Annotated in this window: 41 protein-coding genes, 4 pseudogenes, 1 CRISPR repeat array and 1 riboswitch (2 of these 47 cut by a window edge); of the genes and pseudogenes, 36 read left to right on the plus strand and 9 right to left on the minus strand. The window is 38.6% G+C overall.

Annotated features, from left to right (window positions below; genetic code table 11):
- From A3IA_RS0109795 to A3IA_RS0109815, 5 genes are all read right to left on the minus strand, one after another.
- On the minus strand, positions 1–241 hold the 5' portion of the coding sequence (locus A3IA_RS0109795; protein WP_018381145.1) for a DUF956 family protein. 119 nt of this gene lie to the left of the window's left edge; 241 of the gene's 360 nt are visible here — the first part of the coding sequence; the start codon lies at positions 239–241; the stop codon falls past the left edge of the window.
- Positions 242–556: 315 nt separating this feature from the next.
- Positions 557–1471: a PTS system mannose/fructose/sorbose family transporter subunit IID gene (locus tag A3IA_RS0109800; protein ID WP_018381146.1), complete on the minus strand. Its 915-nt coding sequence runs from the start codon at positions 1469–1471 to the stop codon at positions 557–559.
- A 16-nt stretch (positions 1472–1487) separates the two neighbouring features.
- Positions 1488–2300 (minus strand): PTS mannose/fructose/sorbose transporter subunit IIC, encoded by an 813-nt coding sequence (locus A3IA_RS0109805; protein ID WP_017770558.1) that lies wholly within the window; start codon positions 2298–2300, stop codon positions 1488–1490.
- A 62-nt stretch (positions 2301–2362) separates the two neighbouring features.
- Positions 2363–3355, minus strand: a complete 993-nt coding sequence (locus A3IA_RS0109810; RefSeq protein ID WP_018381147.1) for a PTS sugar transporter subunit IIB — start codon at positions 3353–3355, stop codon at positions 2363–2365.
- A 294-nt stretch (positions 3356–3649) separates the two neighbouring features.
- Positions 3650–4462 carry a Cof-type HAD-IIB family hydrolase gene (locus tag A3IA_RS0109815; RefSeq protein ID WP_018381148.1) on the minus strand — a complete coding sequence of 271 codons (813 nt, stop codon included), beginning with the start codon at positions 4460–4462 and terminating at the stop codon, positions 3650–3652.
- An 85-nt stretch (positions 4463–4547) separates the two neighbouring features.
- Between A3IA_RS0109815 and A3IA_RS0109820 the strand changes: the two genes are divergently transcribed.
- From A3IA_RS0109820 to lytR, 5 genes are all read left to right on the plus strand, one after another.
- Positions 4548–5141 (plus strand): DUF1361 domain-containing protein, encoded by a 594-nt coding sequence (locus A3IA_RS0109820; protein WP_018381149.1) that lies wholly within the window; start codon positions 4548–4550, stop codon positions 5139–5141.
- 292 nt (positions 5142–5433) lie between these two features.
- Positions 5434–6882: an NCS2 family permease gene (locus A3IA_RS0109825; RefSeq protein WP_018381150.1), complete on the plus strand. Its 1449-nt coding sequence runs from the start codon at positions 5434–5436 to the stop codon at positions 6880–6882.
- A 109-nt stretch (positions 6883–6991) separates the two neighbouring features.
- Positions 6992–7429 (plus strand): tRNA (adenosine(37)-N6)-threonylcarbamoyltransferase complex ATPase subunit type 1 TsaE, encoded by a 438-nt coding sequence (gene tsaE, locus A3IA_RS0109830; protein WP_018381151.1) that lies wholly within the window; start codon positions 6992–6994, stop codon positions 7427–7429.
- Between the two features lie 2 nt (positions 7430–7431).
- The gene (locus A3IA_RS0109835; protein ID WP_018381152.1) at positions 7432–7956 is read left to right on the plus strand and encodes a GNAT family N-acetyltransferase; all 525 of its coding nucleotides are present in this window, start codon (positions 7432–7434) and stop codon (positions 7954–7956) included.
- Positions 7956–9215, plus strand: a complete 1260-nt coding sequence (lytR, locus tag A3IA_RS0109840; RefSeq protein ID WP_018381153.1) for a glycopolymer--peptidoglycan transferase LytR — start codon at positions 7956–7958, stop codon at positions 9213–9215. The genes A3IA_RS0109835 and lytR overlap by 1 nt, the downstream gene beginning before the upstream one ends.
- Positions 9216–9593: 378 nt before the next feature.
- On the opposite strand, the gene A3IA_RS0109845 is transcribed toward lytR, so the two are convergent.
- Together A3IA_RS0109845 and A3IA_RS12800 are read right to left on the minus strand one after the other, a co-directional pair.
- Entirely contained in the window at positions 9594–11354 is a 1761-nt protein-coding gene (locus tag A3IA_RS0109845) for a flavocytochrome c (RefSeq protein WP_018381154.1), read from the minus strand.
- Between the two features lie 818 nt (positions 11355–12172).
- A pseudogene (locus A3IA_RS12800) lies at positions 12173–13048 on the minus strand (transposase family protein).
- 123 nt (positions 13049–13171) lie between these two features.
- Positions 13172–13296: riboswitch (FMN riboswitch) on the plus strand.
- Between the two features lie 72 nt (positions 13297–13368).
- Between A3IA_RS12800 and A3IA_RS0109860 the strand changes: the two are divergent.
- Together A3IA_RS0109860 and A3IA_RS0109865 are read left to right on the plus strand one after the other, a co-directional pair.
- Positions 13369–13935, plus strand: coding sequence for an ECF transporter S component (locus A3IA_RS0109860; RefSeq protein WP_018381157.1), 567 nt, complete (start codon positions 13369–13371; stop codon positions 13933–13935).
- A 1-nt stretch (position 13936) separates the two neighbouring features.
- Positions 13937–14590 (plus strand): phosphatase PAP2 family protein, encoded by a 654-nt coding sequence (locus tag A3IA_RS0109865; protein WP_018381158.1) that lies wholly within the window; start codon positions 13937–13939, stop codon positions 14588–14590.
- Between the two features lie 438 nt (positions 14591–15028).
- Here the strand turns inward: A3IA_RS0109865 and A3IA_RS0109870 are convergent, their stop codons facing one another.
- Positions 15029–16039 (minus strand): YeiH family protein, encoded by a 1011-nt coding sequence (locus A3IA_RS0109870; protein WP_018381159.1) that lies wholly within the window; start codon positions 16037–16039, stop codon positions 15029–15031.
- A gap of 115 nt (positions 16040–16154) precedes the next feature.
- Between A3IA_RS0109870 and mnmM the strand changes: the two genes are divergently transcribed.
- From mnmM to A3IA_RS0109960, 17 genes and pseudogenes are all read left to right on the plus strand, one after another.
- Positions 16155–16706, plus strand: coding sequence for a tRNA 5-(aminomethyl)-2-thiouridylate-methyltransferase MnmM (gene mnmM / locus A3IA_RS0109875; protein ID WP_018381160.1), 552 nt, complete (start codon positions 16155–16157; stop codon positions 16704–16706).
- Positions 16707–16754: 48 nt separating this feature from the next.
- The gene (locus A3IA_RS0109880; protein WP_018381161.1) at positions 16755–16994 is read left to right on the plus strand and encodes a hypothetical protein; all 240 of its coding nucleotides are present in this window, start codon (positions 16755–16757) and stop codon (positions 16992–16994) included.
- 5 nt (positions 16995–16999) lie between these two features.
- Positions 17000–19066: a cation:proton antiporter gene (locus A3IA_RS0109885; protein WP_018381162.1), complete on the plus strand. Its 2067-nt coding sequence runs from the start codon at positions 17000–17002 to the stop codon at positions 19064–19066.
- A gap of 772 nt (positions 19067–19838) precedes the next feature.
- The gene (locus A3IA_RS0109895) at positions 19839–20900 is read left to right on the plus strand and encodes a hypothetical protein (protein WP_018381163.1); all 1062 of its coding nucleotides are present in this window, start codon (positions 19839–19841) and stop codon (positions 20898–20900) included.
- A 22-nt stretch (positions 20901–20922) separates the two neighbouring features.
- Positions 20923–22818: a zinc ribbon domain-containing protein gene (locus tag A3IA_RS0109900; RefSeq protein ID WP_018381164.1), complete on the plus strand. Its 1896-nt coding sequence runs from the start codon at positions 20923–20925 to the stop codon at positions 22816–22818.
- Between the two features lie 223 nt (positions 22819–23041).
- Positions 23042–24634 carry an Hsp70 family protein gene (locus A3IA_RS0109905; protein WP_026217667.1) on the plus strand — a complete coding sequence of 531 codons (1593 nt, stop codon included), beginning with the start codon at positions 23042–23044 and terminating at the stop codon, positions 24632–24634.
- The gene (locus A3IA_RS0109910; protein ID WP_018381166.1) at positions 24631–25167 is read left to right on the plus strand and encodes a hypothetical protein; all 537 of its coding nucleotides are present in this window, start codon (positions 24631–24633) and stop codon (positions 25165–25167) included. Before A3IA_RS0109905 ends, A3IA_RS0109910 begins: the two co-directional genes overlap by 4 nt.
- A 7-nt stretch (positions 25168–25174) precedes the next feature.
- Positions 25175–25961, plus strand: a pseudogene (locus A3IA_RS12105) (ATP-binding cassette domain-containing protein).
- A gap of 9 nt (positions 25962–25970) precedes the next feature.
- Positions 25971–26789, plus strand: a complete 819-nt coding sequence (locus A3IA_RS0109920; RefSeq protein WP_018381169.1) for an ABC transporter permease — start codon at positions 25971–25973, stop codon at positions 26787–26789.
- Entirely contained in the window at positions 26786–26992 is a 207-nt protein-coding gene (locus A3IA_RS0109925) for a hypothetical protein (protein ID WP_018381170.1), read from the plus strand. Before A3IA_RS0109920 ends, A3IA_RS0109925 begins: the two co-directional genes overlap by 4 nt.
- 8 nt (positions 26993–27000) lie before the next feature.
- The gene (locus tag A3IA_RS0109930) at positions 27001–29139 is read left to right on the plus strand and encodes a hypothetical protein (protein ID WP_018381171.1); all 2139 of its coding nucleotides are present in this window, start codon (positions 27001–27003) and stop codon (positions 29137–29139) included.
- An 8-nt stretch (positions 29140–29147) separates the two neighbouring features.
- Positions 29148–30191, plus strand: coding sequence for a hypothetical protein (locus A3IA_RS0109935; RefSeq protein ID WP_018381172.1), 1044 nt, complete (start codon positions 29148–29150; stop codon positions 30189–30191).
- 415 nt (positions 30192–30606) lie between these two features.
- A complete protein-coding gene (locus A3IA_RS0109940) occupies positions 30607–31839 on the plus strand; it encodes a hypothetical protein (RefSeq protein ID WP_018381173.1) in 1233 nt (410 codons plus the stop codon).
- Between the two features lie 559 nt (positions 31840–32398).
- Positions 32399–35050 carry a valine--tRNA ligase gene (locus A3IA_RS0109945; protein ID WP_018381174.1) on the plus strand — a complete coding sequence of 884 codons (2652 nt, stop codon included), beginning with the start codon at positions 32399–32401 and terminating at the stop codon, positions 35048–35050.
- Positions 35051–35137: 87 nt separating this feature from the next.
- Positions 35138–37693, plus strand: coding sequence for an NACHT domain-containing protein (locus tag A3IA_RS0109950; RefSeq protein ID WP_018381175.1), 2556 nt, complete (start codon positions 35138–35140; stop codon positions 37691–37693).
- 239 nt (positions 37694–37932) lie between these two features.
- Entirely contained in the window at positions 37933–39150 is a 1218-nt protein-coding gene (locus A3IA_RS0109955) for a DNA cytosine methyltransferase (RefSeq protein ID WP_018381176.1), read from the plus strand.
- Positions 39151–39226: 76 nt separating this feature from the next.
- Positions 39227–40816, plus strand: a complete 1590-nt coding sequence (locus tag A3IA_RS0109960; protein WP_018381177.1) for a hypothetical protein — start codon at positions 39227–39229, stop codon at positions 40814–40816.
- Between the two features lie 246 nt (positions 40817–41062).
- Here the strand turns inward: A3IA_RS0109960 and A3IA_RS12110 are convergent.
- Positions 41063–42254 (minus strand): annotated as a pseudogene (locus tag A3IA_RS12110) (IS110 family RNA-guided transposase).
- A 194-nt stretch (positions 42255–42448) separates the two neighbouring features.
- Between A3IA_RS12110 and A3IA_RS0109970 the strand changes: the two are divergent.
- From A3IA_RS0109970 to nth, 12 genes and pseudogenes are all read left to right on the plus strand, one after another.
- Positions 42449–44848 carry a CRISPR-associated helicase/endonuclease Cas3 gene (locus A3IA_RS0109970; RefSeq protein WP_026217668.1) on the plus strand — a complete coding sequence of 800 codons (2400 nt, stop codon included), beginning with the start codon at positions 42449–42451 and terminating at the stop codon, positions 44846–44848.
- Between the two features lie 285 nt (positions 44849–45133).
- Positions 45134–45627: pseudogene (locus tag A3IA_RS13515) on the plus strand (transposase); the annotation flags it as partial.
- Positions 45628–46284: 657 nt separating this feature from the next.
- Positions 46285–47022 (plus strand): type I-C CRISPR-associated protein Cas5c, encoded by a 738-nt coding sequence (cas5c, locus tag A3IA_RS0109980; protein ID WP_026217669.1) that lies wholly within the window; start codon positions 46285–46287, stop codon positions 47020–47022.
- A complete protein-coding gene (gene cas8c / locus A3IA_RS0109985) occupies positions 47022–48917 on the plus strand; it encodes a type I-C CRISPR-associated protein Cas8c/Csd1 (protein WP_018381183.1) in 1896 nt (631 codons plus the stop codon). The genes cas5c and cas8c overlap by 1 nt, the downstream gene beginning before the upstream one ends.
- A gap of 3 nt (positions 48918–48920) precedes the next feature.
- Complete coding sequence (gene cas7c / locus A3IA_RS0109990; RefSeq protein WP_018381184.1) at positions 48921–49769, plus strand: type I-C CRISPR-associated protein Cas7/Csd2; 849 nt, start codon at positions 48921–48923, stop codon at positions 49767–49769.
- A 1-nt stretch (position 49770) separates the two neighbouring features.
- A complete protein-coding gene (gene cas4, locus A3IA_RS0109995) occupies positions 49771–50442 on the plus strand; it encodes a CRISPR-associated protein Cas4 (protein ID WP_018381185.1) in 672 nt (223 codons plus the stop codon).
- Positions 50439–51464 (plus strand): type I-C CRISPR-associated endonuclease Cas1c, encoded by a 1026-nt coding sequence (cas1c, locus tag A3IA_RS0110000; RefSeq protein ID WP_018381186.1) that lies wholly within the window; start codon positions 50439–50441, stop codon positions 51462–51464. Before cas4 ends, cas1c begins: the two co-directional genes overlap by 4 nt.
- A gap of 9 nt (positions 51465–51473) precedes the next feature.
- Entirely contained in the window at positions 51474–51767 is a 294-nt protein-coding gene (gene cas2, locus A3IA_RS0110005) for a CRISPR-associated endonuclease Cas2 (protein ID WP_018381187.1), read from the plus strand.
- 146 nt (positions 51768–51913) lie between these two features.
- A CRISPR array of direct repeats spans positions 51914–53867; the repeat unit is 32 nt; unit sequence GTCGCACCCTTCGCGGGTGCGTGGATTGAAAT.
- A 36-nt stretch (positions 53868–53903) separates the two neighbouring features.
- Positions 53904–54380: a methylated-DNA--[protein]-cysteine S-methyltransferase gene (locus A3IA_RS0110010; RefSeq protein ID WP_026217670.1), complete on the plus strand. Its 477-nt coding sequence runs from the start codon at positions 53904–53906 to the stop codon at positions 54378–54380.
- A complete protein-coding gene (locus tag A3IA_RS0110015; protein ID WP_018381189.1) occupies positions 54380–54736 on the plus strand; it encodes a Spx/MgsR family RNA polymerase-binding regulatory protein in 357 nt (118 codons plus the stop codon). Before A3IA_RS0110010 ends, A3IA_RS0110015 begins: the two co-directional genes overlap by 1 nt.
- A 172-nt stretch (positions 54737–54908) precedes the next feature.
- On the plus strand, positions 54909–57275 hold the full coding sequence (locus A3IA_RS0110020) for an amidase family protein (protein ID WP_018381190.1): 2367 nt from the start codon (positions 54909–54911) through the stop codon (positions 57273–57275).
- A gap of 196 nt (positions 57276–57471) precedes the next feature.
- Positions 57472–57671: the beginning of an endonuclease III gene (nth, locus tag A3IA_RS0110025; protein WP_018381191.1), read on the plus strand. 430 nt of this gene lie beyond the right edge of the window; the window shows 200 of its 630 coding nt (coding positions 1–200); the start codon lies at positions 57472–57474; the stop codon falls past the right edge of the window.

Below are 57671 nucleotides of genomic sequence, written 5' to 3' on the forward strand. Positions count from 1 at the left end.
AGAGAAACTTCCCGGAATCCGTAAAAATTTCGAAATGACGGCTGACTTTTTTACCAGAGACATTAGCCCCAATTTGTTGAATACTCGTCCATGGGATTTGAATATAGTCTTCGACATTGCGGTCGTTATAGTACTCCAAGGCGACATCGCCAATCAAGAATTTTCCAACTTTTCCTCCCATACCAAGGTAAGAAACACCAGTTGTTTGTAGTAAGATCTCTTTATTTTGTGATTGGGCCATGATTTCCTTTCTAATGACAAGTGTTTGAAAATAGTCAATTTATACTCTTCGAAAATCAAAAGCAAACCTTGTTGACTTGCTTTGATGAACACCAGTTCTATCTGCATCGGCGGCGGTTAGTCTGCTTTTGGTTTTCATTGAGTATAGTCTTTTGAATTAACTTTAATACATCGTTACTTTCGACTTGCCATACGCGAGTACTGTCTGCGTCTTTCGTTCCTTGTCTGAAAGCTAATTCATTTGACTATATTATTTTGTTTCTACTAGACTATTTTAGCATAATGAAAAGAGTTTCCAAATGGAAACCCTTTTTGATTACATAATACCTGCAAGACGAGCAAGGATACCTAGTGCAAAAAGTCCAACAATCATTGTGATAGGTGACACTTTTTTCTTAAGCAACCACATACATACGAATGTAAGGATGAGTCCCATCAATCCAGGAATCAGTGAATCTAATTGACCTTGCAATGTGTTCGCTTTTTCAGGTGTAAGGCTAAGTCCACCCAAAGCATCGCCTAAGATACCTTGGAGTTCAGCTCCAGTCACATTTCCTTTAGGGAATTCAACATAAGCACCTTCAGCCAGTTTTGTAGCAGGAAGATCAACTGTAAAGTTGATTGATACCCAACGTTGTACAAGTACAGCAAGGATAAACATACCAAGGATAGAAGCCCCTTTAGTGATGTCTTGGAGGATACCACCAGACATGTCTTTAGTGATTTCTTTACCTGATTTGTAACCAAACTCTTGTGTATACCATAGGAAGCTCATACGGATAGCGTTCCATGCAACGAAGAAGATGATTGGTCCCATGATGTTTCCAGCAGACGCAAGTGAAGCACCAAGAGCACCAAGGATAGGACGAACAGTAAACCAGAAGACTGGGTCACCGATACCAGCAAGAGGTCCCATCATACCGATTTTAACCCCTTGGATAGCTGTGTCATCGATATCAGTACCGTTAGCTTTTTCTTCTTCAAGAGCCATTGTTACCCCAAGGATAGGAGCAGCAACATATGGGTGAGTGTTAAAGAATTCCATGTGGCGCTCAAGAGCTGCAGCACGGTCTTCTTTTGTTGTATACAATTTTTTAAGAGCAGGAATCAATGAGTATGCCCAACCCATGTTTTGCATACGTTCGTAGTTCCATGATCCTTGAAGGAAGGTTGAACGCCACCAAACACGTTGACGGTCTGCTTTTGATAATTTAATTTGATTTTCAGTCATTTTAAGCTCTCCCTTCTTAGTAGTCTTCTAGGATATCGCCGATTGGGTCCATAGAGCCTGAACCGCCACCGTTACCTGAACCACCTTGTTTTGAAAGGTTGAGGTAGATAAAGGCAATAGCAACACCGATAACACCCATAGCAATAAGTGTAAGGTCAGAAAGTGCAGCAAATGCAAAACCAAGGGCGAAGAATGGCCATACTTCACGAGTAGCCATCATGTTGATAACCATAGCGTAACCTACAGCAACCACCATGGCACCACCAACTTGCATACCACCGGTTAGCCAATCTGGCATAGCGTTCAAGATTGATTGTACAACTGAAGTTGGTACAGCCAAAAGAAGAGCAGCTGGGATAGCAATACGCAAACCTTGGAAAAGGAGGGCTGTGAAGTGAAGGCGTTCAATTTTACCGAAATTCCCTTCTAAAGCAGCTTTATCACCAGCATGAACCATAGCAGTTGACAATGTACGAACAATCATTGTAAGGAAAAGACCTGCAACGGCAAGAGGAATAGCTGTTGAATAGGCAAAAGTGATACCTTTTTGTGTAAAATCGCCACCTTTAACCATGATGATAGCAGCAGCAACAGCGGCAAGCGCAGCATCAGGTGCAACAGCAGCACCGATATTAGCCCAACCAAGGGCAACCATTTGAAGTGTACCACCAAGCATAAGCCCAGCAGTCAAGTTACCAGTAACAAGACCAATTAGGGTACAAGCAATAAGTGGTTGATGGAATTGGAATTGATCGAGGATACCTTCAAGACCAGCTAAGAAGGCAACGGCAACGATCAAAATAGCAGAAATAATTGAAATATCTGACATTTTGAAATCCTTTCGAGAAATAAGAATATCGAAATAAAGTTTACCTTTATTCGAATCGGTTATTATTTAACATTTGCCTTTTTGATCAAGTCAAAGAGGTTTTTACGAGAGTCACTTGGAACTTTACGAACGTCAAATTCAACGCCCAAATCACGTAGTTTTTCAAATGTTTCAACGTCATCTTTATCCATAGATAAAACGTTGTTAACCATTGTTTTACCAGTAGAGTGCGCCATAGAACCAACGTTGAGTTCTTTGATTGGCACGCCACCTTCAATTGCACGTAAAGCTTCTTGAGGTGTTTCAAAAAGAATAAGTGCATGTGTGTTACCAAAACGTGGGTCTTTAGCTGCTTCGATAAGTTTATCAATTGGCACAACGTTTGCTTTGACACCACCAGGCGCAGCCTGTTTGATTAATTGTTTGCGCAAATCGTCTTTGGCAACTGTATCAGATGCAACAATGATACGGTCTGCTTTAGAAGCGGGTGTCCAGTTTGTAGCAACTTGACCGTGTAGAAGACGTGTGTCAACACGCGCGAGGTTAATTTTAAGTTGTCCATCACCGATGACAGTCCCTGGAGGGATGGCACCTTGAAGTGCAGTAACAACTTTTTCAGTTGGAGAAGCTTCTTCAACTGGATTTAGCTCTTCTGGAAGAGCTTTAATACCGTCCTTAGCTTCTTTAATAATATTTGCAGCAACTTGATCAACACCTGCATTCGCATCCATCATGCGTTCTGTGTAGGCTTGAATCAACATTGGCAAATTAAGACCAGTGATGATGGCGAACTTGCGATCAGGGTTTTCACCCATGATACGACTTGCTTGGTTAAATGGAGAACCGCTCCATAAGTCAGCAAGGACAAGAATTTCATCATCAGCATCAAATTGAGCGATAGCATTGTTGAAGTGTGCATACAAATCGTCAGGTCCTTCGCTTGGCATGAAAGTTACGACTTGAACTTTCTCTTGATCACCAAAAATCATAGAACCAGATTGATGAATACCTTCAGCAAATTTACCATGGCTGGCAATAATAATACCGATACCCATTCGTGTTCTTCCTCCTAATAAGTTATTTTTCTTAGGATAAAGAAGAATCTCTCCAGATATGGCCAATAGGCACTCTTTTTTATCCTAAAAAGTTAGAACACTTTATTCTAAAACGTTTTCAGTTGAAAATCAAGTCTATTTGCAAAAAAAACTCAAAAGGCGCCGATATTTTTCAATAGCTATCAGATGTTATGGTTGAAAATGATAGAAAAAAAGAACAACCACATTATTGTTGCTCTTTTTTGATTGATTTGATTAAATTGTCATATTTTTCTGTGTGAGAAATAGGGGTGTCTAGAGAAAAAGTTTTTCGAGTTGTTTAGCCACTCCGTCTTCTTCATTTGTGAATGCTAATTGTTCATCTGCATGTGGGAGAAGTACCTGACTTGCATTCTTCATAGCATAGCCTTTTTTAGCGAAATGCAGCATTTCAGTGTCATTATGTTCATCACCAAAAGCAATCAAATCATCTCTTGTCTTATTAAAAATAGATAAGAGGTAAGACAAGGCGAAGGCTTTATTAATCCCTTTAGGAGATGCTTCAAGGATATTGAGCGGTCCTCCCCAAGAGTCAACTTCAATCTCATTTTTGAGATGTTCTCGGATGGTATCTGCAAGAGCCATTTTATCAGCAGCGCGTGTTTGCATGAGTAAGGCGTTAGGATCGCGAGTGATTTTCGCAGGGTCTAATCTCATCTGCTCAGTAATCTTATCGACACCAAATAATGACGGTGTGATGCGTTCAGGATAATTGAGCGTGATATAAAAATTCTTACGATATTCACTAGCGATAAAGTCCATTTCATAGAGGTCGCTTGCTTTTAGAATTTCAAAGAGATATTGTCTGTCCAAAGTGATAGACTGTTCATACTCCCATTTTTTTCCGGGTAAGTGAGTCAGTGAACCATTAAAGGTAATGATAGGAGTATCTAATTTGAGGCGTTTATAATGGTCAAGCGCCATACGATACGGGCGTCCAGTTGCGATAACAACTTGATGTCCTTGTTTGCGAACTTTTTGGATAGTATTGACGGTGTAATCTGATATTGTGTTATCATTGTGAAGTAAGGTTCCGTCTAAATCAATAGCAATAATTTTTTTAGTCATAGGGTTATTATAGCAAAAAATGATGTATAAGGAGATTTTGACTGCTCTTATGTTACAATAAGACAATTAAAAAGGAGGTTTTCAGATGAAAAGGCAGTTTATAGTGGCTCATGGATTCTTTGCGATCATCGCTCTTGCATTTTGGTACTATAGCCTTAAAGGCCCTAGTCTGGTTTGGAATATTTTCTTGGCTTTGGTTGCCTATGATTTTAGTTGCTTGGCACGTGTCACTAAATATCAGTGGCTAAAAGCGATTCTATTGCTAGCTTGGTTACTTTTTTATCCCAATACTTTTTATATGTTAACGGATGTTGTCCACATGTCTTTTGCAAGAGATATTTTAACGGATAAATTGAGCTTCATCTACTACTTAATTTATATGTCTAGCATCTTATTAGCTCTTGTTGCTGGGGTCTTAAGTGTTCGTTATGTCATAAACATTCTAAAAATGAGAAATTGGCTTCTCCAGTATTCCTTTATGGGGATAGTATCCTTTATCTCTAGTCTAGCTATTCATATAGGTCGGTATGAAAGGCTTAACTCTTGGAATGCGATAACACACCCAAGCCTTGTTATTGACGAGATTCTGAAAGTCTTTTCCTATTCAGAAATCCATTTCGTATTAGGGTTTACGTTTATGCAAATCTTGTGTTTATGGCTTTTGGTGGGTAAAGAATAAGGAAGTATCGATAAAATTTTCAGAATATAGCCCTAAAAGGTTATAGAAATTGAAAATGTAAGACTGGATTGTCAATAAAACAACTCTTAGAAATGTTGATTTAGTTCCTTTTCTGAGAGTTTTTCTTTTTTAAAAAAACAAAAAAAACATGAAGAAAATTGTCCCAAATTGGCTTTTTCTTCAAGATAAACCTAATAAAAATTTGTTTTTTAGGTAAAAATATATTGAAATACGAATGTTTTTAATATAAAATAGAATTATCGTTCAATTAAAAGGAGTTCTATTTTTAAAAATGGAAAAATTTTTCAACTTAAAAGAAAATGGTACGAACATTCGTACTGAAATTATGGCTGGATTAACGACATTCTTTGCCATGAGTTACATTCTCTTTGTCAATCCAAGTCTTTTGGGTGCTGCTGGAATGCCAACACAAGCTGTTTTCTTAGCTACTATTATCTCAGCTGTTATTTCAACCCTGATTATGGGACTTTTCGCCAATGTTCCTTACGCACTTGCCCCTGGGATGGGATTAAATGCTTTTTTCACCTACACAGTTGTTTTTGGCTTAGGGTTTACTTGGCAAGAAGCTTTAGCGATGGTTTTCATCTGTGGCTTGTTTAACATCTTTATTACTGTAACCAAAGTTCGTAAGAGCATCATCAAGGCTATCCCTGTGAGTCTTCAACATGCGATTGGTGGTGGTATCGGTGTCTTTGTTGCTTATCTTGGTTTTAAAAACGCTAATATCATTACATTTTCTACTTCAGCTAAAGACATCATTAGCCTCAATGGTTCAGCCCCAGCGTCGGCTGATTTGTCTAAAGGTGTGACGTCAGTATTGGCTGGAGGAGGTGTTGTGCCTGCTATTTCAACTTTTACTGATCCAGCCGTTATTCTTGCTATTATCGGACTTTTCATAACTGCTATCCTTGTGATTAAGAATGTTCGTGGAGCCATTCTCATTGGTATTATTACAACAACGATTCTTGGTATTCCTATGGGCGTTGTTGACCTTTCTACGGTAAATTTTTCAAACAATATGGGTTCAGCCTTTGGTGAATTAGGAACAACTTTCCTTGCAGCTTTTTCGGGTATGCAATCTCTTTTCAATGATTCAACCCGCCTTCCACTCGTTTTGATGACCATCTTTGCCTTCTCGCTTTCAGATACTTTTGATACACTTGGTACTTTCATCGGTACAGGTCGTCGGACAGGTATCTTCTCAGCAGAAGATGAAGCATCTCTTGAAAATTCTTCAGGTTTCTCTTCAAAAATGGATCGCGCTCTTTTCGCGGATGCTATTGGAACGTCAATTGGTGCTCTCTTTGGTACTTCTAATACAACAACCTATGTTGAATCAGCAGCTGGTATTGCTGAAGGTGGGCGTACAGGCTTGACGGCTGTAGCAACAGCAGCAGGTTTCTTACTGTCGGTCTTTCTTCTACCAGTTATCGGAATTGTGCCTGCTTCAGCAACAGCTCCTGCCCTCGTCATTGTTGGTGTCATGATGGTATCATCATTTCTTGATGTCGATTGGAGTAATTTCGAAGATGCGCTTCCAGCCTTCTTTGCCGCCTTCTTTATGGCACTATGTTATTCTATCTCTTATGGTATCGCGGCTGCCTTTATTTTCTATTGCTTAGTTAAAGTTGTTAAAGGCAAAGCTAAGGAAGTTCACCCAATTCTTTGGGGTTCGACAGCTCTCTTTATTCTCAATTTTGTTATCTTAGCAATTCTTTAAGACTTATTGTGACATTACAAACCATCAGCGCAAATGCTGGTGATTTTTTGTAGCTTAAACTTGCGATTGAATTGTGACAAAGCCCATTCCCTATGGTATAATGTAGTCTATGTATAAGGTTAATAATGAGTCTGAGTTAATAGCTTTTGGAGAAAAAATAGGTTCAAAATTAGAGGCAGGGGATATTCTTATCTTGACTGGTGAGCTTGGAACTGGAAAAACGACTTTTACCAAGGGGCTTGCACGAGGACTTGATATTGAACAAATGATAAAAAGTCCTACCTACACCATTGTTCGAGAATATGAAGGACGCCTCCCCCTTTACCATTTGGATGTTTACCGCATTGGCGATGATCCAGATTCAATAGATTTAGATACTTTTTTATTTGGTGATGGTGTGACTGTCATTGAGTGGGGTGAATTGGTTGAGTACCATTTGCCAGAAAATTATATCAAGATTGAAATTGAAGTAGATGGGCAAGGACGTCAGTTATCATTAACCGGCAAAGGGCTTAAATATAGAGAATTGTTAGGTGAATTTGCTTAAATATGGCTGATAATGAATTAGTGATTGAAGAAGCGCAAATGTGTGATGCACCAGCCATTAAAATGTTTCTAGACGAGGTCAGTCAAGAAACATCTTTTATTATTAATGATGGTCAGGATATTTCGGTGGAGGACTTACAAAATGCCCTCTCTTTTAGTCTAAATAGTTTGAATCGCATTTGTTTGCTGGCAAAAGTAAATGACAATATTATAGGAATGGTTAATGTCACTAGCAGTGATGAGTTTAATTTCAATCATGTTGGTGACCTTTTTATTGCCGTAAAACAAGCCTATAGTGGTCATGGAGTTGGCCATTATTTAATGGAATTAGTTTGTGATTGGGCAGAACACAGCCCTCAAATTAAACGCTTGGAGTTATCTGTTCAAACTCGTAATACTAGAGCTATCAAGCTTTATCAGGATTTTGGATTTGAGATTGAAGGCGAGAAGAAAGCGGCACTGAAATTAGATGAAGATACGTATCTAAATCTTTTGATGATGAGTAAATTGATAGGTAATATTAAATAATGAAACTAGGAAAAAAAATCTTTTTAATGTTGTCGTTAATTGTAGCAACGACAATAATTGCTATTGGCGTTTATTTTGGGTCAGCCTATGTCTTTTCTACAGGGACTTTATCGAAGACCTTTAAGGAATTTGATGGTCAGGAAATCAGTAAAGCTATTGATAAAAATGAACCGTTTTCGGTCCTTTTAATGGGGGTAGACACGGGAACTGCCGAACGTGGCTCTACTTGGGAGGGTAACAGTGATTCGATGATTCTAGTCACTGTCAATCCTAAAACTAAAAAGACGACTATGACAAGTTTAGAGCGTGATATCATGGTGAAACTAAAGGGGCCTAAATCAAATGACCAGAACGGTGAGGAAGCTAAATTAAATGCTGCCTATGCAGCAGGTGGCGCTCAAATGGCTATGATGACCGTTGAAGAGATGCTTGATATTGATATTGATTATTATATGCAAATCAATATGCAAGGATTGATGGACTTGGTTGATGCTGTTGATGGTATTACGGTAACCAATCATTTTGATTTTCCGATTTCTATCGCACAGAATGAGCCGGACTATACTGCTACTGTAGCTCCGGGTACTCATCGATTAAACGGTGAACAGGCCTTAGTTTATGCTCGGATGCGCTACGATGATCCCGAAGGGGATTATGGTCGTCAAAAGCGTCAGCGCGAAGTGATTCAAAAGGTTATGAAAAAAGTTTTAAAACTTGGCAATAGCGTATCTTCCTACAAGAAGATTCTAAACGCAGTTGCGGGGAATATGCAAACGGACATCAAGATTAATTCTTCAACTATTCCCAGCTTGTTTAAGTATGCAGATACTGTTAATCATGTGAAAGAATATCAGTTGAAAGGTGAGGATGCAGATATTAATGGTGGTTCTTACCAAATTCCAACTGCTAAAGCGATTTTAAAAACACAGAATCGCATTAAGAAGCAGCTAGGTAGGAAGACAAAAACCTTAAAACATTTGAAGACAAATGTCATCACTTATGAAGAACTGTATGGTATTGCGCTTGACTATGGTGAAGAATCGACAGAAAGCGAAGATGCTTCCACATATTCAGAAAACGCAGTAGTTGATGATGGTGTTCAGTCAGTCCCTTCTGAAACGTATGACTACCAAACACCACAAGAATCATATCCAGCTGTAGATACAACTGTGCCAAACTCTAGCTCACAAGGGATTTATAATGAGCAAGCACCTGCAAATCAAGGTCAGTACAGTGAAACAATCCAGCCAGCCTATTAATTACTCAAAAAAACACGAACAAGGATTAGAAGCCTAAGGCTCTTTGATTGTTGCTCGTGTTTTTTATTGTAAAAAATAGTGGGTTTCAAGTGAGATAAAGACCTTGTAATATAGTCAAAAGACTTAACTTCCAGACAAGGAACGGAAGACACGTACAGTACATGATACTCTTCGAAACTCAAGTCAACAAGGTCTGCTTTTGATTTTCATTGAGTATGAATACGACAAGTAGCAAGTGACCATGTATCAAAGTTAATTCAAAAGACTATGCTATAGTCCTCAGAGACTGATTGGTTGAGTGAAACTATAGTTGGCTGTTAAGCCTACAAAGGTGAGTTAATAAACCAGCTATTGCTTTTTATGTGTATCAACTATTGTTTAGTTGGTTTTGCCAGCTTCTTGTCCTGCAATGCGTCCAAAAGTGATAATGTCAGTAATAGCATTACCTCCGAGACGATTTTTTCCTTGAATACCACCGGTTAATTCACCAGCAGCATATAAGCCAGAGATGGCATTACCATCTTTGTCAAGAACTTCAGTTTTCTCATTGATAACAAGTCCCCCCATCGTGTGATGGACAGAAGGAACAGCTTTCTGAATGTAGTAAGGTCCTTTTTCCAGTGAGACTAGTCCAGCACGATGATTGAAATCTTTATCTTTGCCAGATTCAGCATAGCTGTTTACTTTTTTGATGGTTTCCTTCAGTGTTTTGACATCAATGTCAAAGAATTTAGCAGCTTCTTCAATCGTATCAGCTTTGGTGAGCAGCTTAGCTTTGATTAGTTCATCGTATTCTGCTTTGTGAGCTTCCTTTGTTTTTGAGATAGCATCAATTTTATCGTTCCAAATTTGGTAGCAGTATTCACCAGTTTGGGCTAGGATTGCTTTTGAAATAACGTCACGTCGTTCTAGTTCTTCTACAAAGCGTTTGCCTTCTTGATTGACTAAGATAGCCCCATCAAATCGTGTATCAGCAAGCAGTGAAATTTGTCCTGTTTTTGGATTTGCGATTGGGTAAGTTTGGATACTTTCCATATTGGTCACAGCAGCACCGACTTTTTCAGCCATGACAATACCATCTCCAGTAGTACCGATTGAGTCGGTTGTCTGATAGCGTTCGTCATATTCTTGATTATACTTTTTACGCATTTCTACGTTTGATCCAAAGCCACCTGTTGTTAGAATAACTGCGTTTTTGGCATTGAAAGTTAGTTGGCGATTATCTTGATCAGTAGCTTTAACACCGGTGATTTTGCCATCTTTATCTTGAATCAAGTCATTAGCTTTAACGTTCAAAAAGATAGGAATTTTTAATTTTTCAGCTTTTTTATTTAATTTTGAAACGAGTTCGGCACCAGTGTGACCAACAGGGATTAGAGCACGCTTGTAGCTATGTCCTCCGAATTGGAAGAGTTGGTCTGATAGGAAATCCACCTTGATGTCATCACGTAGCCATTCTGCTGAAGCGAGTGCATTTTCAGCCATGATGCGCACTAACTTAGGATCACCGACATAGTCGCCACCTTTCATAGTGTCCTCATAGTAAGCATCTACAGAGTCTCCTTTAATACCTAGTTTTTTCTGTACCCAGTTATTTGGAACGTTCATTTCCCCGCCAGAGAGTAAGGTATTCCCTCCGACAGTTGGTAGTTTTTCAAGAATGGCAACACTTTTGCCAGCTTCTGCAGCTTCAATAGCAGCACTGAAGCCAGCTCCTCCAGCACCGACAACGACAACATCATAATCTTGTTCTTTAGCGGTTTTGTTTTTGTTTGATTCTTTCTTGGCTTTTTTAGCTGTTAGGGCAATCCCTGACTTCTCAACAGCATCTTTCACAGCGCTTAGGTAGCCTTGGCTAGTAGCAGAAGCCCCTGATACAGCTTCGACATCGGTAGAATTCTGTGAAATAATCATTTCTTGTAAGTCTTTGTAAACTGGTTCAGACAATACCTTATTTTCATCTTGTTCCAGAACTTTGATGCCTGTAATTTCCCCTTTTTTAATAGAAACTTCAACTTCTATATTACCGTGCTTTCCTTGACCAGTTCCTTTGAAAGTACCGCTGTCTTTAGTTGTTGAACAAGCAACTAGCAAGATAGCTAGAAAGATAGTTGTTATGAGTCCTAAAATCTTTTTCATATAGCCCCCTTTAGTGTTGGAAAATTGTTTTGTTAATGACGTCACAATTTTAGTATATCAATTATTCACTGTCACTGCAAGCGCTACCAAATATGTCTTTAGATTCTTAAAACAATAAAAATTCCATCAATTCTAATTATAAGATCATTAAGCATCGTTATGGTTCAATTATTACGGAAAAAGGAGTGGAATATGACGATTAAATCAATCTTTTAGAATCTATGAAAAAGGGGCTTAATAATGGTTTTGAACTTTTGAGTTGATGCTAAAATTTATTTTGAAATAGCTACTATCTTTTAAATTCTGGTAAAGGATAATAGCATTGGTTTTTAGGAAATTAAACAGCTATTTCACATAGGTTTAACATAATATGTTACAAAAAAATGAAGTTATCACAAAATATTTTATTTAATCCTAGTTCATCTTATACAAACAGATGTCGAATGACAAATCTTTGAAAACTATCAGTTAAATAGGAACACTATAGAAATGTTTAGCATGATTAAAATAACTATTTGTGCAGATGTTTCGTTAAGAAGTATTTGATGAGAGGTGTGGCACTTGCTTTCATCACGTCATGTCTTTAGTGCACGACAAACGTATGAGAGTTTTTTGGTATGAAAAAGAAGTTGTCTGAATTTCAATGTTCAGTTTTTCTTAAAATAAGTATTATCTTTTAGAGTTCTTACTAGAGATAACTCTCTAAAAGGAATTGTCATCTGTGCTATAATTCAAAAACCTGCTGTTTCATGCGTATAGCGTGTCAATCGAACCTGATTTTGTCCCCCAAAAATCAGGTTAGCGAGTGACAAAATCTGCTATAATTGTGGCTGGGAAGATTTGTTCTTCTCAACTTGAAACTCTTCATAAGATATTCCGATTTTATGAAGGTATTGATTGAAAGATGTCAGTTTCCACGGGTGAGATTGTGGGGAATGTACTTGCGTCTTTCTTTTTTTGTTTCAAGCACCAGTTCAAACTCATGAGATTGTATCTCATGTTTATTCAATCTCTCTGTAGGAAAAATCTTATCAGCGATATTTAAGTAAATCTCACCATCAAAAGCTTCAATCACAAGGGCTTTTGTTTTTCAGATGAAAAAGATTTGGGTTTGCCCCTCTACAGGTAGGTAAAAGTTATTTTGATAACGGATGTGGTGACCGCTATCCACGCCCCTTTCAGAGACTCTAGCAAGTAGAAGGTTTCGTTGAGTTGGCTTTGGAGCCTTCTCGAAGACAGACTCAGTTGCCTTTCTGCCAAACTGTTTATTAAATCTCTTTATCCATCTGTCCAGATACCAATTAGCTTCATCTATACTTGTGATATGGTTCCTCTTTCGTTGTGTTTTTGGCGATAAGTACCCCGCTTGATAGAGCAGTTTTCTGACAGTAGTATCAGAGTAAATAATGTCATCTTCTTCAGCTAGTAGCTCACAGAAATGAACCACATTAGGTTTTAATCCCCCATAGCTTTGATATTTTTTAATGACTCTCTCCTTAATTTCTAGTGGCATGCATGAGTTGGCTTATTCTGTCGGTTGCCGTGGACAAAGGCTTTTTTGCCCCTTTCTTGATAGGCTATCATTAAACGATTGACTTGCTTTCTACTTAGAGCCAGCTCTACACAGGCTCTATTTTTTTGTTTTTTTCGTCACATACGGCTTTAATCACTAAGTATTTCTTTGACTCTGTCATGGTTAATTCTATTTTCCTCATCTTTCTAGTTTAACAGAATAGGACATTTTCACTTTCGAATGATAAATGCGTGGTTTTTAGTGGCAGATAGCTTGTCACCGTAACAAAACAATGATATAATGTAGAGGTCTTCAGGGCAGGGTGAAATTCCCGACCGGCGGTGTCTAGGAAACTAGGAGTCCGCGAGCGTAAGCTGATGTGGTGTGATTCCACAACCGACAGTAAAGTCTGGATGGGAGAAGACCGCTTTTTTCAGTGTCTTTTAGATGCCTAAAAATCGGGAACTTCTTTCAATTTGTCTAAATTGGAGGAATTTTTTTATGTCTAACACTAACACTCGTAAATTAGTGATTATCGCTATTTTATCGGCACTTTCATTTGTATTGATGTTTTTTCAATTTCCTTTGCTACCAACGGCTAGCTTTTTGAAAATTGACTTTAGCATCATTCCCATCTTGTTGGGACTGGTTATTTATGACTTGAAAAGTGCTTACGCTGTTCTTTTATTGCGTACTTTGTTAAAATTAATTTTAAACAATGAGGGAGTCGGTGAATTAATTGGTCTACCAATGAACATTGTTGCCATGGGAGTATTTGTACTTGCTTTCGCTATGTTTTGGAAAAAGGATCAAACACGCCGTTCATATATCACAGCCAGTGTTGTGGGAACTACTTTCTTAACGCTTTCGATGTTGGCGCTTAACTATGTTTTTGCTATTCCTTTGTATGCGAAATTCGCAAACTTTGACATTGCAAAATTCATCGGTGTCGCTAACTATCTTCTGGCTATGGTTATTCCCTTTAACTTAATTGAAGGAGTTATCTTGTCGCTTGCTTTTGCTGTTGTTTTTGTTGTCTTAAAACCAGTTATCAAGCGATACATTTAAAATGAAAAACAAACAAACCTATCTTTTTAGAGCATCCATTGCACTCGTCCTATTTATGATACTCGGCTACACAGTCAAGTTTTACCCTGAGAATTTGACTGTCTTTGACGAGTCCATTCAAACCACAGTGCGTGGGTCTCTGCCGTCTTCAGCAACATCCTTTTTTAGCACGGTAACAGTGTTGGGAAATACCCTAACCTTTGTCTTTGTTCTGGTATTTGTGGTTGCCTTACTCTACTTTGTTAAAAAATGGAAGACGGAAGGAATCTTTCTTGGAGGTACTGGTGTGACGGCTGGCCTTTTGATAGTCAGTGTCAAATACCTATATGGAAGACAAAGACCTAGTATTGAACACTTGGTGTCTGCAGCTGGTTTTTCATTTCCCAGTGGACACTCGATGGGTTCCATGATGATCTACGGATTTATGCTTATCATCGCTCATCAACGGATCAAATCAAAAGGATTGAGAGTCTTAGTAGAAACCTTAATTGTCTTATTGATTGCTTTAATTGGTTTATCACGTATTTATGTTGGTGTTCATTACCCTACGGATGTGTTGGGAGGCTTTATCTTAGGATTTGCTTGCTTAAACTTAATTTTCCCTTTCTATGATCAAAAGCGTTTTGAAGCACGTTTTCAAGGGAAGCAAAAATAAAACAACTATAAAAACGAATTTGGCTATTCCAAATTCGTTTTTATAATCATCCAAAATCGGCTCTTTTCTACCATTTGTCAAGTTTATCAAGGAGTTAATACTCATCAAAAACTAACTTTCTGTAACCATTGTCTGTTGACGATGGTTCAGAACGTAGACAAACCCCTGAAACTTTGATATTTCGGAACATCTCGCAGGGAGATGGGGAATAATTAAACTCTCAAAAATGTTGTTATTTCAACGTTTTTGAGAGTTTCTGTTTTTGACTACTGAGAAAAAAGCTTGGAGGAAAATGTCCAAAATAGACTTTGTCTTCAACCTGGTTTTTTAATACTCTTCAAAAATCCAAAGCAGACCTTATTGATGTGATTTGATGAACTTTAGTTTTATCTGCTATCTGTGTCGCCTAGTTTGCTTTTGATTTTCATTGAGTAGTAATTACCAAAGTCCCATGAATTTTTGCATGAGTATGCTTACACAGGAAATAGTAAACCAACAAATACCGCCCATAATAATAGCTTTGCCCCCACGTTTGAAAAGGTTAGCTATGTTCGTATTTAGTCCAATAGCACTCATAGCCATGACGATGAAAAACTTCGAGATGAATTTTAAAAAGCTAACTAGTGGAGTTGGCAGAGGAAGAATTGTGGTTATCAGTGATGCTAGGATAAAGTAGAGGATAAAGATTGGAAAGACTTTTTTGAAGTTGAAACTCTTTTGGTTGTCAGTTGTCTGTTGGCGTTTCATTTCATAGATAGATAAGCCTAATGTAATTGGAATAATGGCTAATGTTCTGGTTAGTTTAACGATTGTAGCGCCATCAAGTGTGTTGGCGTGGTGGAGGTTATCCCAGGCTGTTGCCGTTGCGGTTACAGAAGAGGTATCGTTAACTGCCGTACCGGCAAATAGCGCAAAACCGTCATTGGATAATCCAAGTGCATGACCTAATGTTGGAAATAGTAGGGCAGCTAGGATGTTAAATAAAAAGATAACAGAAATTGCTTGAGCAACGTCTTCCTCTTTTGCCTTGATGACTGGTGCGGTTGCAGCGATGGCGGAGCCACCGCAAATAGACGATCCAACCGCAACAAGTGTAGCGGTGTGGCGATCAAGGTTTAAGGATTTTCTTAAGGGAAAAGCCACCAATAAGGATGCTGCAATCGTCGCAAGGATGATAGGGAGTGATTGGGCGCCGACAGCCAAAACTTGCTTAAGGTTCAATCCAAAGCCAAGTAGGACAACTGCTCCTTGAAGGATAGTCTTTGACGAATAGCTAATGCCAGCTTGGGTATGGGTTCGATCGGTATGCCAAATCGCTACAATCATTCCGATAAAAATTGCAAAAACGGGTGCTCCGATAAGTGGTAACCATTGGCCTAGAAACCAAGCGATTGTGGCAATAATTAGGCAAAGAATCAGTCCTGGCAGGCGTGATTTTAAAGTAGACATAGTTGCCTCCTGTCCATGTTTTTGTTTTAATTATAGTGCTAAGTGCGATAAATGTATAGGTAATAAAAAGAATATTTTAAATTTCTTTTATAAGACAGTTGAAGGAGGGGTAGGAATGAAACGACCACTTGAATTTTCCCATGATTTTTTAAGAGAGGTATTGGATAGTCAGAGTGTCGCCTTGGATGCGACGATGGGAAATGGGAATGACACGGTATTTTTAGCAAAAAGTGCTAAAAAGGTATATGCTTTTGATATTCAAGAGCAAGCTGTCACTAGAACAAGAGAGCGTTTGGAAGAGTTAGGAATGACAAATGTTCAGTTAATTTTAGATGGTCATGAAAATCTTGATCAGTACATTTATGAACCTATCAAAGCAGCGATTTTTAACTTGGGTTATCTTCCCAGTGCAGATAAAACAATCATCACTAAGCCGCACACGACGCTTTTGGCAATTGAAAAGGTCATTGAACGATTGGAAAGAGGCGGTCGTCTGGCTATCATGATTTATTATGGTCATGAAGGTGGTCAAATGGAAAAAGATGATGTGTTAGATTATGTCAGCCAGTTGGATCAAAAAAACTATACGGTGATGATTTATCAGGCACTTAATCAAGTCAACACGCCACCATTTTTAGTAATGGTGGAAAAGATAACTTCTAACTAGTCATCTGATGAGAATTTTGTTACAATGGCAAAATGAAAAGGAGTAGTTATGTCTCATCAATCGGTTATTGAACGTTTATCAGAATTACGTCAAAAATATATTGAACAGCCGTCTCAAAATGATAGTCATTTTGTCGATTCGCCCCAAATGACTAAAATGAAAAAGAAATTGATAGCGTTGGAAAAAGAACGCTGTTATTTAAAAATGGCTCAAAAAGATTGCAAAGCTGTTGATCAAAAAATTGCTGACTTAAAAGAGTCATTTGCAGAAAAACATGAGGGAGGTTAATCAATATGGAGATGTCCATCCTGGTGATTATCTTCCTTTTTTCATTAATTGTCTCTAATGTGGTCAACAGGGTTTTTCCAAAAATTCCCCTTCCTTTTGTCCAGCTTCTACTGGGGATTGCTTATGGGCTTCTCCAAGGTGGAAAAGGAATCGACTTAAATCCAGATTTATTTCTTGCTTTTGTCATTGCACCACTCAACTTTCGTGAGGGTGAAGAAGCGGATGTTGGTAGTTTTTTAAAGTATCGTAGTTTTATTAGCTTTCTCATTCTTCCTCTAGTTTTTGTGACAGCATTAGGAATAGGAGCGCTAGCTAGCTATCTTCTTCCTATAGAGCTACCGATGGCGGCTTACTTTGCTTTGGGTGCAGCCTTAGCGCCGACAGATGCGGTGGCTTTTATTTCCATCTCAAAACGATTTGCTTTTCCAAAACGTATTGAGAACATTCTTAAGCTAGAGGGTTTGCTAAATGATGCAAGTGGTCTGGTTGCCTTTCAATTTGCAGTAACAGCTTTATTAACAGGTTATTTTTCCTTGGCTCAAGCAGGTGTTAAACTTCTTATTACGATTTTTGGTGGGATTATCATTGGCTTGCTATTTGCTTTTTTAAATCGTATCCTGCTGTCGTTATTAGAAAAATTTGACGCAGCTGATGTGACAGGTGCGCTATTATTAGAGCTAGCCCTACCGTTTGTGACCTATTTTGTCGCTTCTGCAGCCAATGTTTCAGCTATCATTGCTGTTGTTGTTGCTGGTGTCATGCAAGCCAGTCGCTTGAGAAAAGTGACACTATTTGATGCACAGGTTTATCGTGTGGGACAAATAGTTTGGGAGACCATTAATTTTATGCTTAATGGGATAGTCTTTCTGATTTTTGGATCGGAATTAACATCCATACTTGTGCCTGTCTTAACCAGTCCAAGATATAGTAATCTTTATTTATTTGCCCTTGTCGTTGGTTTAACGCTTATATTGATTTTGATTCGTTTTGTGATGATTAGTATCTACCATGCTATTAAGCACTTCTACCATCATAAGCCATTAAGAAAATCATTTAAAGATATTCTTTTGCTTACATTTTCTGGAGTGAAAGGAACAGTCTCTATCGCGACGATATTGTTGTTACCGCGCCTTGACAATTTTCAGTACAGTTTGTTACTTTTTATGGTCGCAGCTGTTACGCTACTCAGTTTTCTATCAGGTCTGGTTATTTTACCCTTGCTAGCTCCGTCTATTGAGCGTCCTGTTGATAATTTTATGAAAATTTCGATCTTATCTAAAGTTCTGACTATTCTTGAACAAGATAGTAAAGAGAAGCCAGATAAAGCATCACTTTATGCCGTCATTGATAATTACAATGCCCGTATTGAACATCTGATTTTAGAACAAGAACCCAACAGTGTCAAAAAAGATTTGGCAGCTCTGCAACTCTTTATTATTGGAATTGAGAGTGAGGGGTTAGAGTATGCCTTCGATGAAGGGGTGATTGGTCTTAAAGAATATCGTATTTATCAGGGCTATTTAAAAGTTTTGGAGAAACAAGTTAATCGTAGTTTTGTGTCTAGCTTTACCTATGGTTTTAGGATTTTCATGCGTGTTTTAAGGGCAAGTTTGCATGAAGTAATGACCTTTGGTTCTAGATTTCGTGCGATGAGAAAACGCATTAGAACCCCACGTCAATTAACAGAAGAAAATCGAGAAAATATCACGGAGCTTTATCTCTCTAATACAGAGATTATTTTGGAAGCCCTTGAAGAATTAGAAGGTTATTACAATCATTCTTTAGTGGATTATCTTCAGAATGCGCGTTTGCGTGATGCAGAGTTAATTAAGTCAGGGCTTTTTGTGGAGCGGGTTATCATGCATATGATCCCAGATAGTAACGATGATATTTTGCGAGGTTACTACTTAGAGCGTAAAACAATTGCTGAGTTTGAAGAAGATGGTCTTATTTCAAAGTCCTATGCGCAAAAATTGCGTAGCAATGTCAATGAGTTGGAAAACTATTCGCTTAATGCGACAACGACTAGCCTCTCCTATGAATTTTTAAGTTTTGCCAGTCAGAAGAAGTAAACACTTTCCCTTTTGGGAGGGTGTTTTTTTCTACGACTGGTCTTAGGTGTGAGAATCTTGATTTTGTGGATAATGGCAAATCTGTAGCCGTTGATAGCACAGATGTTTTTTTTTCTGTTTAAGGCTGTTTTTGTCTCCTATGCCTAAGGTTTGTGACGTAATGGACTTTTCACCTGTTATTGGTCATTATCGATGTGTGATTTTTGGTGACGCCGATGCAGTTGGTAAGCTAAGTTCATTCGATAAGTACGTTGCTTTCAAAGGGGAGCTTGTAAAAAATTGAGTTCAGAAAGGGAAATACTAAAACAGTGTCATAGCCAGTTATAATCTTTTGAATTAACTTTAATACATGCTCACTTTTGACTTGTCGTACTCATACTCTTCGAAAATTAACAGCAGACTAGGCGACACAGATAGCAACCAGAACTGTCTTCATCACATCAAGTTAACAACCTTTGCTTTGATTTTCATTGAGTATGAGTGCTGTTCGGCGTCTTTTTTGTTCCTTGTATTAAAGTTAGTTCAGTTGACTATAAATGAATGATTATGACAAAAGGCTAGATAATAAAGAACGGGGTTGAGCTGGGGAGAATAATGAGATTTGGTTGTTGGATAGCTGAAAGTGGGCGTTAAAAGAGCTACTCTACTAGTACACGCTCAACAAGACCATAGGCAATTAGTCTTTAGAATTGTTAGAAAGCTTAATTGAAACTTAAAAAGAGTTATGTTACAATGTTAACAAAAAATTTAAGAACATCATTAGGAGATTATAATGACAAGAACTGAGTGGTTAGAGTATTTTGAAGCCATTAATGGTCGGGCAGCGACAGAAGCTGAGTTGGCGCAAGCATTAGCAGCAGGTGAATTTGAGGATGATCAAGTTAGTTCGTCTTCCAACCATCAAGAGATTATTTATGATGTGGCTGAAGATGATAAAACTGCCCAACCTCACCATCAGGAACTGCCTAAGCAGTCTGTTCCGTTAAAACCTGATACTTCAGCAGATGCCAAGACAAACGATAGGTTTGACAAAGTTAAAGCGCATAGTGAGCACTATTTGTCATGGCTTTTAAATGCTCTTAGACGTCCACAAGTTGATGGAGACAATCAGCAATTGGTCTTTGGAGGCATAACTCTTATCTTAGCAGCAGGTTTTCTAGCCGGCGCTCTTCTTAATTATTGCCGCCGATTATTGATGTCTATTGCCAATATGTCAACAGTGGCGGGGTCTCTTAAAACAAACTTTCCAGAAGCTTACGACCACTTTCTAAATCTAATCTCGCGTGAATTTGGCTTTGGAAAATTCCTATATTTCTTTGTGCTTATTCTGATTATCTATTTAGTAGCTTATGGTTTACCGGCTGTTTTGCATAAAGATTCTAGAAACTGGATGAAAGGTTTTGGTGTTTTACTAGGGACGACTCCTTTATTATTGGTGTTGAATGTTGTCGCTTTTCTATCAACTTTTTTAGTCAAAAATGCTCTCATTGTGAGTGAAAAGTACGTTTCAAGTATTACCAATATAATAACCGACTCGAATGGACAAGCTAGTGATGTTTTGTCTAACCTCTTAACATTAGTAAAACAAATTCCTGCCTTGCAATCTATGGTGTCAGTGATGACCTATTTGCTTGTTCTGTCAGTAGTAGGTTTAGTGGTCTTACTCGTTTCTATGGTTAAAGCGATAAAAGGTCAACTATCGTTTTTAAACAATACTTACTTGTCTATTGTTGCTGTAGGGTTGTTATTAGCTGTGGTTTATTTTATTGATAAATGGATGATGGCTTCTATCCTTGATTCTTTTGTCTCTCTTAAAGACCAAGTTGCATTTTAAGAGAAAGGGAGTGTAGTGGATAATGACAAGTCAAGAAAAGTGGATTGCTTTGTTTGAGCAAGTTGCCGGTCGAAAACCAAGTCCTATGGAGTTCAAAGCAGGTAAAGAAAGTGGCTTTGCTTCGGATAGCATTCATAGGATTGTTGGTTTGGAAGAATCATCAGAACCAATTGCTACTGTAGAAGCAACTAAGGGAGAAGAATCTGCTGAAAACCAAGTAACTCAGGTGATTTACGACGTCGCAGAAGAAGACTTTGATCAAGAAGATAGCTTGAGCGAAGACTCCAAAGAAGCCTTGCAGGAGGCAGAGGGAGATGACATCATCTACGATGTTTCTGATGAGACCTACGCTGAAGCTAAAGAGACTTCTTTTGCGTCAAACGAGCAATCTCAGCTATTAACTCCTATGCGTGATCATTCAAATGAGGTTAATGCTGTCTCACAACATGCTAGCCAAGCGCCAGACGCGCAAGTAGAAATGCACCCTACTCAAGCACAACACATTGGTTCTGTAAAATCTCTTAAAGAGAAACAGACTGATTGGATTGCTGCTTTTGAAAAATTTGTTGGGCGTAAACCCAGCCCTAAAGAATTTAAAGCAGGTAAAGAGAGTAGTTTTGATTTACGAATCATTAATCAGTTTTTGGGGCAGACCTCTAAAAAAGCTGGAAAACCTCTTACAGATAAGAAACGCTATCTCTACATTGCTGGAGGTGTTTTAGCCACAGTAACTTTATGCGCTTATTTAATTGGAAATCATTATTATTCAAGAGAATCGGTTGCCACACGTTATCTTGAGACTTCTGGTAAGCTGGATAAGCAGCTGGAGTATGAGGTGTGGTCAGATAGCCAAAAACCAATCAAGGAATCGGAAGTCAGCTATTGGAAAAAATCAAAGAGTCCAAAACCCGAATTGGTTGATCTCATTTCAGGAAACACGATGGTTGAAGTAGGGCGAAAATGGCTGGTATTTCCTGATTGGAAAGTGGCGGTTCAACCAGCTGATACGACTATTTCTACCAATACTAAAGATATGACAATTACGATAAATGGCAAGCAGTGGGAAAAATCGGATTCAAATCATTTTTCAAAGACTGTTCGTCTCTATCCAGGTGATTATCATTTCTCACTGACTGGTAAGTTAGATGACCAAGAAGTTTCAACAAGTTCTAAGCAGACTTTGAAGGGGAATGAGCATGTTGCCCTAGATATTGCCTATCTATCCTTTACCGTCAATAGCAATTTGGCAGATGGGGACTTGTACATCGGCTCTAAAAAAATCACCCGCTTGAGTAATGGCAAAGCTGATGTTTCTAATTTAGCGGTGACCAAAAATGCAAAAATATCGGTGCAAAAAACCTTTGAAGATGCTTCAAAAGTAACCTCTAACACCTATTTGATTAAAGACATAGAAGATGGTGATAGTGTGACATTAGATGCCAAGGGGGTTCTAGATCGCGATACGGCTGATCAACTTTTAACGGCAGCTTATCGTAAATTAGATGCCTATGAGGATAATCATACCACCCCAGACGGATTGACAGATGTTTTCCAAGGCGGTGCAACCAATAGCATGTATAAAGACGTTGTTAATATGATTGAGACTAATACCACCAATGCAAAGAACCGTCCAGCAGAAAGTATCAGTTTTGATGATATTGATGTGACCAATGTCAAACAAGTCAGCGCTAAAAAATATGTGGTTGACTTTACGGTTGTGAATAGTTTTTACTATGCTTATGATTCAAAATTTAAAAATTCAGGTTATTATGATGATAAAACAGCTTGGTCGGTAACGGTTGACTATGTTGGGAAAAAAGAGCAATCAGATGAGAGTAATTCTTACTTCAGTGATTATCGTATTACTGGTAAAGCTAGTGATTCAAAACTAATAAACCGAAAAGATACGGTTAACTAAGGTTATTAGAAAGGTTATCGTCTTTTGAATTAACTGTGATACATGGTCGCTTTTGACTTGCCGTACTCAAGTACTGTTCTGCGTCTTGCCTTCCTTGTTCTGAAAGTTGATTCATTTGACTATAATACACGATAGAATAGAGTTTAGGGAAGCGAGGTGAGTTTTAACGCTCAAGGCAAGATACCCCTCGCTCCCTTATTTTACATGAGAGAAAGATATGAGCATGAAACAAGCGTTAGGAATTGATTTAGGAACGACAAACTCAGCTATGGCTATTGTTAAAAATGGTCAGTCAGAGATTATTCCAATTGGTGCCAATGATGAGACGATTCTAAGGTCGGCCATTTATTTTTCAAAAATCAATGGGAAAAATCGTGTTTTCTATGGAAAAGATGCCATCAGTCGTGGAACTGAAATTGGAAAAATTGATTATTTTAAAAATGATTTTAAACGGGATATGGCACGGCAAATTGAAAATGAAGTCATCGATCACAAGCGTGTGAGTGCAGAAATTTTATCAGCCTTGATTTTACATGAATTCAAACTTCGCTCAAATCAATTGGCTATGGAAATGGGATTGGATGCGATTCAAGATGTTGTTATCACCGTCCCGGCTTACTTTACCTCAGAGCAGAGAGTTGCTACTAAAAGGGCAGGTAAATTGGCAGGATTTAATGTCTTGAGGATTATCAATGAACCTACTGCCGCAGCCATTGCCTATGCTAGTAAAAAGGGCGTTAAGGGCAATGTTTTAGTTTATGATTTAGGCGGTGGAACTTTTGATGTGACCTTGATGAATGTTCAGCAAGATCATTATGATATTTTGGCGACAGATGGCAATCAGCGTTTGGGGGGCTTGGATTTTGACAAACGCTTGGTTAAACTTGTTAAGGATAAACTTGAAAATCAAGGTGTCAATATGACCATGCTAACGCCAAAAGAAGAAATGCAAATGCGCTATCAAGTGGAGAAAATGAAAATCACTCTCTCCATTAATGACGTGGCTTTTTATGAATTATTTTCTGACGACAAGGCTTATGGCGTTGAAGTAACACGAGATGAGTTTGAAACGGCTATTGCTGATTTAGTCAAGGATACAGAATTGAAAGTCATCTCAACAGTATCTGAAGCTGGCTTATCCTTATCGGCTATTGATCACGTCATCTTGGTTGGTGGGTCAACGCGCCTTCCAGTTGTTAGAGAGATGATGGAAAATTTGGTTGGTAAAAAACTTAAATATGATATAAATCCAGACACGATTGTAGCAGAAGGAGCTAGTATCATTGCTAACTTAATAGTAAATGAGCAAGTTACCTTTAGCGAAACCCATCAAGGAGAGGCTACCTTGCCCTCACAGATTGTTATTCGAGATGTGACGTCACAAGGTATCGGTATGCTGTTACGGAAAAATCCTAGAAAAACTTATTCGTTTGTTGGAGATTTTTTTAATAGTGTTGTAGTGCCTCGTAATACACCGATTCCAGCTGTTTTTACTAAGAAAATCTATGCTGTTGCCGATGGGCAGTCTAATTTCCAGCTCCGTTTGACCGAAGGAAACTATGAAAATCCGATAAACGTCAAGCCAATCTTGAAAATTATTGAGTATTTGAGTCAAAAACGACAAAAGGGGCAGGAAGTTGCCGAAATTCGTTTGTCATTTGATGAGGAACAAATTATTCATGTTCATGTTATTGATGCCTTCACTCAGGAAATGCTTAGTTCTTATCAAATCAATGCAACGATTGATCAGATTGAAGAAGTGGCTGAGGAAGACCTATCAGAAGCACAAGCCTTATTTAATGAGTTGATATCATGATTGATTATTACAAAGGAATTAATGTTAGGACAGGTGAGGCCGTTTCCTACCTCGCAGAGTTGCGTGGGAAAATTCGTCAAGAAGATTCTGCTAAACAAATTTATCAAGTTTTAATCGCACTTGGTGAGGAGCTTGATAATCGGGAAACGCTTGGTGATTTTAACGCTGATAGCCGTGCCTTATCACAAGCCTTACCTCAAATTAAACGGCATTTTTTAAGTGAGAAGTGGAAGACCGCCTATGATTACCAACTTGTACAGCACTATTTGAAACAATCAGACGGTGATGGTGAGGATGAAGATGTTTATCCCCTACCTATTGAAGAAGTAGAGATAAGACAGGAAATAGTTTCTCCAATCTCTCAGACTACCTTATCACAAGAAGTCTCTTCTCCTTGGTGGCAGAAGTGGTTTTTACAAGTTGTGATTGTCCTTGTTGTTTTAGCGATGACGGCATTTTTAGACTTAGATACTAGCTTAGCACTTATTATATTACTGGTTGTTCTCATCGTGAGTTTATTTCTATCGAATTAGGAGAGGTATGAAACAGCATATTTTAGAATTCAAGCACATTTGTTTTAAATATCGCTCAAACAGTGAGTTGTTATTTGACCATCTTGACATGACACTAAAGACGGGAGAGGTTGTCGGAATTTTAGGAGGTTCAGGGAGTGGAAAAACAACTCTGACTGAAATTTTGTTAGAACGCCTGAAGCCGACCTGTCAAGACTTTCAGATTTATGAAGATGGGCAACTAGTGACTCATCAAAAGCCGCGATGGAGTTATGTTCCTCAGCAGAATCTGCTGAGAGACTACCTCAAAGTCAGTGAGATTTTCACCGTTTATGGTGATAGCTACTTAAAAACGCTGAGTAAAAGTGATCGTCAAGAACGCATTCAATCAGTAGTTCAGGATTTGGGACTATCAGAATTTTGGCACAAACAAGTCAGCCAACTTAGTGGGGGGGCAAAAGCGACGCGTTAGTATCGGTATTGAATTGCTTAGCCCGTCCGCTTACTTCATTTTAGACGAACCATCCAGTGGTTTGGATGCCTTGAGTGACCGTAATCTTTTGCGGACACTTCGTATTTTGGCGAAAACGTCTAATAAGGCTATTCTAGTTGTGACTCATAATACAGAGAATTTGGCTATTTTTGACCGTTTGATTTTCTTATCGAAAGGTCTTCCGAAATTTGTCGGTTCTTTTGAGGAGCTACTTCATGAGTTTAAGACAACTGATCCCTATACCCTTAGGAAATACTTAGATTTAAATATTGCTGATATTTATCAAGAGTTGCTAACATCCGGAAAAATTTATAGAATATAGGTGTAAAGAATGGCTGCTTTACGATTAAGCTGGTATAAATTCAAACATCACTATATGGATTTTATTAAAGTTTTATTTGGAATCCTCATTTTTGAAGGTTTGATTATCTATATCCAGAAAAAAGAATTTTTAACAACGTTTGAGAATACGAGAATGACGCTCTTTTTGCTCTTGTTTTCATCTAGTCTTTTGATATTAGTTCAAAATAGTATATACATCAGCAAAGAACGAGCTATCTTAAATCGTGATTTCTTCTCCACCTTAAATCGTTGGGCTTTTGTCCTTGCGAGTTTGGTGTTTCATACCTTGTTTGCTTTAGTGGAGACGATGGTGTTTGTGAGCGGTTTTCACTGGTTTAGCGAGTTATTCGATAAAACGTTAGAGACAAAAGGGCAAGTCCTTGGGAATTTTTCTGTTGAAATTGGAATAACCGTCTTTCTGGTTTTTATCTGTGCACATTTTATGGCACTATTAATTTCCTCTCTCGTAGGGAGTAATGATAATACGTCGGTTATTTTGTCCGTTATTTTAGGAATTATGCAGTTCTCCTTGTCAGGAACAGTTCTGCAACTCCCAAAAGGGATTAGTGGTATCACTTCGTTTATCTTTCTAAGTTATGGTCATAAAGCCATGGGAATGACCAATCACTTAGCTACGATAAAGTCGGCAATGGCTAAGTTTCAAGTACCACTACCAAAAAGTCAATTAGAATTGTTTGAAGCGAGTTCATCGGCAATGATTAGTCATTGGACTTCGTTATTAGGACATGCTTTTATCCATGCTTTACTATTTTTACTCGTCTTAACTTATAAAAAGGAGAAGTCATGACAAAAGAAGAGTGGATTACAGAATTCCAAGTTTTAAACGGTCGGTTTCCAACGGAAGCCGAGATTCAAGCGGCAATGGCTAATCAGTTTCAAAAAACTAATTCAGCAGGACTAACGAAGTTTGACTCAAATCTGCTTCTGAAAATAGCTCTTATTATTCTGATGGCTGTTTTTGGTTATGTTGTTGGTTACTTATTTGTTTGAGGTGACATATGAAAAATAAAAAATTTATAGCAGGCTTGTTAGTGGTCTTTCTAGTTTTTCTTGTAGCTGGAAAATACACACAAAGTAAGTCCATGCTAAATTCAAACTATGTTTATGCGACTACTGTTAAGGATAAAAAAACAGGCAAAGAATATCGCTATGAAGTCGCCTTAGTCGGTGATAAAAAAGCTAAGGTAACAAAGACAGATCTTGCTTCAGGCAAACAAACGGTCTTTGAAGAAGTATATCAAGGTAAACCGAACGACGGGATTAAGGTGGCTGCTGATGATGGTGCTGCTATTCATTTGATGCCTCCTGCAATGCCTTGGGCAGAACCAAAACTTGAAGTGAATAAGCCTAACTACGTTCAGGCAACTAAAAAAGCGACAACAATTTCAACAGTTCCTGTTAATCACGTTAAACCAAGTTCATCTTCTATTCAAGACAGTAACGCTAATTCTTCTACAGCAAAGACAAGTAGCGCTGCTAAAAAGGCTAGTTCTGAAACCTCTACTAGTGCTAAAACCAGCAAGTCTACTTCAACACGGACAGAAGGTTCTGGAGTTGACATCGCAGCGATTGCTAAAGGTGACCTCTCATCAATGAGTGGTTCTTACCAAGGTGAGAATGGTAAGACGCCATTTACTTTTAATCCAGATGGGACAGGTAATATCAATAACTTCGACGTTACCTTCACAGATTTTGCTCAGGCAAATGGGGTGGCAACTTTCCGTGCTAAAGATTTTCCGATAGCGTTTACCATTGTTCCAGCTGGTATGGCAACTCCAAGTGAAGTTAATGGAGGTTCATCATCGATGTTTGCTGAATTTGACGATGAAAGTAAAGATCGAGCATTTGCTTCAGGAGAAGGGCTAAACCTTATCTACCTTACGACCCCACAAACAGCTAACACTGACCAGTCTATTAAGACAGAAACCAAGGATTCTAAGACCGAGTCAGTTAAAGATGAAAGGGTTGAATACAAGATTACAGATACTAACCACTTAACACGTGAGAGTGCTGCTAAAATTGCAAAATCATTTGGTGATTGGTTAGAAACTAGCACTTATGCTAAGGGTAGTGTTTTAGTACAGAGTCAGTTTGATGATACTGAAAGTGAAAGCACATCAAACCCATATTTTTGGCAATTTAATACAGAAGATGGTCCAGCAATAGCCCATCTTTATGGCGCTAAAAGTGGTGAGATTGCAGCGATTGAAAAAACAATGGTAGATGGATCTGATACGGATGGGAAAGCTCTAGATGCTAGTCGTAGTGAGTTTGATTTGACGCTATTAGGCAATGACCTTACCAGTTCAAAAGCAGAAGATTTTCAATCAACCGCTAGTTTTAGGATTTACACCTTGAAGCAGCCGCAAGCACATCGCTTTGATTCCACTTCAGATGAATTAAAGAATCTGGTGGATGATGGTAGCCTATCTTCATCAGAAACTAATGCTGTAGCGGATTATTATGTGCCATTCTACGAGAAAAAAGTTGATCATAAAAAGCCAAGTTATCAAATCGCACTAGCTTCAAATGGTAAAGTTTATTATGTAACGGATTATCGCCTTGCTGATAAACCAGTAAGAACCTATGAATTAGAAACCTACCAATTGGCGCCAGCTGACATGCAAAAAACTTATCAGGAGTTACTAGAAAAATTTGGAGAAGAAAAAGAAGATGATTCTGAAGCTTCATCTAGCAGCTCAGCACCCTCAACTAATGAGGCTTCAAGTTCTTCAACGAGTTCAGAGTCAGAGACTGAGATGACAGATAGCATTTTCCCACAGGGATTGATTGGGACTTGGCTTAATACGGATCCTGATGGGGTTGATGCCAAGGTGACTGTTGACGAAGATGGCACTGTAACCAAGTATTACGACAATGGTAAAGACCAAGAGACTTTCGTATCAAAAGTGTCGAAGATTGAAAAAATTAACGATACACAGTACAGATTCGTTGATTACGATAAAGTTGATGGGATTACGCCAAATGGTATGGGAGGAGCTGGATTTGAAGTCGAAATTGGATTTAGTTTCGATGGTGATAAATTCTCGTTTGTTCAATGGACACGTGCTGTAGGCTCTGATTTTAATCCAGAGAATGATCGTTATTCAGAAATGTTAACTTTTACTAAAGAGTAGAAAAAACGATGTTAAACAATAAAAAGATTTTTACAGTAGCATTATTAGGAGCCTTTTTTCTAGGAATCTTAGGTGGCCGTTATCGTCAAGAAACAGTACTTAAGGATTCTCAAAAAGCTTTTCAAGTGACTGCTGAAAATAAACAAAATGGGGAAGAGGTCTTATTTCAAGTTCAACGGTTTGACCAGAAACGCTTAAAAATTCAACTATCTACAGGCGAAGTTTTTTCGAGTCAATTGTCAAATCAACGTGAAAACGGTGCTTGGATTATTCAATTACCTAATGAAGATGGGAAATTGGCACTCCAGCCCAGTATACTACCCTGGCGTGAGGCGAGATTAGGGGTACTGACGTCTAGAAAGTATCAGGAAAAGCCGGGGACTTCTAAAGTGGTTCCCCATACTGAGGTAACTCCCCTAACTGAAAATGACTTGACAGGTGCTGAACCAGCTGCTGATACAACAGTGAGAAGTCAGGTACAATTGACATCACGCCAAGTTGACCAGATGGTGTCTGATTTTGGAGACTGGTTGGTCAATAGCTCGTATGCCAAGCATGCTGTTGTCGTTAGAGGAGCTTTTAACGAAGCCTTCTCAAACTCTTCTGGACCTGTTGGGATATTGGCGTTTGAAGTAGATAGTCTCAAAATTTTGGCAGGCTTATCGGGTGATGATATGACTGGATTTGAGAGTTTGGATAGTGACATTCAATCTTATACGACTAGCCTAGTGGATATTGATCAGTCTGGGAAGGAACTGTCTGATTTTCAATCACAGGCAACTTTTAGAGTTTATCGCACCAAATCTCAAGATACGGGCTACTATCAATCAGCTAAAGAAGAAAGAGAAGCACTGGGCATTTCCACTTACAGCGATTTTTACCAAAATCGAGTAGATCAAGAGGCTGATAGCCTATCCATTGTTTTGGCAAATAATGGTAGAGTTTACTATGCTAAAGACTATGGCATGGCTGGTCAGACTACCTATCTTGAGGCGCCCAATCAATTGCAAAGAGCCTATAATCAATTTTTAGCGCAATATCGAAAAACATGAGATGAATTATGCTCGTAAGGGCATATTAGGATTGTATTTGTCCAAGGTGTCTGCTATAATAAGTCTATCAGAGGTGTTTTGAAGGGCGTTTGTTACAGAAAGCGGTAGCGTTGAGAAATCCGCACAAATGTCAAAACTGGTTGCTGATGAGTGGTATTTTACTGTTTTCAAGAAGTTAGAACTAATGTAGGCTGAATTAGCCCGAGTCAGTCGTCTGATAAAAGAAAATAAAGCAATACCAATACTAATGAATAGAGTAAGTAGCGGATGGTAACATCCGAATGTGGGTGGTACCGCGGATTTTATAAAAAATTCGTCCCTGTCATTAATGGCAGGGACTTTTTGTTTTATGAAAATAATGTCATTGTCCCCTAATTTAAGATTTGCGACTACTAATAAGTTAAGGAGAATACGGATGGCTAAAAAGAAAAACCGAAAGAAGGAACTGCGTCGACAACAAAAGCTTAATACCAAAGGGCTATCAGAGAAAGTGAGAGATCTCTCCGGATACTTGACGACATCTCCTCCTGTTTTTATGGAACGTCGGCAAATACCACATTTTGATGAACTGCATGAAGCTCTGGTTGCTTATGCAGCTGATAAAGGATATGATTTAGTAGATATTAAGCACGAAGAATTACAAGATATTCAGCGCTTACTACTGTTCGATGAATTTCCATTTAATAAGGTAACTCAAATCTATCGTCAAGCTGTTCGGACGCCAAACAATGAGCAAAGAGGTAAGCTATTGAGACAAGTCCTAGACTTGGATCCCGATTATTTCTTAGCCAAGTATCATCTCTTGTTGACCGAAGAAAAACCATTTGATGCAGATTATTTTGAACAAGTTTGGCATTTTTATGATGAGATTAAGCAGGGCTGGCGGTCAGAAGGTTATCTTGATTGGAACTATTGGGAGGCTCGCCCTTACTTAACAGCAATAAACTACATGGTCACTTACTTATATGGTGAAGGCTTCCTAGGTCTTGCTGCTGAAGTTGTTGAATTTGTTCTCTCTAAACAACCGAAGCGTCTTGCGCCAGACTTCCTTCATTTGAGTTTGTCACTTTATAATGAATTGGGGCGTTTCGACCGAGTTCAATCCCTCTATCATCGTTATTTACCACTTCTTCCGCAAAATAAAGACAGTTTAATTTTTCACTTTATGCTATCAAAATTACTGCAAGGCCAGATGGTTGAAGCCAAGTCATTATTTGAAGACTTGCTTGACGTCAATGAGGAAGCAGCTGATTTCTTTGCAAGTGAAGACTGGTTAGATGAGTTGTTTGATGTAGAGGAGATTGAAATGTATATGCCCTTTTCTCGTCAATCTCTTGCAGTGACCACGTACTACTTACTAGACTTTTTTGAACGAAATCTCACAGCACTTAGCTACTTAAGCCGTTTTTCAAGAGAATTTGGTGGAACTTCAACAGTTGATGGGGTAGCATCCTATTATTATGGTTATAACAATCCCCTGTTTGATGGAATACGACTTGATATTTATAGAACATTGTTTTATGAAAATCTAAGAACAGCTAAAGATTTTCGGCAAATTACCGAAAAAGACTTGTTAGCTATTAAAGGGATTGGACAAGCAACGCTCAAAAAACTAAAGGATAATGGAGTAGTTTTCAAGGAAGATTAGAAATGACAGGCAGATAGAACGCTGAGTAATCATTAATAGTGTAACTGTTACTATCAAGGCTATTTTATCCCCCTATACCGTTATAAGATTTATCAGAAGTAAAATGATAACCTTTGAATAGGAGAAAATAACAGATAATGGCAATGCACGATTAAATCGCAAAAAGATTCAAAACTTAAGATAAGACAGAAAAAATCAATAGGTGCAACATTGGCTCTGTTTTTTGAGAAAAGAATGGTGCTATGAACGGAAATTGACTATATCGTTGGTAAAACAAAGAAGTTTCTAACATTTTATCGAATTTTTATAGTCAATGCTCCAACGACTAGCCGAGGTGCATTTAGATCTAAGAATGCGGCTATTGAGAGATAGAAAAAAAGTGATTAAAGCTCTTCTGTCAATGCTCAAATGAGTCCGTTTACTAGCTATAACTGTTTCGATGGTAGGGGTCGCTAGAAAAATGGTGACTATCGCATTATTTCAAAAAATACAGACAGCTTAGCACACACCATGAGTTGCATAAACCCAATTTTATAGAACATCAAATAAGGAGTATTAAATGTCAAAAGAACTATCACCAAAATACAATCCAGCCGAGGTTGAGGCTGGGCGTTATCAGAAATGGCTTGACGAGGATGTTTTCAAACCGTCAGGAGACAAGAAAGCCAAGCCTTATTCAATCGTTATTCCACCGCCAAATGTCACTGGTAAGTTGCACTTAGGTCACGCTTGGGATACGACTTTACAAGATATTATTATTCGCCAAAAACGTATGCAAGGTTTTGATACGCTTTGGTTGCCTGGTATGGACCATGCAGGAATTGCGACCCAAGCCAAGGTTGAAGAGCGCCTTCGCGAACAAGGCATTACACGTTACGACCTTGGTCGTGAGAAATTCCTAGATAAAGTTTGGGAGTGGAAAGACGAGTACGCAGCGACCATCAAAGACCAATGGGGGAAAATGGGTATTTCTATGGATTACTCACGTGAGCGCTTCACCCTTGATGAGGGCTTGTCAAAAGCAGTGCGTAAAGTCTTTGTAGACCTCTACAAAAAAGGTTGGATTTACCGTGGTGAGTTCATCATCAACTGGGATCCAGCAGCACGCACAGCCCTTTCAGATATTGAAGTTATCCACAAGGATGTTGAGGGTGCCTTCTACCATATGAATTATATGCTGGAAGATGGCTCACGCGCCCTACAAGTTGCGACAACGCGTCCTGAAACCATGTTTGGTGACGTTGCTGTTGCGGTTAATCCAGAAGATGACCGTTACAAAGACTTGATTGGTCAAAATGTTATCCTGCCAATTGTGAATAAAGCTATCCCAATCGTTGCGGACGAACATGCGGACCCAGAATTTGGAACAGGTGTCGTTAAAATCACACCTGCCCATGACCCCAATGACTTCTTGGTTGGCGGGCGCCATGATTTGCCACAAGTCAATGTTATGAACGATGATGGTACCATGAATGACCTTGCGGGCGAATTTGTGGGTATGGATCGCTTTGAAGCGCGTGAAGCAGTTGTTGCCAAGTTAGAAGAAATTGGTGCCCTTGTTGAGATTGAAAAACGTGTGCATTCTGTTGGTCACTCTGAACGTTCAGGAGCCGTGGTTGAGCCACGTCTATCAACACAATGGTTTGTTAAGATGGATCAATTGGCGAAAAACGCCATTGCCAACCAAGATACAGATGACAAAGTCGAATTCTATCCGCCACGTTTCAATGATACTTTCATGAGCTGGATGGAAAATGTTCATGACTGGGTTATCTCTCGTCAGCTTTGGTGGGGACATCAAATCCCAGCTTGGTATAACGAAAATGGTGACATGTACGTCGGCGAAGAAGCACCAGAAGGCGACGGCTGGGTACAAGACGAGGATGTGCTTGACACATGGTTCTCATCTGCCCTCTGGCCTTTCTCAACTATGGGATGGCCTGATGCCGACTCAGCAGATTTCAAGCGTTATTTCCCAACATCAACCTTGGTAACGGGTTATGACATCATTTTTTTCTGGGTTTCTCGTATGATTTTCCAATCCCTCGAGTTCACAGGACGCAAGCCTTTCTCAAACGTTCTGATCCACGGTCTTATCCGCGATGAAGAAGGGCGTAAGATGTCTAAATCGCTCGGTAACGGTATCGACCCAATGGATGTTATCGAGAAATACGGTGCTGATGCCCTTCGTTGGTTCTTATCAAACGGATCTGCTCCAGGTCAAGACGTGCGTTTCTCTTACGAAAAAATGGATGCTTCTTGGAACTTCATTAACAAGATTTGGAACATCTCACGCTATATTCTCATGAACAATGAAGGACTTGACTTAAACACTGCGACAGACAAGGTTGCGCAGGTGGTCGGCGGTCAGGCTGGCAATGTCACGGATCGTTGGATTCTCCATAATCTCAATGAAACCATCGCTAAAGTCACGGAAAACTTTGACAAGTTCGAGTTCGGTGTGGCGGGACACATCCTTTACAACTTTATTTGGGAAGAGTTTGCCAACTGGTATGTTGAGTTGACCAAGGAAGTGCTATATAGTGACAATGAAGAAGAAAAGGTTATGACGCGTGCGGTTCTGCTCTACACGCTTGATAAAATCCTCCGTTTGCTTCATCCAATCATGCCATTTGTGACCGAAGAAATCTTTGCCCAGTATGCTGAAGGCTCTATTGTGACAGCTGATTACCCAGTGGTCAATGAAGCCTTTGAAAATGCTGACACTCATAAGGGTGTTGAGAGCTTGAAAGATCTTATTCGTGCCGTTCGTAATGCGCGTGCGGAAGTGAACGTGGCGCCATCAAAACCAATCACAATCTTGGTCAAAACGAGTGACGCAGACTTAGAAGACTTCTTCAAGTCAACTATCAACTACATCAGACGCTTCACAAATCCAGAAACCTTGGAAATCTCAGCTGACTTGACAGCGCCAGAATTAGCAATGTCATCTGTTATCACAGGAGCTGAAATCTTCTTGCCACTAGCAGATTTGCTCAATGTCGAAGAAGAATTGGCTCGTCTCGACAAAGAACTCGCCAAATGGCAAAAAGAATTGGATATGGTCGGCAAAAAACTTGGCAACGAACGCTTCGTCGCCAACGCCAAACCAGAAGTCGTCCAAAAAGAACGCGACAAACAAGCCGACTACCAAGCTAAATATGATGCAACACAAGAGCGAATTACAGAGATGAAAGCTTTGGTTAAGTAAGCTTAAAACACAAAAAGCCCAGCCTAGAAAGGTTGGGTGTTGTGGTATAATATAGAAAATTAATTTGTTACTTTACGAGGTATTGATATGTTGAAAGTTTTTATAGCACATGCATGGTCTGGCAATGAGGAATACGATGAAAAAATCTTAAAGTTTCTTCATTTGCTTCAAGTAGAGTTGGAAGAAAAAATTAAAATTATTTTTGATGATAATACGATTGACAAAGGTAGTTTAAATCGTTTTATGAGAGAAAACGTCCGTTATAGTGATGTGATTTTAGCTCTTTGTGATGAATATTATTGGAAAAAATCTGACCAAAAAGATACGGGTGTGTATTATGAATTGCAAGAAATCAGGGAGCATAATTTACTAGAAAAAGTTATTCCTCTAAAAGTATCTGATTTTGATTTACCGTATGATTTTGGAACAGTTGAATACATTGATATGAAAGCTGATTTTAATAACCAACAGATTTCTTCCGTAAAAAAATTACTTATAAGAATTGCTAAAGTTTCCAATATTAATTCACTTATTCCACAAGATGAAATTAGGGTTGAAAAAAGAATTGAGATAGATTCATTGGGAGAACTTTCTAATATAGTAAATACCTCGTCTCGTCTATCAGATATTTATACATATCCTGAATTACGAGTTGATGAAGAAGGATCGAGTAGATTCGTTCCATCGAAGAATCAAATTAACAATGGTGGATTCTTTGGAAAAAATATAGTAGTTGGTGATAGACAAAGTGGCAAAACATCTTTTGCCAAGAAAATATTTTTAGACTTATATGAAAGTGGTCTCCAACCGGTGCTATTAGATAAAACGGACATTAAATCTGGAAATATTATTAGGGCGATAAATATGAAATATGTAGAAACTTATCTATCTCTACATTCTAGAAGTCAATCTAATATTGTTGTTATTATTGATGATTTTCATCAATTGAAAAAAACATATCAAGAAAAAATTCGATTAATCGAAGGTTACAAAGGAATTATATTATTTGTTGATGAGATATTTGACATTAGTTCTACTCAAGATTTTGAATTTTCGAGATTTGTTATACAACCATTTAAACCGACACTAAGACAAGAATTAATAGAAAAGATTGTTGATACAAGAAATGAAACTAATCTTTTAACACCAAATGATCGACTGAAAAAAATAGATGAAAGTCGGACACTTATAGATACAAGTCTTGGATTAGGGAGAGGATATAAAAATAGCATTATTCCAGCTTTCCCTTTATATATCTTAGTTATTCTTGGCTCTATTTCTGAAGTGGGAGGACGTTTAGATTCACCAATGTCATCATATGGGCATGTTTATCAATTATTGATTAGTCTATCTTTTCAAAACTGTGGAGTTCAAAATGATAAAATTGATTCCTATATTAATTTTTTGACATATTTGTCTAAATTTCTATATAGTTGTAACAAACTTGAAATTTCTGAAAAAGAATTCGAGGAATTCATAAGTGAGTATAAGAAAGATTACAAGATTTTTGAAATTAGACCTTACTTAGATAAATTATTGGAAACGGGCTTGATAAAAAAAGATAATTCATCATATTATAAATTCACATACGATTATTTATACTATTTCTTTATTGGAAAATATTTCGCAGAAAACTTTGAAGGTAATTTAGATGAAATCAGCAAATTAGTGAAGAATTTAGATAAAGATAAAAATGGTAATATTTGCATTTTTATCGCTCATCATAGTAAAAATGACAAACTTATTGATATGTTAAATGATAGTTTGAATAGTGTTTTTGAGGAGTTTTCAGTTTCAACACTTAACAGAGAGGAATTAGGAAATTTCGATGAAAATTTAGGGGAGTTACTAAGTGGACTCAAAATTAAAATTGAAGATCACCGAATAGCAAGAAAAAGAGAGCTTGAAGATTTAGATAAATTTGAAGATAAGTATGATGCGGAAACTGAAGAGACAGAGATTTTGAATAACTCTGATGACGATGGGGTAGATAGACAAAATGAAATCAGGAGGGCGATGCAGACAGTTGAGGTGGTTGGAGTAATATTAAAAAATAGGCACGGCTCAATAAAATTAAAAGACTTTGAAAAAACTTTAAAAAATGCCGTAGATGCAAATTTGCGCTTGTTAAAATCCTTTATTGAAATTGTGTCGGATAGTGAATTTATAATATATTTAGAGAATTATATTGCTGAAAATGTAATTTCGGAACAAAGCAATAGTGATATAGATGAAAAGAAAATAAAAAATGAAATTCGACATATAATATTAACTATGAATTTTTCAACTATCTTTACTCTTGTATTAAAAACAATAAATTCCATTGGTTCAGAAGCAGTCTCAAGATATTTTTCTGAAATGTTGATAGAGAATGATATTCAACTGACTCCTGTGTATCTTCTAATTATGAGAGGGCTAGCGATGCAGTATGAAAAGCAGTTAGCAGAGAGAGAAATTGCCTCTGAGCTTAAAGACAAAGAAATGTCAAATATTGCGGTTAGTATTATGAGGCTTATGGTTATTAATCACGTATCTCGACACAGTTATAATGCTAGTGAAAAGCAACGAATTGAACAATTATTTAAATTTAAGCCGAATTCGATTTTAAGAAGAGAACAACAAATCAAATCGCTAGAGCAATAAAAGTGAAGTTTTAATGTAATTAATCTACAATGTTAAACGCTCGAACCTCTCCTATAAAATGAAATTGGCTACCTAAAACATTAGGTGGACAGTTTTATATCTTCCGGTTACACTATATTTCTAGGCTTTGTTTGAAATATAGTGTGGATTTGTAAAATAATTACGTTTACTCATTTCCATATTCAAATTATGTTATACTAGTTAAAGTTAAATCAAAAATAAATTTTAAAGGAGCTAACATGTCAAATTCTGTAAGTTCCCCGATCAAGAAAAAGTACAATATTGCTGCGTTCTTTTCTGGTGTTGGTGGAATTGAGTTGGGTTTTGAACAGACCAACGAGTTCAGAGTGGTGTTTGCTAATGAGTTCGATAAGTATGCTAGGAAAACTTATGCGTTAAATTATCCTGATACGCTTTTGGATTCACGTGATATCCACGCTGTTCCGGCCGATGAAATCGGCGAAAATATTGATGTTATAGTCGGAGGTTTTCCATGTCAGGCCTTTTCGATTGCAGGTTACCGAAAAGGTTTTGATGATGATCGTGGTGATTTATTCTTTGAACTCTTACGAATGATAGAGGCTAAGAAACCAAAAGCTATTTTTATTGAAAATGTCAAAAATATGGTTGGTCATGATCATGGGAATACTTTTAAAGTGATTCGTGAAGCTTTGACTGAAAATGGCTATTTTATCAAATGGAAAGTCTTAAACGGGAAAGACTACGGTAATATTCCTCAAAATAGAGAGCGTATTTATATTGTCGGTTTTGACAATAAAGATAGTTTTAATCATTTTGAATTTCCTGAAGAGGTTGATTTGACGACTACTCTACGTGATATTATTGATTTTTCAGATGATGAAGATACCGTATACCATTATGAAAAAGGAAGACAACCTTTTTATGATTTACTAAAAGAGAGTATGATAAGTCAAGACACTGTCTACCAGTGGAGGCGGCAGTATGTTCGTGAGAATAAAAGTGGTGTTGTTCCTACGCTAACAGCCAATATGGGTACTGGTGGGCATAATGTCCCACTTATATTAACCGATAGTGGAAAAATTAGAAAATTAACACCTAAAGAAACCTTTAATGCGCAAGGTTATTCAAAAGATTTTCAGTTACCTGAAGGGGTATCGAATGGGCAACTTTATAAACAGGCTGGGAACAGTGTTGTTGTTCCAGTTATACGGCGAATCGCTGAGAAAATTGCTGAGGCTTTAAAATTTTCTAAATATACTGCACCTAAAGAAAGCACTAATAAGTATTCTCTTATTTACACAAAAATGGATGGTCCATTTGAAGGTGAGTCCTTTATAGAAGAAACTTTTAAAAATCTCGTTGCCTTAGAACAATATATTGAAACATCGAATACTGAAATTCCTCTATTCTCTGATGAAAATTATTTGTCTTTTGTGAAGCGAAAGAAATCTGGAGAATTTTATACGATAGGATGATGAATAACCACAAGAAGATTAGTGAAATGCTAATCTTCTTTTGTTATACTTAAGTAGTTATCAAAAGGAGGTTCTTATGTGGGAATATTTGAAATCAGATCAGAAAGAAAAATATAAAAAATTAATTACTAATTTTGCTAGTTTAAGTGAAGCATTTTCTCAAAAATCTGAGAATTCTGATGCAGAGGATGTACAAGAATTTGTAGCACCCATTGTTAATTCAAAATTTCAAGAAACGGTATTTCAAAAGGCATTTGGTGCAGTAGCAGAGGATATTGCTAATACCTCTTATGATGCTTCTTTAGAGCTCGATGAAAAACATAAATACTTAGTTGGTTTGAAATCCTTTGGTATAAATTCAGGGGATCAAAAAATTGCTCAGTTTAAGAAAAATTCTCAAGAGTGGAACGAACTTCTAGCTGATATTCGATTTAATGCTTCTATTTCAAATGATAAAAAGATTTCTGATGAGAAAAATTTGATCCATTATGAACTGTTAGCGAAAAACATCTCTGAACTTCGAAATCAGCGAATTGAATCTTCAAAAGCACAAATTCGTGGGTTTAAATCTGATAATGTTACAGTTGAATCTGTTTACCATGTTTTAATGCCAACTTCAAAAGGTCAGAAACCTCAGATTTTTGTTGGTGAAACAAGTTATCTACCTATCGATATTGAAAATTTAAAAATTTTAGGAGCAACAAATTTAAATAATCCTACTAATTTTAGATTTACTGATGGTCAGCATGTCTATAAGTATACAGCTGCAGATAGTCAGCTACATATGGCTTTTAATAATAAAGATATTGTTGTGGATACGTGGGATGTCAACTATATTGAAGATCCATTCTATGTTTTTGAAAACCTCCATTTACTTAATCGTGGTGAGGAAACTAATATTGAACAAACTGTTTCCTGGATGATTCCTAATAAACATCACGAAGTTGAATTGAGCTCTGGTTTTAATGGTTTTAACGGTGGTTCTAAGCTATCAAGAAAAGATAGATATAGAGAGAAGCGTATCGAGCAGTTGTTGCAAAAGTATCAGGAATCTTTAACATCTGAACAATCTTTAGTTGTAAAAAATTATTTGGAATTGCTCTTACTTCCGGAATATCGTTCGCACGAAGAAACGATAAGAATGCGTGAAATTAGACAAGAGTTTATGACTAAAATATCTACTTTCAGTAGTTCTGAGCTTATTATAGATATTGAAAAAATGATTTATCGTGATTCTAAAGAAGTTTATATTCCTATACCAGATGCTAGAAATTTTCATACTTCTTTTCCTAACTTTTTTGGAAGAAATATTGGAACCTTTGATGAGAAAAATCCACGTAAGTTAGCTTTGAGTAAAACGGATAGAATTTTTACGTTAAAATTTTTAGCATCCGGAGATGAAATTGAAGCTTACGTCAATCAAGAAAATGGAAAAGCCATTCAATCAACTAAAAAGCAAGATATATTAGGAGAGTGGTTACTAAGAGGTGTATTTCAGCTCAGAGATAGAGAAGTCCTAACATATGAAAAGTTGATTGATTTAAACATTAATGGTATTAGATTGACTAAGTATAAAAATTCTAATATCATTGGTATTGAGTTTATTTGGATTGATCCAGATAATCCTCCTATAGATGCTATTGGTTGGGTAGCAAGGAACAAATAATATGATCTACAAATCCTTCTACCCCTCCCCCTAGGTCTTATTAGTCTTCTAGCTGATGAGGATTCGCTTTTGGGGGCTTTATTTCTACCATTTGTCAAGTTTATCAAGGGTTTAAGTTAAAAAATATGATAATACAGCGACTGTATAGAGATTGCTGACTCATTTAGTTAAAAAGTGTACACCAAAACAACACCTTATGTTGGAAATTTTCTGATAAGGTGTTACAATGATAAAGCATCAACGACTTTAATGATTTTGGGTCGAAGTATAATCGTAAAGTTTGTTATGCGTTATGAGGTAATACATTGTCCTGATGAGGCGATGTATAGAGGCAATCGTATGCGGCTTAGTTGAAGTCGTTTGCGATTGTCTTTTTTGTTTCTCGTAAAAGTCAGCGATATGGCACGGCTTAGTGTGGCTGGTTGCAGCGATATTGTGAATACACTTGAAGAGAAACTTTCTGGCATAAGGGTTTCCACGTTTGGTGATGTGTTCCTTGGCAAGAAAATTCCCAGATTTGTAGTGGCTAAGATCAATCCTGATAAAGGCGTTGATTTGATTGGCAGACTGAAAGTGGCGAATGTCTCCTAATTCGCCAATGATACTTGTCGCTGTGTTTTCCGAAATGCAAGGAATAGACTGTAAGATATCATACTCTGGAAATGGCTGAGTTAGTGTCACCATTTTGACTAGAATAGCTTACCTACGTTCAGAAAGCCTAAGCAATTCTTGAGCATAATATCGTACTTCTTCAATAATTGGTGATGTTTCCTGAACAGTACAGTAAGATTGTTCAGCTAGTTCTATGAGTTTATTCGTGAGAAAATAAACATGCTTATTAGAGATGCGCTTTGCAGTGAATTGACGGATAATATCAGATACCTCCGATAACGATAATTTCAACACCATATTGCTGTTGGGAAAGGTCGTAACCAAATGCCAGTATTGCTCACCAGTTAGTTGGTGTTGATAAGAGATTTTTTAGTTCAGGAAAGCTAATTTGTAGGAGTTTGTGCAAACGGTTTTTAGTCCGAACAATGTCTTCTGTCAGAATCCGATAGAAACGACTTAAATCACGAAGCTCCTGATAAACCTCTTCTTGGACATAAGATGGTTGACGATTGAGAATAAATTGAGACTGAGCTAACTTTTCAGCGTCAATCTTATCTGTTTTACGCACTTGCAAGCTGTCCAGTTGCTTTTTGGCTTCCAGAGGATTGAGCCGTGTATAGGCATAACTATTTTCCTCGAGGAAGGCCTGAAGGCGACGAGAATAGACGCCTGTCGCTTCAAAGATAATTTCAGGGGTTTGGACGGTTTTCAGGTCATCTAATAAGCGAGAAAATGGTATTGTGTAGCGATGAACCTTTTCGCCGTTGACTAAAATCGCTACCTCTGAACTTGCTTTACTCACATCAATCCCAAATACTGCTCGCATGATATTACCTCACTAATCTTAGTATGTTTGATTGCATACAACAAGCCCTATAATCTCCGATGGGAATTTACCCACTACAGAAATTATAGAGCCAAAAAACTAACCTAATCGAAAGATTGGGTTAATTTTTTTGACAACTAGTAAAGAAAACGCTTTTATTATATAATGTTTTTAACATTAAAAAAATGAGGATAATGAATATGTGGGCACATTACAACCAAGAAACAAATCAAAAACAGTCATTGGAGGAGCACTCTTTCAATGTCGCCGTTGATGCCAGACAAGGTGCTTCATCAATTGATCAAGGAGATGTTCTCTTTCTTTTAGGCCTGTATCATGACTTAGGTAAGACGGATCCCTTATTTCAAAATAAGCTCTATCAGAAACCCAGTTTACAGGTGGATCATTCTTACGCAGGCGCTAAGTATCTCTACGGCACGATGAGTCAAATTTTCCCGAAAGCAGCTTTTTCCAATAAAAAACTCCGCCTTTTTAAAGACATCGTAACATATGTTATTGCGGCTCATCATGGTATGTATGATATTCCTTTTGATGGTGACCAAGATGCGCAAAGATTTGGCTATAACAAAACTTTTCATAGAATAATGCAGTCAAGAGAAAACTATGCTTTTAATCCAGATGTCCTTCAGTATGCACAGCAGTTAGAAAGCTCCTTACCTGATTGTGGGTATGATAATTTACAAGACTTACTGGAGCAAGCTTGGCGTAATTTTCAATTATTATGGGAAAAATTATCTCCTAGTGATGAGAGTGAAGAAGCTTTTTATGCAGGCTGCATAGTTAGACTGTATCTCTCCTTGCTCAAAAATGCGGATATTTTAGACACGATTAATGCGTATGACTTTATCCTTGAACTACCTAGTCTGACCGCAAAACAGATGCTAATTCAGGGTTATCGGCGTTCAGTTGAAGAGCTGTACGCTAGTTTTGGACAAGCTAAAACACCTATTAATCGCATTCGCACCACTATTGCGAATCGTGTAAAAGAGCGTGGTGCATCTGATTTGACGGGCGTTTATCGCCTCAATCTGCCAACTGGTGCAGGTAAAACTAACCTTAGTTTGCAATATGCGACGCAACAGATGACGGAGAAAGGAAAAAAACGTTTCTTTTACATCACACCATTTTTATCTGTTTTAGAGCAAAATGCTAGTGCAATGAAAAAGGTTCTAGGTGAGGAGGGGGTACTTGAACACCATTCTAACGTCGTGAAAGAAAGCACTAAAGAAGAACTGAGTGATGAAAAAGCAGTGCTTTTGTCTGATTACCTTTTAGATAGCTGGGATAGTCCGGTTGTCTTGACATCCATGGTGCAGTTTTTCCAGACACTTGTTAAGACTAAATCCAGCAATATTCGTCGCTTCGCTAGCTTGATTGACAGTGTCGTTATTTTAGATGAAGTCCAATCTTTACCAATTGAAGTGACGACGATCTTTAACCTAACCCTTAATTTTCTCAGTCAAGTTATGAATACAACGATTGTTTTGTGCACAGCGACGCAGCCCACGTACGGGTCTGATGTGATTAAGCACCGTTTATTTTATGCAGAAGAAGCGGATATTGTCACGGTATCTCCTGAAGAGTTGGAGGTGTTTACGCGGACAGAACTTCGGAAGTTTGATGAAACTAATGGCAAAACCAGTCTCGGTGAAATTGCTGATTTTGTGCTGAGTGAGGAGAAGTCAACCTTGATTATTCTGAACACCAAAAAATCGGTAGATAAGCTGTACAAACTTTTGGAAAATCAGACGGAACGCCCGCTCTATCAACTTTCCACCAATATGTGTCCTCAACATCGCCTGGACGTGATTAAGGAAATTAAAAAACAACTCAAAGAGGAGATACCTTTGATTTGTGTCAGCACTCAGCTGATTGAGGCGGGAGTTGACGTCGATTTTGAGCAAGTCGTGCGGTCTTATGCAGGGATTGATTCCATTGTTCAAGCCAGTGGTCGCTGTAACCGTGAGGGTAAGCGTGATAAGGGCCATGTCACTTTGGTAAATCTTACAGATAACGAAGAAAATTTGTCACGTCTGAAGGAAATCAGACATAAAAAAGATGCGACTGAAAATATTATTGAACAGTATCGTTCACCGATCGATGTCGCAGCGCTTAATGACTGCTTTTTTGAAAAATACTATGCCGATCATAAGGATGATATGGATTATCCTATCGGAGATAACGAAACTGGTTATGATTATCTTAGTTGTAATACGTTTGCTGGTGGTAAAACAAAAGCAGATTTGTGCCAATCGTTCAAGAGAGCTGGTCGTAAAATTGATTTGATTAAAGATGACAGTGTTAGTGTTTTGGTAAGTTATGGTAAAGCTGAGGAGGCAATAGCGGTTTTAGAAGACTTACTAAATAGCACAGACTATCCAACCAGTGAGCAGTGGTTACATATCAAACAACTTCTCAACGAATTGCAACTCTATACCGTTAACCTTAGGAATGACGATGAGTTGTTGGCTGCAACAAAGTCTTATTTGGACGGGCGAGTATTGATTTTGCAGGAGCAGTACTATGATAAGGTAATTGGGGTAAAAAAAGAAGCAGCTAGCTTTATCTTGTAAGAGAAGAAAAGCTAGCTGCTGGAACTCAAAAACATGTAATTCAATTATATTTCAATCCACATAACCAAAAGTTATGACAAAATTAGTATATCATAATGAATAATATATACAACGCAATTCTATTATGAATAGACATAATTGACACAATATGATAAAATAATATTGTATTATTCTATCAAAAGGGAAAAGGCTTTTTTAGTCTCTCTCAAATCATAGAGGAAAAAGAGGTTATCAATAACTTTTATGAAAACAAAGAACTAGTTAAGACAATTGATTTGAAAATAAATGAATGGCAAGGTGTCCGATACTATCGCCATCATGGACAGTTTCCCTCTGCTACTTTGCCAAACCGTTCGCAATCATCGTGGTCGTGCAAGGATTTTAAAAAGGGGACTGATATTGGTTACAATGCGTCTAAACGCTTGTGGTTCTATGGCTTCAAGGTGCATGTGCTCGTCACCTTATCAGGTTATATCCTGAGTGATATAGTCACACCAGCCTCTGTTCATAATATTAACGTGGTTCGTGACCTATTAGAGGGTGTAAACAATCTGTTATTCTAGCTGATTTAGGTTATCTCAGTTATGATTTTAGAGAACCATTGAAGCACACTTCTCTAAACTTTGCAGGCTATTTGATGCAGCACAAACTTTGGCGAGGGAATGACTGGACTACAGTTGCGGATTGAAAAAATTGTCTTTGCCGACAATTTAAATTATTTTGAGATTAACTCGTACCATGAGTATGAAATATATCACATACCAAGAGGATACGCTTGAAGATTGGATCCATGAGAGACATAGTTAAAGGTTACTTGCTGAAATGTGGTTTGATGATAGAGAAGTGCATAAATAACGTTAGTGGAACTATTATTTTTATTATTCTTTATTGAATATTCTTTTGCCTCTATGATGCTTATAGTTGTCATAGTAAAAGTATTGATTAAGTGAATAGAATAGGATAGGAGGAGTATATGATTAAAATTTAATATTTGATATTAGCAATCTAACAAGTACACCTTGTTATACTGTGTCTAAGACAAGGTTTGTTAATAAAGATGTAGACAAGGGTATTCTTGTTGTTGTTACTTAAAGTTTGAGAAAAAACAATACGACATAATCTATTTTGAATAACAAATGGAAACACCGGTGATTGTTTTAAAACTAGCAAATCTATGCCGTATTATTGTATTAAACCAAAAGGAGGGAAGAACATATCAACGAGTATATTTTTCAGCTGTTGAGCAAGTTGATTGATAAAATGCCAGAAATTATTCTATCAATGGCTACATTTTTGAACGTTTATCGCTCTAAAACAGCAAAGAAACAAAAAGAACAGAAGGGAAGAGTTTAGAACGATTCTCTTCATAAATTCTTTTTATCGTTGAAATGATTTGCTTTTCTAAATTTCTCTATAAAAATAAGGAGGTATCTAATTTGTATCGTTCACGAAATTTTTACATGCGAGTGCGAGGAGATTTGGCCTTGTTTACCAATCCCGCGACCAAAGGTGGCGGAGAGCGTAGTTCGTATTTAATTCCTACTCGTCAGGCGCTACAGGGTGTGGTTGATGCAGTTTATTACAAACCTACAATTGTCAATGTGGTGACAGAGGTTAAAGTAATCAATCAGATTCAGACTGAATTGCATGGCGTTCGTGCTCTGCTTGCTGACTATGGGGCGGATTTGAGTTATGTGTCTTATCTCAGTGATGTGGAGTATTTGGTTAAATTTCACTTTACGTGGAATAGTAATCGTCCCGATCTTGAGCAGGATCGCTCACCTAATAAGCACGAAGCTATCATGACACGGTCTTTGAAAAAAGGCGGACGCAGAGACATTTTTTTAGGGACACGAGAATGCTACGGACTGGTTGATGAGATTAGTCAAGAAGAGTATGACGCTACGATTTCTTATTATGATGGTCAGAGTATTGACTTCGGTATTATGTTCCATTCTTTTGCCTATCCAACAGATAAGCAAACACCCCTACGGTCCTACTTTACTCAGACAGTTATGGAAAATGGCACCGTTTGTTTTAAGAATCAAGAAGACTGTGAAATCATGAATACCCTATCTAGTTATGCCTTTAAGACACCGGGACAAGTCAAGCCAGTTGATGAAGAATATGACATTTACCAATCCGATGAATTTAAGGAAAAAGGAGGTCACTGATGGATTTCTTTACCTCACTACTCAAAGCTTATGAAAATGCGGAAGCAGAGGGCTGGGTTGATGATGCTAGTAAGGGTACAATATTGCTGCCGATTTATCATACCAGTCTTAAATCGAATGGAAAAAATATCATCTCAGTTGTTCTTAATAACAAGGGACAGTTTATCAAAGCAGATTATATGGAGAGAGAAAAAACGGTTGTTTTCCCTGTTACCTCCAATTCTGTGGCACGTTCTGGTAAGAATCCCGCTCCGCATCCCCTGGTTGACAAGTTTGGCTATTATGTGTCTGAAATGAATCAAGACCAGTATAATGTTTATCATGACCAATTGGAAAGCTGGCGCTCAGCTTGCCGCGATGAGCAAGTAAAAAATTATTTGACGCTTATCCAAACTTTTATCTTACAACCTGAATTTGTATCTCAGATTTGCCAGTCTTTGTATGGTAAATCTTATACGAGAGAGGGATTGAAAGTGACCTATACTGGGATAGAAAGCAAGGAGAAGACAACTGATTTGTCGACGTGTTTCTTGGAATTTAGTATTGATAATTTCATTGGCAATCGAACAGTATCTGTCACTAACTATCAAGAATTACACCAAGATTTTATCTCTTACGTCGAAAGCAATCAAGAAGACAAAATTATCTGCAATATCAGTGGAAGAAAAGAAGCTCTTGCAACAAAGCATCGCGGCTTGATTGGAAATGCTAAATTGATTTCGGTCAGTAACAACAACGAAACCTACAAAGGTCGCTTTAGAGAGCGCGATGATGTCTTTACCGTTGGCAATCAGACTTCCGAGAAGATTCACCTTATGGCAAAATATTTGCTAGAAAATAGCCAGACCCATGTCTGGTTAGGGGGGGCACAGCAGATGATCAATTGGTTTAGTGACGATATAGCTAATGATAGTCAGATTGATGTGACTAGGTCTACAGAACGCGATGTTTTTAGCTGGAACAATATGTTACCGGATGTTTATGAGGTGGAAGCGTCAGCTTTTTCTGTTACGCAAACTAACCGTGATATTAATCAGTCCTTTATTCATGGTCAGAAGAAGTTTAGTGACGCTTCAACCTACTATGTAGCCATTTTAAATAAAACCAATGATGGTCGAATTGCCCTTAAATATTTCCGGCACCTCCAGGTTTCAGAACTTTTGCAACATTTGGAAAATTGGCAGAGCAATTACAGTTGGATAAGTAGAAAACAGGATGATAGCTTGGTTTTAAAAACACCGAGTTTAAATGATATGATTTTGGCGGCTTATGGAACTGACAGAGACCGTTATCTAGAATTGGACAATGATAGTTTCCGAAGTGACCAGTATCAACAACTTGTTACAGCCTTGTTAGATGGCCATTTGGTTCCTAGTCATCTAGTTAAGAAATTAGAAAGTAACCTGAAGTATCGCCAGAGGTACCCTAAAAACTGGTATCAGATTCAGCAGGTGGCACTGGCTGTCCTGCACAAACAAAACGGAGAGGAGTTTACCCCTATGTTGGACCACGAAAATAGTGAACGTTCCTATTTATTTGGACGCTTACTTGCTATTTATGAGCTGATTGAAACGCAACGCTATGTTGTTGATAGACGTAGTCAGGACCGCATCACAAATGCGGAGCGTTATTGGACTGCCTACACAGGGCAACCTGCAAAAATGATGATGCTCTTGGAAAATAAAATGAAGCCTTACGAGGAATTCCTAAAGTTAAATCATCCAGATATTTGGCATAAATTGGAAAAAGAGCGTGCAGAAATCCTTCAATTACTAGCGCCAGCTTCTTCAACGAAAGAATTTATAGATGCCTTGAACTATAGGTTTATCTTTGGCTATTACGCTGAAAAGGAATTTTACTATACATCAAAAACAAATATAGAAAGCGAGGAATAGCAGATGTTAGAAAATAAAATTGATTTTATGGTAACCTTCGAGGTACGTGAGGCGAATGCCAATGGTGATCCCTTATCGGGAAATATGCCACGAACAGATGCTAAAAGTTACGGTTTGATGAGTGATGTCGCTATTAAACGTAAAATCCGTAATCGTATGCAAGATATGGGGCATCCTATTTTTGTTCAAGCTAATGACCGCATTGAGGACGAGTTCAAGTCCCTTGAAAAGCGTTTTTCTAAGCATTTTACAACTAAAACACCAAATGATGAGATTGAAAAGCAAGCTAATCAAATGTGGCTTGACGTACGCAGTTTTGGGCAAGTTTTTACTTATCTGAAAAAATCCATTGGGGTACGTGGCCCAGTTTCTATTAGCATGGCTAAATCTTTGGAGCCTATCGTGATTTCCAGTCTACAAATTACGCGTAGCACCAATGGTATGGAAGCTAAAAATAATAGTGGTCGCTCGTCTGATACCATGGGAACCAAGTCTTTTGTTGACTACGGTGTTTACGTAGTTAAAGGTTCTATCAATGCTTATTTTGCCGAAAAGACAGGCTTTAGCCAAGAAGACGCAGAAGTACTTAAGGAGGCTCTGATTAGTCTATTTGAAAATGATGCTTCATCAGCTCGTCCTGAAGGATCTATGCGTGTGCGTGAGGTCTTCTGGTTTACTCATGCCAGCAAGTTAGGTAATGTTTCAAGCGGACGTGTCTTTGACTTATTAGAATTTAATAAAAAAAATCCAGACAAGAACAGCTATGAAGATTATGACATTGTGCTTAATCAAGAAAAATTAGCAGAGTATGTAGCGAAAGGTTTGAAAGTTGATATCTTAGAAGGACTGTAATATGGTCTATGCCGAAGAAGATTATTTGATGTTATCAGGCATTCAGCATTTTCAGTTTTGTAAGCGTCAGTGGGGGCTAATTCACATTGATCAGCAGTGGGAAGATAATGAGGCCACGGCACATGGACAAGTTTTACACAAAAAAGCTGATAACCCCTACGTCAAAGAAAAACGCAAAAATGTGATTATTTCACGAGCTATTCATGTTTCGTCTCCCAATTTAGGACTTTATGGTATTTTAGATGTGGTAGAATTTCATAAGGATGCAGCAGGTGTAACGCTAAAGGGGAGACGTGGAAAATGGCGTCCCGCTATTGTAGAATACAAGCGTGGTCAGCCTAAAAAGGATACACGGGATATTGTGCAACTAGTGGCACAGACAATTTGCCTTGAAGAGACCTTGAGTTGCACGATTGATGTGGGTTATCTCTATTATCATAAGGTTAATCAGAAAAAGAAAATCGAGATAACGCCAACCTTGAGGCAGGAGGTCTTTAAGTTAGCACAGGAAATGCATGCTTATTATGAAGGTAAACAAGTGACCAAGGCAGAATATTTCAAAAATTGTCAACTGTGCTCCCTAGCAAATATCTGTTTGCCGCGATTAAGTAAGAAATCTCGAAATATTGATAATTACATCGCACTGGCTTTGAAAGATGAGGGCAGTTTATGAAAAAATTACTGAATACCTTATATCTGACGCAGGAAAATTTCTACCTGACCCGAGAGCGGGATAATATCGTTATCAAGAAGGAAGGCAAGGTTGTCCAACGCTTTCCCTATCGGATTATTGACGGCATTGTTTGTTTTTCTTACTTAGGTGCGTCACCTTCTTTGATAAAGTTGTGCGCAGAACAAAACATCAATCTATCATTTCATACTCCACAAGGTCAATTTTGTGGTCGTTTTGTTGGGCCGACCAATGGTAATGTTTTGTTACGACGTGAACATTATCGCTTAGCTGACGATGAGAAGTCGCTCAAGTATGCCAAGCGTTTTATCTTAGCTAAGATCTCTAATGCACGAAAGTACCTTCTGCGCTTTAAACGTGACCACAAAGACCGTATTGATGTGCAGTTATTTGAAGAAGTCAATACTAATCTGATTTGGGCATTGGAGAAAATTCAAGCTGCACCAGATAAGGAGACTTTACTTGGTATTGAAGGGCAGGCAGCAAATCAGTACTTCCGACTTTTCAATCATTTTATCTTGACTGATAAGGAAACTTTTTCATTTAATATTCGCTCACGGCGACCACCGTTGGATTGCGTTAATGCACTTCTCTCTTTTGGTTACAGCATGCTGACCTATGAATGCCAGGCCGCTTTGGAAGCTGTTGGCTTGGATAGCTATGTGGGATTTTTCCATACAGATCGCCCTGGTAGAGCTAGTCTTGCGCTAGATTTGGTGGAGGAGTTTCGCGCTTATATTGTTGATCGCTTTGTCTTTTCGCTTATCAATCGCAATCAATTAACCAAAAAAGATTTTGAAATTAAGGAAAACGGCAGTGTTCTGCTAACAGATAATGGTCGGGCTAAATTTATCGAAGCCTGGCAAAAGCGTAAACACACAGAAGTTGACCATCCTTTTACTAAGGAAAAAGTAAAACTAATGCTCTTACCTTACGTCCAAGCTCAGCTATTGGCGAAAGCTATTCGTGGCGACTTGGAGAGTTATCCACCATTTTTGATTTAGGAGACGCTTATGTTGGTTTTAGTGACGTATGATGTTAACACTGATACGACAGCAGGACGTAAAAGACTGCGTCATGTGGCAAAGTTGTGCATAGATTACGGGCAGCGCGTACAAAATTCTGTATTTGAGTGCTCAGTCACACCTGCTGAATTTGTCGAAGTTAAGGAAAAATTACTGGAAATCATAGACGTAGAATCTGACAGCATTCGTTTTTACTTGCTTGGTAAAAATTGGCAAAAACGAATCGAAACGATAGGTCGTGATGACAGCTACGACCCTGATGCAGGTGTCTTACTCTTATAAAAAATGGGAGCGAACCTGAGTTACTCAGTGAAAACTGATGGGTTCGTTCCTAAAATAACCTGAAAATGTGCGATTTTTAATAAATTTACCTTGAAAAAGGACGTTTAAATTTGCTAAAATGAGGCGAAACAGTGTATTTTTGCGCTGTCGCACCCTTCGCGGGTGCGTGGATTGAAATGGAAACAAGGTATATTTACCGAAAAAACTGTGAAGTCGCACCCTTCGCGGGTGCGTGGATTGAAATCTCATAAAAAAGAGTTTCTGTTGTGTCAATAAGCGTCGCACCCTTCGCGGGTGCGTGGATTGAAATACTCCTATAACAAACTAATCATCAGCTGTAAGACGTCGCACCCTTCGCGGGTGCGTGGATTGAAATAATAATTTATAGGGCTAGTGTTTATCTAGGTACTGTCGCACCCTTCGCGGGTGCGTGGATTGAAATTGTAGAAAAGAAGCAAGACAAAGCGAGTCTTTTGTCGCACCCTTCGCGGGTGCGTGGATTGAAATAAGCAGATATTCTGGTGTGTTTTCGACTAAATCTGTCGCACCCTTCGCGGGTGCGTGGATTGAAATCCCATGTCGATAATTGCCATCCAGCTTAACCCTGTCGCACCCTTCGCGGGTGCGTGGATTGAAATACTAAAAACATCCGAATAAATGATGGATTCATTGAGTCGCACCCTTCGCGGGTGCGTGGATTGAAATCAACAGAATCAGCGCCTGCTCCTGAAACAGAAGTGTCGCACCCTTCGCGGGTGCGTGGATTGAAATTAGAACAAATCTAGAACAAATTGAGGAAAAAAATGTCGCACCCTTCGCGGGTGCGTGGATTGAAATAAAGTCACAACCAAAACAAGAATCAAAAAAGGATCGTCGCACCCTTTGCGGGTGCGTGGATTGAAATATTTATAAACCTCCCCACCATTTTCGTACCATTGTCGCACCCTTCGCGGGTGCGTGGATTGAAATACCTTCTCTGGTTGAGAAATAAATACCAACACAGTCGCACCCTTCGCGGGTGCGTGGATTGAAATGCACTATGTGGAAGGCTGTACAGCCCCAACCTACTGTCGCACCCTTCGCGGGTGCGTGGATTGAAATTAGCTCCTTCAAACTAATCCAAGTATAGTCAGGGTCGCACTCTTCGCGGGTGCGTGGATTGAAATAGATGGTTTACAAAAATCATCTGTTATTCGGAGTCGTCGCACCCTTTGCGGGTGCGTGGATTGAAATAAGTCATCGTAATCAGCATATTTCTCACGTTCAGTCGCACCCTTTGCGGGTGCGTGGATTGAAATACGGGTAGAGTTCTAGCAATTTCTAACAAAATGACCGTCGCCCCCTTTGCGGGTGCGTGGATTGAAATACATCGTTTCTGCTAAAAATTCAGGTTTCACATTGTCGCCCCCTTCGCGGGTGCGTGGATTGAAATATCTGTAATGATATTATAGTATCTAGTGTTTTCCGTCGCCCCCATTGCGGGTGCGTGGATTGAAATAAGCGCCAACTCAAGCAACTCTGTGTTACTCAAATGTCGCCCCCTTTGCGGGTGCGTGGATTGAAATCAAAAAAGTGTGGTAAGATTCTAAAAAACCGTGGGTCGCCCCCTTCGCGGGTGCGTGGATTGAAATCGTTATTACGTTTCTTAGGAATGATGAATTCTGTTGTCGCACCCTTCGCGGGTGCGTGGATTGAAATGATTCTTCTGATGTAATGCCTGTTCCAAAGGCATACGTCGCCTCGTTCGTGGGTGCGTGGATTGAAATTGGGAATGACATCCAATAAATGACTTGATGGTGATGTCGCCCCCTTCGTGGGTGCGTGGATTGAAATTTGGAAAAAACGGAAGTAGATGAAGTCTTACAGTAGTCGCCCCCTTCGTGGGTGCGTGGATTGAAATTACATCCCCGACGGTGTCGCTCACAGCTCAACTTGTCGCACCCTTTGCGGATGCGTGGATTGAAATTAGTGCTTGCAACAACATTTCCACTTGGCTGATAAGTCGCACCCTTCGCGGGTGCGTGGATTGAAATTAGATACCTGTATAATACTTGGTGTTTCCCTTGTCGTCGCACCCTTTGCGGGTGCGTGGATTGAAATTGGTGTAAGGTGTGTTATTTTTGTTATAATGTACTCATGCCATTTAAATCTTACTACCCATCCCCCCTAGGTCTTATCAGTCTTCTAGCTGATGAGGAGTCGCTTTTGGGGCTTTATTTTGTGGGGCAGGCTTACTTTGAGCGTGGTTTTGAAGGAGTACAGATTATGGAGCAGGAAGTCGCTCCTCACCAAGAAGCTAAACTTTGGCTGGACGACTATTTTGCGGGGCGCAAGCCCAATCCTAGTCGATTGAGACTGGCTCCGCATGGGACTGCTTTTCAGCATCGAGTCTGGTCAGCGCTAGCGGCCATTCCCTACGGTCAAACGACGACCTATGGTCAACTTGCCTCAGCACTCAACTGCAAGTCTGCGCAAGCCATTGGCTCTGCCGTTGGAAAAAATCCCCTATCCATCATCGTTCCCTGCCACCGTGTTTTAGGGGCTGACGGTTCTTTGACGGGCTATGCTGGCGGGATTGAGCGCAAGGCAGCGCTTTTAGAATTGGAGAAATGATGTATACTTTTTACGAATACCCTAAATGCACGACCTGCAAGAAGGCTAAGAAAGAGCTGGATATGCTTGGTCTGGACTATAGTTCTGTTGATATCAAGACTAATCCACCCAAGGTGAGTCTCCTCAAGGAACTTTTGGAGCATTCCGACCTTGATTTGAAGAAGTTTTTCAATACTTCGGGAAATTCCTATAGGGAGTTGGGTCTCAAAGACAAATTTGATACTTTGACAGTTGATGAGGCTTTGGAACTCTTGTCCAAAGATGGTATGTTAATCAAACGCCCTATCCTTATCAAGGATGACAAGGTTCTGCAAATCGGCTACCGTACGCCTTATGAAGAATTGGGTTTATCTTAATCAGAAAAGAATGGAAATCAGTCAGTAAAGGCTGATTTTTTTACTATTTTAATAACCATTTTTATAGTATCTTCCTAAAGAGATGACATTTTATTGGGGAATTAGGAAACATATTCGAAAAAAATATATGCTATAATAAAAATGTTTTTATCAAAGTTATTAAGGAGTTGTCATGTCTCGTAAACCATTTTACAGTTTTAAAAGTTCTTATGTTTTAGCAGTTGTCCTAGCCTTATCAGCAGGTCAACTGGTGGTTTCTGATTTGGTTTCAGCAGATGAGACGTCAGATATTGAAACTGCGATGACAACAGTTATGACAGAACCAAGTAGCGAGACTTTAAATGCAGAAGCTACTGGTCTTTTGAGTAACAATCCACCATCCCAAAGCTCTTTCGAAAATGACAGCAGAAGTAATCAAGGAGTAGCTGAATTAGATAATGCTGAATTGATAGAGGTGATGACTGCTACTGATTCAGAATTATCAGCAAGGAATGAGAAGGCATCTCATTTATCAACAGGTCTAGTCACCAGAAAAATAGAGCCTAACTTAGCTCTTGGAGCGGACGCGAGTCAGGATTTAGAAGTGGATGCCATGACTCCAATCACACTTGACGACTATCGAAAAGCAAGTGCCAGTGAGATGAGTCAATGGATTAAGTCTGCTCGAGTAAGCGGAGAGCAGTTGCTTGATTTTGCCTTTGAGACAATCAAAGAAACCAATCCTGAACTTAATAATATTATTTCCATTAGAGAAGAAGCCGCACGACAAGAACTCGCAAATTTAGTTGATGAGGGACAACCTTTTTATAAGGTTCCAATTGTTGTTAAGGGCTTGGGGCATACTGTTGCAGGCGGACAAAATACTCAAGGGTTTACTTTTTTAAGCGATCAAACCTCTCGTTCTACCGGTTCTTTTGTAAAACAATTACAGAAATTGGGTTTTATTGTTATTGGTCAGTCAGCTTTTCCACAGCTCGGTTTAATTAATGTGACTAACTCTGATTTGTACGGCGTTACCCACAATCCTTGGAACTTGGCTTACAATCCCGGCGGTTCGTCTGGTGGTGCTTCGGCTGCAGTTTCTAGTGGTCAGGTGGCTATAGCTTCAGCAAGTGACGGTGGCGGTTCTACACGTATCCCAGCGTCTTGGTCTGGCCTTGTCGGGCTTCATCCAACGCGTGGTGTTTTAGAAGGCAATTCGCCAAGTTTGAAAAATCAGGTCAGTCATTTTGCGGTCACAAAGACAGTTGAAGATACTAAACATCTCTTTGAAGCCTTGTTGAAAGACAAAGCAAAAGAAAATCAGACTGATACAATCTTATCCACAGATCAGGTGATTGCCTATACGACAAAAACCCCTGCAGGTACCCCGATTAGTCCCGAAGCAGTAAAAGCTGTGGAAGAAGCAGTGGCTTTCTTGAAGCAACAAGGTTATAAGACTGTGGAGGTCAATTATCCTATTGATGGCAAGCGAATGATGATGGATTACTACACCATCGCAGCCAGTGGTACTGCTATTGCGGATTACTTGATTCATCAAAAATTAAAACGTCATTTGAGCGCAGATGATGTTGAATTACTGACATGGGCACTTTATCAAACCAGTCAATCTTTGACTCGGGAAGATGTGGCTGAGGCGTGGAATGATGTCGCTCTTATGACTGAAGAATTGAATCGTTTTTATAAGCGTTATCCTATTTTTCTAACCCCAACGACTGCTTATGCAGCTCCAGAAGCAGGTTATCAACATATTCCAGAAGAACTTAAGGCAAGACTGAAGGACATGTCTCTTTTATCGAAAGATGAACAGTTGGACTTAATCTATCAACAGTGGCTTCCAGCGTGGACGTTAACGCCGTTTACACAGCTAGCTAATTTGACAGGCACACCATCTTTAACCCTACCAACGCACCTGACAAAGGATGGACTTCCAATGGGAGTACTCTTTAATAGTTCAGCAAACCAAGATCGTCTTCTTTTACAAATCGGGGAATTATTTGAAAAGGAAAAAGCGCTAACGACCTTTACAAGTCTTGAGGAAATTTTGGATACTGTTGAGGTGCCGTACAGTGTTCAGTATATCCAGACAGACAGTCTGCCGTTTGGTTATAAAGAATTGCTTCAAGTTGGGCAGAAGGGTAAAAAGCAATTGATTTATCATTTATGGAAACAAGGTTTGAGCTTGGTGGAGGCACGCTTGGTTGGTGAAAGTCTTCTGGTCAGCCCTCAGCAAATGATTTATTTGATTGGAACAAAAAAATTAGATAATCAGATGTCTCCTTCTAGCGGTTTACTTTCCCAAAAGGTTAATGGGGTAAAAACTGTGGAAAACGAAGTGCATTCTAAGGAATTTGCAGTCTTATTAAGCGTTGATGTGAAAAAGCCTGTGCAAAAAGAGAGTGATAGAGGATTGTCACCAGAGCAGTTGCCAGAAACTGGGGATAAATCTACATGGCAATCAACGACTGCTATGATGTTGGGCTTATCATCTATTATGCTTGGTTTAGCAAAGGTAAAGAAAAGGCTATTTAAGTCATAAAGGCAGTCGAGCAGCTCTTCAATCGAGGGGCTGTTTTGAATCTGAAACTAGCAGTTATGCTATAATCACACTCTTCGAAGATCAAATGCAGACTTTGTTGTCTTGTTCTGATGAACTTCAGTTTTATCTGCACCAACGGCGCCTAGTCTGATGTTGATTTTCATTGCGTATAAGAAAAAAACAAAAAGGAATGTTTATGGTTTTATCAAAAAAGCGAGCACGTAAGGTTATTGAAGAGATTATCGCTCTTTTTCCAGATGCCAAGCCCAGTTTAGATTTTCGTAATAGCTTTGAATTGTTAATAGCAGTGACCCTGTCGGCACAGACAACAGATGCAGCGGTCAATAAGGTGACGCCAGCTCTCTTTGAAGCCTTTCCGACTCCCGCTGATATGGC

Source organism: Streptococcus thoraltensis DSM 12221 (assembly GCF_000380145.1).
In the GTDB taxonomy this organism is placed as follows: domain Bacteria; phylum Bacillota; class Bacilli; order Lactobacillales; family Streptococcaceae; genus Streptococcus; species Streptococcus thoraltensis.

Excerpts from the sequence above, each read along its gene's own strand:
- A3IA_RS0109800 (WP_018381146.1), bottom strand. The coding sequence starts at position 1,471 with ATGACTGAAAATCAAATTAAATTATCAAAAGCAGACCGTCAACGTGTT.
- A3IA_RS0109805 (WP_017770558.1), bottom strand. The coding sequence starts at position 2,300 with ATGTCAGATATTTCAATTATTTCTGCTATTTTGATCGTTGCCGTTGCC.
- A3IA_RS0109810 (WP_018381147.1), bottom strand. The coding sequence starts at position 3,355 with ATGGGTATCGGTATTATTATTGCCAGCCATGGTAAATTTGCTGAAGGT.
- A3IA_RS0109815 (WP_018381148.1), bottom strand. The coding sequence starts at position 4,462 with ATGACTAAAAAAATTATTGCTATTGATTTAGACGGAACCTTACTTCAC.
- A3IA_RS0109820 (WP_018381149.1), top strand. The coding sequence starts at position 4,548 with ATGAAAAGGCAGTTTATAGTGGCTCATGGATTCTTTGCGATCATCGCT.
- A3IA_RS0109825 (WP_018381150.1), top strand. The coding sequence starts at position 5,434 with ATGGAAAAATTTTTCAACTTAAAAGAAAATGGTACGAACATTCGTACT.
- tsaE (WP_018381151.1), top strand. The coding sequence starts at position 6,992 with ATGTATAAGGTTAATAATGAGTCTGAGTTAATAGCTTTTGGAGAAAAA.
- A3IA_RS0109835 (WP_018381152.1), top strand. The coding sequence starts at position 7,432 with ATGGCTGATAATGAATTAGTGATTGAAGAAGCGCAAATGTGTGATGCA.
- lytR (WP_018381153.1), top strand. The coding sequence starts at position 7,956 with ATGAAACTAGGAAAAAAAATCTTTTTAATGTTGTCGTTAATTGTAGCA.
- A3IA_RS0109845 (WP_018381154.1), bottom strand. The coding sequence starts at position 11,354 with ATGAAAAAGATTTTAGGACTCATAACAACTATCTTTCTAGCTATCTTG.
- A3IA_RS0109860 (WP_018381157.1), top strand. The coding sequence starts at position 13,369 with ATGTCTAACACTAACACTCGTAAATTAGTGATTATCGCTATTTTATCG.
- A3IA_RS0109865 (WP_018381158.1), top strand. The coding sequence starts at position 13,937 with ATGAAAAACAAACAAACCTATCTTTTTAGAGCATCCATTGCACTCGTC.
- A3IA_RS0109870 (WP_018381159.1), bottom strand. The coding sequence starts at position 16,039 with ATGTCTACTTTAAAATCACGCCTGCCAGGACTGATTCTTTGCCTAATT.
- mnmM (WP_018381160.1), top strand. The coding sequence starts at position 16,155 with ATGAAACGACCACTTGAATTTTCCCATGATTTTTTAAGAGAGGTATTG.
- A3IA_RS0109880 (WP_018381161.1), top strand. The coding sequence starts at position 16,755 with ATGTCTCATCAATCGGTTATTGAACGTTTATCAGAATTACGTCAAAAA.
- A3IA_RS0109885 (WP_018381162.1), top strand. The coding sequence starts at position 17,000 with ATGGAGATGTCCATCCTGGTGATTATCTTCCTTTTTTCATTAATTGTC.
- A3IA_RS0109895 (WP_018381163.1), top strand. The coding sequence starts at position 19,839 with ATGACAAGAACTGAGTGGTTAGAGTATTTTGAAGCCATTAATGGTCGG.
- A3IA_RS0109900 (WP_018381164.1), top strand. The coding sequence starts at position 20,923 with ATGACAAGTCAAGAAAAGTGGATTGCTTTGTTTGAGCAAGTTGCCGGT.
- A3IA_RS0109905 (WP_026217667.1), top strand. The coding sequence starts at position 23,042 with ATGAAACAAGCGTTAGGAATTGATTTAGGAACGACAAACTCAGCTATG.
- A3IA_RS0109910 (WP_018381166.1), top strand. The coding sequence starts at position 24,631 with ATGATTGATTATTACAAAGGAATTAATGTTAGGACAGGTGAGGCCGTT.
- A3IA_RS0109920 (WP_018381169.1), top strand. The coding sequence starts at position 25,971 with ATGGCTGCTTTACGATTAAGCTGGTATAAATTCAAACATCACTATATG.
- A3IA_RS0109925 (WP_018381170.1), top strand. The coding sequence starts at position 26,786 with ATGACAAAAGAAGAGTGGATTACAGAATTCCAAGTTTTAAACGGTCGG.
- A3IA_RS0109930 (WP_018381171.1), top strand. The coding sequence starts at position 27,001 with ATGAAAAATAAAAAATTTATAGCAGGCTTGTTAGTGGTCTTTCTAGTT.
- A3IA_RS0109935 (WP_018381172.1), top strand. The coding sequence starts at position 29,148 with ATGTTAAACAATAAAAAGATTTTTACAGTAGCATTATTAGGAGCCTTT.
- A3IA_RS0109940 (WP_018381173.1), top strand. The coding sequence starts at position 30,607 with ATGGCTAAAAAGAAAAACCGAAAGAAGGAACTGCGTCGACAACAAAAG.
- A3IA_RS0109945 (WP_018381174.1), top strand. The coding sequence starts at position 32,399 with ATGTCAAAAGAACTATCACCAAAATACAATCCAGCCGAGGTTGAGGCT.
- A3IA_RS0109950 (WP_018381175.1), top strand. The coding sequence starts at position 35,138 with ATGTTGAAAGTTTTTATAGCACATGCATGGTCTGGCAATGAGGAATAC.
- A3IA_RS0109955 (WP_018381176.1), top strand. The coding sequence starts at position 37,933 with ATGTCAAATTCTGTAAGTTCCCCGATCAAGAAAAAGTACAATATTGCT.
- A3IA_RS0109960 (WP_018381177.1), top strand. The coding sequence starts at position 39,227 with ATGTGGGAATATTTGAAATCAGATCAGAAAGAAAAATATAAAAAATTA.
- A3IA_RS0109970 (WP_026217668.1), top strand. The coding sequence starts at position 42,449 with ATGAATATGTGGGCACATTACAACCAAGAAACAAATCAAAAACAGTCA.
- cas8c (WP_018381183.1), top strand. The coding sequence starts at position 47,022 with ATGGATTTCTTTACCTCACTACTCAAAGCTTATGAAAATGCGGAAGCA.
- cas7c (WP_018381184.1), top strand. The coding sequence starts at position 48,921 with ATGTTAGAAAATAAAATTGATTTTATGGTAACCTTCGAGGTACGTGAG.
- cas4 (WP_018381185.1), top strand. The coding sequence starts at position 49,771 with ATGGTCTATGCCGAAGAAGATTATTTGATGTTATCAGGCATTCAGCAT.
- cas1c (WP_018381186.1), top strand. The coding sequence starts at position 50,439 with ATGAAAAAATTACTGAATACCTTATATCTGACGCAGGAAAATTTCTAC.
- cas2 (WP_018381187.1), top strand. The coding sequence starts at position 51,474 with ATGTTGGTTTTAGTGACGTATGATGTTAACACTGATACGACAGCAGGA.
- A3IA_RS0110010 (WP_026217670.1), top strand. The coding sequence starts at position 53,904 with ATGCCATTTAAATCTTACTACCCATCCCCCCTAGGTCTTATCAGTCTT.
- A3IA_RS0110015 (WP_018381189.1), top strand. The coding sequence starts at position 54,380 with ATGTATACTTTTTACGAATACCCTAAATGCACGACCTGCAAGAAGGCT.
- A3IA_RS0110020 (WP_018381190.1), top strand. The coding sequence starts at position 54,909 with ATGTCTCGTAAACCATTTTACAGTTTTAAAAGTTCTTATGTTTTAGCA.